This is a genomic window from Brevibacterium sp. RIT 803, assembly GCF_016892625.1.
In the GTDB taxonomy this organism is placed as follows: Bacteria; Actinomycetota; Actinomycetes; order Actinomycetales; family Brevibacteriaceae; genus Brevibacterium.
On record NZ_JAFEMW010000006.1, the window covers coordinates 288,357 to 346,027 of the forward strand.

Consider the following 57,671-nt stretch of genomic DNA (forward strand, 5'->3'; position numbering starts at 1 on the left):
GCAGGCAGTCGAGAACGTCAACAGAACCGTGTCACGGGCGGAGGGCATCAAGAAGTTCACGATCCTGCCCGTTGAACTCAGCGAAGACAACGGCTATCTGTCGGCAAAGCAGTCGGTCAAGCGTCACCTCGTCGGCAAGGACTTCGCTGCCGACATCGACGCTCTCTACGCCGACTGACCACGGTCCGGCGAGGGGACGCAGGCCCGCAAGGAGACGTAGCCTGGGATTCAAAGGAGACTACTGTGGCACTTGAGCGAAGGAGTGGACCGTGTCCGATGACAACAGCCAGATGAACAGCTACGTGGCCAAGGGCGAGGAATTCGCCCGGGACACGAACTACATCGAAGACCGGATCCTTGCCGATCCCGACTCGCAGTGGCCGGTCGAACCCGGTCGCTACCGACTCATTGCCGCTCGCGCCTGCCCATGGGCGAACCGGACGATCATCGTCCGCAGGCTGCTTGGCCTCGAGGACGTCATCTCCGTCGGAATGCCGGGTCCCACGCACGACGCTCGGTCCTGGACATTCGATCTCGACCCCGGCGGAATCGACCCAGTGCTGGGTATCGAGCGTCTGCAGCAGGCGTTCTTCGCACGCTTCCCGAACTACCCCCGCGGGATCACCGTCCCTGCAATGGTCGACATCGCCAGTGGTGCTGTCGTGACGAACGATTTCCCGCAGATCACCGAGGACTTCTCCACTCAGTGGAAGCACTATCACAGAGAGGGCGCCCCGGACCTCTGGCCCGAAGAGTCTCGGGAGGAGATGGAGAAGGTCATGCGCCTGATCTACACCGAGATCAACAACGGGGTCTACCGTTGTGGCTTCGCGGGCTCTCAGCAAGCCTACGAAGCCGCCTTCGACCGACTGTTCGCTGCTCTCGACACGATCGAGGAACGTCTGAGCACTTCCCGGTTCCTCATGGGCGGCTCCATCACCGAGGCAGATGTCCGTCTATTCACCACGCTGGTTCGCTTCGACCCCGTCTACTTCGGTCACTTCAAGTGCAATCGACAGACGCTGCGGGACTTCGAGAACCTCTGGGGCTATGCCCGCGATCTCTACCAGACACCGGGATTCGGAGATACCGTTGACTTCACTCAGATCAAACAGCACTACTACATCGTCCACGCCGATGTGAACCCGACGCAGATCGTTCCCAAGGGTCCAGATCTCGCCGCTTGGCTTTCACCTCACGGCCGAGAGAGGCTGGGCGGCTCACCCTTCGGCGACGGCACAGCCCCCGGACCTGTCCGCGCCGGTGAGGAAGTTCCCGAGGAGCACACGGCTGCCGCCTGGCTGTGATGGTGACTGCGCAGCGATACAGGCCGCGCCCTGACGCGAGCTGAAAGCTCAGTTTCCAGACCGAGGACTCAGGCCTCGTCCAGACCGGCTGAGCCTTCAGTGCGGTCCTCACGGCTTTCGGTGCGAACACCGCTGGCCTCGGTGTCTGGCACAGCCTTTGCCCTTCTGCGCTTGCGGACCTTCATCACGATCCACACAGCGACGAAGACGACCACGGCAACGATGACCAGCGTCTGGAAGTAGCCTGCGTAGGTTTCCACAATCGACCAGTTCTCGCCGAGGTAGAAGCCGGCGACGATGAGGATGGTGTTCCAGATTGCGCTTCCTGCGGTGGTCAGCACCAGGAACTTGATGATCGACATGTTCCGCATACCAGCGGGGATGGAGATCAGAGACCGGAAGATGGGGACCATCCGGCCGAAGAAGACTGCCTTGTCACCGTGCCTGTCGAACCATCCGACCGTCTTGTGCACGTCAGCGACGTCGACCAGCGGCATCTTCACGGCAATGCGGCTGATGCGCTCAAGGCCGATCCATTTGCCCAGCGCCCACAGAATGACTGCACCCACGACGGAGCCGACAGTGGCGAGGATGATCGCCAGGACGATGTTCATGCTTCCCCGGCTGGCGGTGAAACCCGCCAGCGGCAGCACGAGTTCGCTGGGAATCGGCGGGAAGATGTTGTCTAAGAACACCAAGAAGCCGACACCGATCGGGCCCAGCGTCTCCATGAGCGTCACGGCCCAGGCGGAGAAGCCGCTGAGATTGTCTGCCGCTGAAGAGCCCGCGGACAACGTCAGATCGGTCGGCAGGATTGTCGAAATTGGTGTCGGCATGGTCAAAAGTCTAGATTACAGGCGCGGCCCACCACTCCCAGGACCCTCCCAGCGGCTAGTGTTGAAACTGACACCTGCGGGTCACGATCGAAGGAGCACGAAGTGGCACCAGCCAAAGTACTGGCCTCACGCAACACGGTCGCCGAAGTCGGCCACACCGCTATCAACCAGCCGGGACCCGCCCACCTGATGCGCGCCGTCAAACGCTTCGGCGATCGGCTGGGCAATCAGTTCGGTGCAGCCATCACCTACTTCCTGGTCCTCGCGGTCATGCCGATCGCGATGTTCACCTTCGCCAGTCTGGGCTTCGTTCTCGACGTTGCACGTCCGGACCTTCTTCCGATCGTCGTCGAGCAGATCGAGAAGCAGGTGGGCGGAAACTCATCGCTGACGGAACAGCTGGAGAGCTTTCTCACCAGCTGGCAGTCGGTCGGCATCATCGCCATCCTGGCCGCTCTCTACACGGGCCAGGGATTCATCGGCAACCTCGGTGCCGCGGTGAGAGCACAGCTGCACGCAGACTTCGACGATGTCGTGCCCAATAAGTCATTCGTCAAGAAGATCCTCAACAACGTTGTGACTCTCCTGGGACTCATCATCGGCCTGCTGCTCACGGTGGCATTGACCGTCGTCGGCACCGGCCTGGGATCGGCCATCAGCGAGATGCTCCACCTCGGCGGGTTCGGGTCATTGGTCATCAGGGTGGTGCCGTTCATCATCACGCTGGGCGCCGCGTGGCTGATCTTCATGTTCCTCTTCACCATGCTGCCCGACCACCCTGTGGGCAAGAGAGCCAAGATCAGGGGCTCGCTCCTCGGTGCTGTGGCCTTCACGATCCTCATCAACTTGGCCACTGTCCTCATTGACATCTTCTCCGGCAACAAGGCCGCTGGTGTATTCGGATCGATCATCGCGATCATGCTGACGATGAATATCTTCGCCCGGATCATCCTGTTCGTCGCGGCCTGGATCGGAACCGCGAACCCACCTCGTCCCCAGGAGGACTCCTCGCCCGAATACCGCTTCGTCGAGCCCCGCGTCCAGATCCAGAGCCTGGGCGCGCTGCTGGCCGGCGCCGGCATCGTCGCACTCACGCTGCTCGGATTCCGACGCTTCGACGAGCACCAGACGAAACGCGAGTAGACGACCCGTTAGACTGGGCGAGAATTCGCTAACTGACCGAGGAGACACGACCTTTGACTGACGCAACGACGGCTCGCCTGAACGAATGGGCGAACAAGCAGACTGCCGCCGAAGAACTCATCCCACTGACCGGACGCCTGTACCGTGAGAACGACGTGCTGCTGACGCTGTTCGGCCGATCGTTGCTGAATAAGTCAGTGATCGGAATGATCAAGGCTCATCGCTACGCCCGCCACTTCCTCGGCGAGGATCTTGACATCGAGGTGACGCTGAAGATCGTTCGGGCTCTGACTGAGCTCGATCTGGGCCCCACCCGAATCGACTTGGGTCGTCTGATCCAGAAGCAACAGGAGCAGTCCGACTCCGTTGAGAACTTCCTCTCCTCCGAACTCGCCTCAGTCGCAGGTACCAATGGCGAAGACGGTGCAGTTCGCGACATCGTGCTCTACGGCTTCGGTCGCATCGGCCGTCTGCTGGCCCGCATCCTCATCGATCGTGCTGGCGGCACAGGTATGCGCCTGCGTGCAATCGTCGTGCGCAAGGGCAGCGACGATGACATCGTCAAGCGCGCGTCGCTGTTGCGACGTGACTCCGTGCACGGCAATTTCGATGGCAGCATCGTCGTCGACGAAGAGGCCAACACGATTCAGGCCAACGGAACGCTGATCCAAGTCATCTACTCCAACGATCCCTCGCAGGTCGACTACACCGAGTACGGAATCAACGATGCCGTCATCGTTGACAACACCGGCAAATGGCGTGACGAAGAAGGCCTGTCCAAGCACCTGGAGTGTCCCGGCGCCTCGAAGGTCATCCTCACTGCACCGGGCAAGGGCGACGTCAAGAACATCGTCTACGGTGTCAACGATGCTGCCATTCTCGATGACGATACTGTCATGTCGGCCGCATCGTGCACCACGAACGCGATCACCCCGGTGCTCAAGGCCCTCCATGACAAGTACGGGGTCCGCAACGGTCACGTCGAGACGGTGCACTCGTTCACCAACGATCAGAACCTCATCGACAACTTCCACAAGGGTTCCCGTCGTGGCCGCGCTGCCGGACTCAACATGGTGCTCACCGAAACCGGAGCGGCCAAGGCCGTGGCGAAGGCTCTGCCGGAGCTCAAAGGCAAGCTCTCAGGCAACGCGATTCGGGTTCCCACGCCGAACGTGTCGATGGCGATCCTCAACCTCAACCTTGAGAATGCAACGAGCGTCGATGAGCTCAACGGGTTCCTGCGTGAGACTTCGATGAATTCTGCGCTGCGCAATCAGATCGACTACGTCTCCTCCCCCGAACTGGTCTCCAGTGACCTCGTCGGGTCGAAGCGAGCAGGCGTCGTCGATGGCCTCGCCACGATCGTCGATGACGACCGCGTCGTCGTCTACGTCTGGTACGACAACGAGTTCGGCTACAGCTGCCAAGTCATTCGCTGTGTGGCGAAGATGGCCGGAGTCGACGTTCCTGCGTTCCCCTGAGCTGATCGATCCGACCGTCTGATCGCATGCGTAAGCGCCCGCAGCCTGAATGGCTGCGGGCGCTTCGCTGTCTGAGAGTGTCGGCTCGCCTCGAGTGCTCTTCTTCCTCCTGCGGCTGTGATGTCCTGCCGGTATGCGACCGATGATTGACGAACCTGTTCAGGCTCGGTCTCTGCCTCTGTCTGCCTTCTCATTCTCGAACGCGTCGTGAAGCCAAATCGGGGTATAGGTGCGGAAGCGATCGCCCAGCTCGTCGTCGCTGTCGAGAATCACGGCGAAGCGATCATCAGCGCTGGAGAGTTCATTGGCCCACACAGGTCCCAGACAGGCGAGGATCGCACATGCCAGGACAACCGCGACTGCCAAGATCGGTGTCATCGAGAACAGCATCCATCCGAACAGAAGCCCGATCACCGCGAATCCGATTGCCACAGCCATACCCGCGTTGCGGCTTCTCGGTGCGCGGGCACGGGCCGGTCTGGCGGAGGCGACTGAGTCGAGGACGTCACGATTGATCCTCGTCCACGCGATGATCGCGCCCAACGCACACACGATTCCGATCATGATGAGACTGAATGCGGAGAACAGCAGAACCGTGTCCACTCGGGTCCCCTGCGCCTGCATCGCCGCACCGAGACCGGCCACGAGCATGGCAAGGGCCAACACGAGCATGCTCAGCAGTCGTGCTCTGCGCACCGCAATGAGTTCGCTGACAACCTGAGCGAGGAACGCCCGCTGGGCAGCATGGTCTGACTTCTCGGTCATCGTACGTAGCCCGCCGCCTTGTCGACCGTATGCGGGAACGTCTCACCTGCCGCGTACTTCTCGAACAGGTCGACGAACTGGTCGGCCAGGCGTGTACGCCATCCATCTGTGTCCCCACTCATGTGCGGGGTGACGATGACGTTATCGGCCTGCCATAATGGGTGGCCGGCCGGCAGCGGCTCTTCGTCGAAGACGTCGAGCCCTGCACCGGAGATCTGGCCCGATTCGAGCGCGTGGACGAGGTCGGAGGTGACAACAGCTTCACCACGACCGACGTTGATGAAGTAGGCGCTTGGGTCCATGGCGTTAAACACCTCGGCGTCGAAGAGGTTCTTCGTTCTGTCCGTCAGCGGTGCGATGTTGATGACCCAGTCGACGCCGGACAGGTGAGAACTCAGCTGAGAAGAGTCGATGACGCTCCCGAAGTCAGCGTCTCCGGTCCGTGCGTGGCTGCCGGCACCAGTGACATTGATGTCGAGGGCGCTGAGGACCTTGGCGATCTCCCGGCCGATCGAACCTGTGCCGACGATCAGTGCCTGGGATCCGGCCAGATTCTGAGTCGATCGACGGTTCCAGACGGATTCCCGTTGGTCCTCAAGCGATCGCAGCGAGTTCTTCGCATGGATCAAGATGTAGTTGAGCACGAATTCCGCGATCGGACGGTCGAAGATGCCGCGTGCATTCGTGACCACGACCTCCGAAGCCGAGAGTTCGTCGAACAGCAGTGAGTCCACCCCCGCCGCGGCCGCGTGGATCCACTTCAGGCTGTCAGCGTGCCCGAATTCGCTGCGCAGCGCCTTCGAGAAGAAGTCCCAGAGAAGGAGGACATCGGTGCCGGGGAGAGAGGAGCCCAACTCGTGGGCCTCGACGATCCGCAGCTCGACGTCCTCCTTCCGACCGAGGTCAGTGAGCTGATCCGGAACTTCCGTCCCGGGGGCGTTGAGTATGGTCAGTACCGTCATGAGTCGACTCCTTCAGCCTAGCCTTCTCAGCCAGACTATCGGATGAGTCGGTGTGACTCTGAGAGCCGTCGGTCAGATTGTCAGATGAGTCTGCGCCGACACGTACGAGTTCACGTTTCGCAGGGTCAGCCTTCAAGGTCTGCGCCAGCGGTGTGTTGGGCAGGAAGCACAGGAAGACGAATCCGAGGACTGCCAGTGGGGCAACCCACAGGAACAGCGGCACCAAGGCGTCGTTGTACGACGTGATGATGAGAGTGTGCAGCGGCTCAGGCATGTCGGCGACGATCTGGGGTGTGAGTCCTGTCGAGGACACCTTGGGCAGCGGCTGCGACGGATTGGCCTTCGCCAGCTCACCCATGCCGTCCTTGATGTTGTCCAGGAGGCGCTGTGTGAAGACCGAACCGATGAAGGCCATGCCCAAGGTCGCTCCGACCTGGCGGAAGTAGTTGTTCGATGCTGTCGCAGTGCCGACCATGGCAACGGGGAATGCGTTCTGGACGACGAGCACAAGGGTCTGCATGCTCAGTCCCAGTCCGAGTCCCAGCAGAGCCAAGCAGCCCATGGTCTCCCAAGCGGCACTGTCTGCCTTGAGCTGCGAGAGCAGCACAAGAGAGGCAGCCATGATCAGAATGCCCATAAGAGGGTACTTCTTGTACTTGCCCGTGCGGGAGACGACGAAGCCGATGAGGGTCGAGGAGATGAGCATCGTGCCCATCATAGGAACCATCATCAGGCCCGCCACTGTGGCATCGATGCCGTGGACCATCTGCAGGTAGGTGGGCATGTAGGAGAGAACGCCGAACATCCCGACGCCGATGAACAGGCCTGCGACGGTGCACAGCAGGAAATCGCGGTTCTTGAACAGGTACATCGGGATGACCGGCTCACTGACCTTGAGCTCGACGAGGATGAATCCGACGATTGCGAGGACTCCGACGATGATGAGGCCGTTGATCTGCCACGATCCCCATTCGTAGTCGTGTCCGCCCCAGGCGGAGACGAGGACGATGCAGGAAGTGACGATCGAGATCAAGGCCATGCCCATGACGTCGATCTTCGGACGCGGACCGGGAGCGCGCTTGGGCACCTTGAGGAAGAAGGCGGCAGCGAAGAGAGCGATGATGCCCAGCGGGAAGTTGATGGCGAAGGCCCAGCGCCAGCCGGGACCTTCCGTCAGCCAACCACCGATGAGTGGGCCGGCGACTGAGGACACAGCGAAGGCCGAACCCATGATGCCCATGTACTTGCCGCGTTCACGGGCTGGGACCACAGAGGCGATGATGGACTGAGACAGGATCATCATGCCGCCGCCGCCGATGCCCTGGAGCACTCGACCGAAGATGAGCATCGACATGTCGTTTGCGATGAGCGCGAAGACCGAGCCGAGCAGGAAGCAGCAGATCGCGAACATGAAGAGCGGCTTGCGGCCGAAGAGGTCGCCGACCTTACCGTAGATGGGCATCATGATCGTCGAGGCGAGCATGAACGCTGTGGACACCCACAGCATCTGGTCAACACCGTCGAGTTCACCGACGATCGTCGGCAGGGCGGTCGCCAACACCGTCTGGTTGAGGGAGAACATGAACATGGCGATCATCAGTCCCACGAAGAGCAGGATGATCGCAGATGTCTTCATCTGCTCGGGTTCGCTGCGGTCTTCCGGGGTCTTGGGCATCTCGCCGATCCTCAGTCCTTGATTACTTCTCATTTCAGCCTTTGTCATAGTCGGTCCAGAACCTTGAGGAAGAGTCCCAATGATTCTTCGAAGAGTGGTTGCGTGCCGGACTTCTCGTCAATGCGCTCGGGTGAGCGCTTGAGCGTCTGGCCAGCGTGATTCAGAGGTACCCTGCACAGTTGGGTGAGCATCCTGGCGCTGCGCCAGGCCGATTCTTCGGTGGAGAACTCCTGCCCCAGGAAGCGCAGACGCGCCAAGACGTGTTCGGCCACGAGCTCTTCAAGAGCCTCGGCCCGATCGAAGCGCTTGCTGACCAGCTCCGGATAGCGGGCGAACAGTTTCCGGCGTCGGGCCGGCAGGCTGGGATCCATCGAACCCATGAGCAGCACTTCGCGGACGAAACGGGCAGTGTCCTCGGCGAGATCTTCCACCCCTGAATCAGAGTGGACGTAGTCATCAACCAACTTGGCGTCGATATTGGACTCGTCGAGTCCGACGATGGCGTCTTCCTTCGTCGCGTAGTAGTTGAAGAAGGTTCGTGTGGACACGCCGACGTCGGCGGCGATGTTCGCCACCGTCGCGCATTCGAGTCCCTCATCGAGTACCCGAGTAATCGCCGCGTCATGCAGAGCATGACGCGTCTGACGCGCCTTTTTGGCACGGAGGGATTCGGGTTCGGATTCACGCATGAGACAATTTTTGCATCTCATGCAACTTTACACCAACTGCAAAATTGCAATTGTGCACTATTTCACGTTCTCAGGTGAGAACAGCCGCCTTCACATCAGAGTCTTCAACCGCGCCCTGTGCTGTTCGAGAACCTGCAGCTGCCCCAGTAGCGTCGTCTGCGCATCCGTGTCAGTGGTGTCCTGGCGCTGCAGTCGTGAGTGCAGCTCCTTGGCAATCCGTTCGAGGTCGTAGTCGAAGAGCCGAGCCACGATGCCTCTGGCGAATCCCTCCGCGCTGACCCCGTCTGCCACCGGCAAGGGAGACACGAGCAGCTGCATGACATAGGGCCTGAGGTCCTCGTCACTGGCTGCGAGGACGGCTTCCGCCCAACGCGCGGCGTCGGCGGATCCGGCTGAGTTCACACCCCCGGCTGACTTCAGTCCTCCGGCAGCCTTGATCGCAGACTGGATCCGTCGATATCCCGGGTGCTCGAAGGCTCGGGCAGACAGTGAGTCGAAGAGCTTGGCATTGACGAACTCGGGATGCTGCAGCGCCACCATCAGTGCCCCCTTCTCCGTCTTCAGGCGAGCGGGGCTGATCGGGGCCGACAGGTTCGACACGTCTGGGCGCTCATCGTAGACGTATTCGATGGCGGTGTCGTCCTTGCCGGCGACTCCCCCGGCGGAGCCGGGCGCTGGTTGTCCTGGCGTCTGCGCTCCGGGCGCCTGCAGCCCTGGCCGGGCCTGCGCCGGAGCCGATTGATTCTGCTTCCACGCGGCAGACTGACCCTGCGATCCGTTCATCTGCGGCTGCTGTGCGCCGGAGAGAACCCGTTGGGCTCCGGGTGGAGTCTGATCCGGTCCGGGCGGTGCCTGGGCTGGCCCGGGAGGGGTCTCCGGCAGGGCCTGAGGTGATCCGCCCTGAGTCTGACGAGACTGATGAGGCTGCGATTTACTCGGCCTCTTTCGGGCATCTCTGACCGCGGATTCCACCTCGTCGATGTCGACGCCGATTCGGCCGGCGACAAAGCGATAGTAGTGGCTGAGGCTGTTGCGATCACGAATGTCCGTCAGGACCTCGGCACTGGCCTTGACTGCAGCGATCCTGCCCTCGACCGAGTCGAGGTCGTAGCGAGAGATTGCTGTGGTGATGACGAACTCGAAGAGCGGTTTGCGACCGTCGATGAGTTCGCGCAGCGCGCCGTCGCCCTTCTGCATCCGCAGGTCGCAGGGGTCAAGCCCGTCGGGTTCGACTGCAACGAAGGTCTGGGCGGTGAACTCACTCTCGAATTCGAAGGCCCGCAGTGCTGCTTTCTGTCCGGCTGCGTCTCCGTCGAAGGTGAAGATCACCTGTCCCGTCGGGTCGTCGCCGAGCAGTCGACGCACGATCTTCACATGCTCGGGCCCGAAGGCCGTTCCACATGTGGCCACCGCCTGCGTGACTCCAGCCAGGTGTGCAGCCATGACATCTGTATATCCCTCGACGATGACCACGCGCTTGGTCTTCGCGATGTCCTTCTTGGCCAGATCCAGACCGTAGAGCACCTGGTTCTTGTGATAGAGAGCAGTTTCCGGAGTATTCAGATACTTCGGCCCCTGGTCGTCGTCGAACAGGCGCCTGGCGCCGAAGCCGATGGTCCGAGAGGTCATGTCCTTGATGGGCCAGACGACCCTGCCTCGGAAACGGTCGTAGATACCGCGGCCACCCTCACTGGCCAAGCCTCCGGCAAGAATCTCCTCCTCGCTGAAACCGGCTCGCTTGAGCTGGCTGGTCAGCGAATCCCAGGACTTGGGTGCGAAGCCGAGACCGAATTCACGGCTCGAGCTGCTGGGGAAGCCTCGGCCCTCGAGGAACTCCCGACCGATCTGTCCCTGCTCGCCTTCCAACGACTGAGTGAAGAAGCGCTGAGCGACCTCGTGCATCTCCAGCAGCCGTTGTCGCCGACTGGCCTGCTCGCGGTCGGGACCCTTGCCATCTTCATAACGCAGATGCATCCCGATCTTGCCGGCCAGAGATTCGACGGCTTCGACGAAGCTGAGCTGTTCGATCTTCTGCAGGAAAGCGAAGACATCGCCTGACTCACCGCAGCCGAAGCAGTGATACATCCCGACCTGAGGACGAACGGTGAACGACGGGGTCTTCTCATCGTGGAAGGGGCAGAGGCCCTTGAGCGAGCCGATTCCCGCGGTCTTGAGCGTGACGAACTCACCCACCACCTCGTCGATGCGGGTTCGACTTCGAAGCTCGTCGATGTCCTCGCGTCTGATCAGTCCGGCCATGGTCTAGAGACGATCCTCCGCCCCTGCTTTGAGCTGGTGGTACAGCGCCCAGGCGGAATGATCGGTCAGCGATGCGATCTGGTCGACGACGACGCGCAGCCTGGCAGCATCGTCGGCGGCCTCGAAGTAGTCGGTCCTGAACATCGGCTCGAGATTGGTCGGCGACTCGGAGTACCACTGGGACAGCTCGGTGATGACGGCGGACTGGATGTCATGGAGACGCAGACGATCCTCGGCGACCATCACCGTCAGCGTCGCCATTCCCTTGAGAACGGCGATCTCGACAGCCGTAGGTTCGGGAACCACAAGAGCGGCTGCGTAACGGGACAAGGGCTCCCATCCGAATTCCTCACGGGTAGCGGCCTCCGCTGCACCGACGAACCGTCCGATGAGCTGACTCGTCATGTGTTTGAGCGCTGCTTGGGCCCGCCTGGACCCGTCATAGGTCTCCGACGGCCAGTATGCGGCGGCCTGCAGCCTCGACAGAGCTTTGTCCATCTCCTCATCGCTCGTGGTCGGCAGATACCACTTCCGGGTGATGTCGAAGAGCTCTCCGCGGCGGTCCGCGGCAGAGAAATCTCCCAGGTGAAGATGGCCGCCGGCGATCGCGTCTTCGACGTCGTGGACGGAGTAGGAGATGTCATCGGCGAGGTCCATCACCTGGGCTTCGATGCATCGTTTCCCGTTCTCGATGCCGTCGCGATAGAAGTCGAAGACTCCCCTGTCGTCGTCGTAGACGCCGAACTTCCTGACACCGGAGTCACGCCGACCGACGGACGCCTCGCTCCGCGACCACGGGTATTTGGTCAGCGCGTCGAGGCTCGCCCTTGTCAGATTGAGCCCGGCCGGGCGACCGTCATCGGCAATCACCTTCGGTTCGATCCTGGTGACCAGACGCAGCGTCTGCGCGTTGCCCTCGAATCCGCCGATGTCGATGCACAGTGCGTCGAGAATGGTCTCACCGTGGTGACCGAAGGGTGGGTGGCCGAGGTCATGGCTGAGGCAGGCGGTGTCGACGATATCGGGGTCGCAGCCGAGGTAGCGGGCGAGTTCGCGCCCGACCTGGGCGACTTCGAGGGAATGCGTGAGCCGAGTACGGACGAAATCGTCGGTGCCTGGTTCGACGACCTGAGTCTTGGCGCCGAGGCGGCGCAGGCCCGCGGAATGCAGAACCCGTGCCCGGTCACGCTGAAAGGCCGAGCGGCGTGGATTCTTCGCCGGTTCGCTCACCCATCGTTCCTCGTCCCACGGCGTGTAGGTCGCCACGGTCCCCGAGCGCACCGATGTGCGTGGGTGAGATTCGAATGGCATTGTCATCCTCCCGAGATGTCGAGTTCCGCCTCGGAGAGCAGAGACTTCCCGCTGACATCGAAGATGCGGGAGTCGAGCCACCCTTCGGGCAGATGCGGCTTCTTCGGGCGGGTGGTCCGCCCCCGGGAGCCTTCCGCATCCGTACCAGGATACGGTGCGTTCTGATCGAGCTGAGCCAGAAGCCCCTCGAGCTCTTCGAGTGAAGAGACCATCGCCAGCTGACGACGCAGATCTCCGCCGACAGGATAGCCCTTGAAATACCAGGCGATGTGTTTGCGCAGGTCACGAACTCCGTAGAATTCGTCCTCGTAGTATTCGGCGAGGTATTCACCGTGCTTGTAGACGGCGCGGGCAACCTCTGCGAGGCCGGGTCGGAAGCGCTCGTCGCTGCCGCTGAGCGCATTGGCGAGGTCACCGAACAGCCAGGGCCGCCCCTGGCATCCACGGCCGATGACGACTCCGTCGCATCCCGTGCGGCGCATCATCTCAAGTGCATCCTCTGCCGCGAAGATGTCACCGTTGCCCAGAACCGGAACGGTGTCGCCGAGGTGGTCCTTGAGTCGGGCGATGGCGTCCCAGTCAGCCTGGCCGGAATACAGATCCGCCGCGGATCGACCGTGGAGGGCAATCGCTGCCACACCCGCATTGCGGGCCGTCTCGCCGGCGTCGAGGAAGGTCTGATGGTCCTTGTCGATGCCTTTGCGCATCTTCACCGTCAGAGGGATTCCGCCGCGGTCAGCCTCGGTCACGGCCGTGGTGACGATGGCCTTGAACAGGTCCTTCTTCCATGGCAGGGCCGAGCCGCCGCCCTTCCTGGTGACCTTGGGCACGGGGCAGCCGAAGTTGAGATCGATGTGGTCGGCGCGGTCTTCGTCCACGAGCATCCGCACAGCCTGCCCGATCGTCTCCGGGTCGACACCGTAGAGCTGCACCGAGCGCGGGGTCTCATACGGCTCATGGTGGATGATCCGCATGCTCTTGGGGCTGCGTTCGACAAGCGCCCTGGACGTCACCATCTCAGTCACATAGAGACCGGCTCCGTACTCGCGGCACAGGCGGCGGAAGGCGGTGTTGGTGATTCCCGCCATCGGTGCCAGCACCACCGGCGAGGACAGCTCGATGGGGCCGATGCGCAGTGGCTCGGCAGTGGTCGGGGATGCGGATTCTGGGGCAGGGCTGATGACACTCACCATGCCATTATCCCCGAGCCGTCAAATGAGGGAACACCTGCACAAGCAGATCCTGCCGACTCACGATCGCGCATATGGCCCCTCCGTCTCCTTCTCAGCCCTGTCCACGTCAACCTGTTCCTGGGCCAGAAATTCCCGGATGTCCCATTCGACGTCGAGTCGCAGCTCCTCGGCGAGACGATCATCGTGGGTGACCACGATCATGGATCCGCCGAATCCGTCCAGAGCGGTGACGAGCGCGGTCAGCGATGACAGGTCCAAATTGTTGCCCGGCTCGTCGAGTACGAGCAGCTGCGGAGCCGGGTCCTGGAGCAGACTCGTCGCCAGTGCCACACGGAACCGCTGACCTCCCGACAGGGTCGAGCAGAGCTGATCGGTCCGGCCCGCTCCCAGCCCCATCGCAGCCAATACCTCGTGGACGCGGTGCGGGCCGAGACTGGGGCTGTTCGCCCTCACCGCCTCCATGACGGTCAATGTCGGCGGCAGCCTGTACTGCTGGTCGAGAATGCCGATCGGGACCGGAACTGTGATCGACATGTTCGGAAACAGTTCGTGTATAGGCGCACCTGTGTCGTGTCTGCCGGCGATTGCGGCCAGCAACGTCGACTTCCCGGAGCCGTTGGCACCGGTCAGCCTGATGCGCTCGGGTCCGACCACCGAGCGCGGCTGCTCCAGCGCTCCCCCGGAGATGTCGAGTACTCTCTTACCGGAATGGATCGCGGTCTCCGGCAGATCCAGGCGAATGCTCGAGTCCCTGCGCAGGGCGTCCTTGGCAGAGCGAACCGAGGAGCGGGCCTGCTCCTCGTCGGCGGCCTTGTCTCCTCGACGCTTCGCTGCGCTCTTCTGGGCGAAGTCCGTCAGACCATTCATGACGATCTTCGGTCGGCGTTTGCTCTCCTTGTCCTTGGCCGCCTTTCGGTCGGATCGGGCCAGTTTCGTCTCGAGTTCGATGCGCTGGCGCTTCTCGATCGCCAGGGTCTTCTTGGCATCGACGACGTCGGCGAGCTTCGCCTCTTCCTCGGCCGCGACCATAGTCTCGTAGTCGTCGAAGTCTCCTCCGTACACCCGCAGCTGGTCCGTCATCTCGACGATCGTCGAGACGGTCGACAGAAGCGCGCGGTCGTGCGAGATCACCAGCGTCGGTCCGGTCCGGTCCCGGAGCAGAGCGGCCAGGCGTCGACGCCCTGCCTCGTCGAGGTTGTTGCTGGGTTCGTCGAGGATCAGCCAGCGGTCGCCCGCCAGCGCGGCTCTGGCCAAACCGATGCGCATGGCCTGACCTCCAGAGTAGGTGGACAGCCGGCGGTCAAGGGCAGCGGCGTCAAGCGTGAGGCCGAGATCGGCCAGAGCACTCAGCGCCCGCTCTTCGATGTCCCAGTCGTCACCGATGACATCGAAGTCATCGAGCTGGGCCTTTCCAGCCAGCGCCTTCGTCAGTGCAGTCCTGACGGGGGCGATTCCCAGCGCCGAGGCGACGCTGTCCTCGGTGTGCGGCAGCAGCTGATCGATGTAGACAGCACCCTCGGCACCGGTGATGCTCCCAGCAGTGGGCCTGAGCAGACCGGCGATGATCCTGGCGAGAGTGGATTTGCCGACCCCGTTGTCGCCGACCAGGCCGACGGTGGCAGCAGGGATCGTGGCGCTCAGTGATGTGAAGATCTCGGTGTCGTCGCTGAGGCGGTAGCCGAGTTTGGAGATGGATACGGCAGCAGTCATGTGTGTCCTCATTTCGTGCACAGAAGTGCGCTGCGGGTCCGTTGCACCCGCGTGATGCGGAAATGAGGAACTACTTCACGAAGTGACTGTCTTTCGCCGGGAATGGGTCAGCACCAGGATGCCCGAGGTCGGTTCGCTTCGTCAAGAGCGCTTTCAGACCCTCCTGTCGTCTCAGACGATGATGAGCATCAGCTCCGCCGGCTCGTCACCCGGGTTGGACAGCTGATGGGGAACATCGCCCGGCGCCTGCGCACAGTCTCCCGCTCGCAGAGTCGTCCGGCGATCGATGGTGACGATTTCGATCGTTCCGGCGAGGACGAAGAAGGACTCACGTGAGCCGCTGCGGTGTGCCGCGAACGACGCAGTTTCGCAGTGGGGATCGAGTTTGTAGTGGACGACTTCCATGTTCTGCTGTGGCGCGGGAAGATCTCTCCGCAGGGTGCCTCTGCCATACCCGCTGTGGGCAGGGATGGAGCTGCTCCGGGCGATGACCACCTCCGGCGGAGCGAGGAGCTCTCCCACCTCGACGCCGAGTGCGCGGGAGAGACCCATGGCATTCGAGACCGACGTGTCCTGTTCGCCGCGTTCGATTTTCGACAGTGCCGCCCGGGAAATTCCGGCACGGACTGCGAGTTCGTTGAGCGTCAAGTCGTTGTACTTGCGGCGGGCTCTGATCCGCGCGCCGAATACACGGGCTCCGAGGTCCTCTGTGTTCGCCATTGTGACATCATAGTTTATTCTTGAATAGTAGAGTGAGTTCCATCAAATAAAACTTCTTCACATGATGGAACTTCTCATATGACTCCACTGCTGGCACTTGCCCCCATTATGCTCGCCATCACCCTGCTCATCCTCAAGCGCAGTTCGTGGGTCTCCGCCGCAGCCGGGGTCATCGCCGCCGGTCTTGCCGTCATCTTCTTCTTTCCGACGTCGATGTCGGACCTGCTCGAATCCGGGGCGGACTACTTCCCCCTCATCCTCGAAGTCGCCCTCATCCTCCTCTTCGGCATGGTCCTCGCTCGTCTGCTTGAAGCGGCAGGCTCGATGGGTGAGATCTCCGCCTGGGTCGAATCGGCGGCGCCCAGTCGGCCGCTCGGCGTGGCCCTCGTCGTCTTCGGCCTCGTCCCATTCGCCGAATCTGTCACCGGCTTCGGCATCGGGGTGACGATCGGAGTCCCCGTTCTCCGACTCCTCGGCTGTTCGCTGCGTCAATCAGCGATCCTCGGACTCCTGGGACTCATCGCCGTACCGTGGGGCGCACTCGGCCCCGGGACCACGGTCGCTGCCGCACTCACCGGCGTCAACGTAGACGATCTCGGTGTGGCAACAGCCTGGATCAATGCGATACCGGTCATCATCGTGGCCACCTCGGTGATCCTCGTCATGCGACCCAGACTGACCTCCTGCCTCGGAATCGGCGCCGCTGCAGTCCTCATGTGGGCCGGCATCCTCGCCGCGAACATCCTGGTCGGCATGGCCCCGGCCGGCATCATCGGCTCACTCCTCGTCATCGCAGTGATGGGCACCCTCTTCATCATCCGCCGCCGCAGAACCGGCTTCACACACAGATTGGGCCTGGCAGTCCTGCCGTACACCACCCTCACAGTGGGCCTGCTCATCGCACGCGCACTGCAGTCGGCGTTCCCTTCGCTGCTGACTCAGATAGTCGCCTCTCCCCCGTTCTGGCTGGCCGCCGCCTGTGCAATCGCCGCACTCAGAGTCACCTCTCGCAGCAGTGTCACGGTCTCCGCCGTCCGCTCCTGGCTGCCCATCGGCGCCGGAACTGCCGCGTTCATGCTCATGGGGTGGATCATGACGACAACCGGGATGAGCGCAGCCATCGGGACGCTTGTGCCCTCCGGACTCGTCCTCTTCACGCCATGGCTGACGGCGATCGGAGCCATCGTCACCGGCTCGAACACCGGCGCAAACTCCATGTTCACCGGCACCATCGACGCGGTCGCGACAGCGTCGCACGTTCCGTCTCTGCCCGTGGTGGCAGCAGGCAACGCCGCCGCCTCGCTCGCAGCACTGGCCGCCCCTCCACGCGTGGCGATGTCGGTGCAGATGGCCGAACCTTCAGCACCCGCCTCGACGAATGACATCGCCTGGGTTCAGGGTCGGGCCCTGGCTGTAGCCGGAGTCAACGCGGTGGCGCTCGGTCTCTGGGTCCAGTTCATGGCCTGAGATCCAGACCGATCTGCCGGCGCCGAGGTGGCCATCAGACCCGGATCAGCTCGCGCGGGAATGCGGTGAATGTGTCACACCCGGTGTCGGTGATGAGAATCGACTCCGACAGCTCGTAGCCGTACCCGTTCATCCACATTCCGCAGATGAGGTGGAAGGTCATTCCCGCTTCGAGGAACTGATCGTCCTCGGTTCTGATCGAGATCGTGCGCTCGCCCCAATCGGGCGGATAGCCGATTCCGATTGAGTACCCCAGGCGGCTCGGCTTCTCCAGGCCCGCCAGCGCCAGCACGCGATTCCACGTCCGGGCGAGTTCAGCGGTGGGCACCTCAGGTGCGGCGACCTCGAGAACCGCGGACAGCGCCTCGGCGACGACGCCTTCGAGACGTATGAGCTCCTGCTTCGGCTTTCCGACCACGGCAGTCCGAGCCAGGGGCACGTGGTATCGGCGGTGGACGCCGGCAAGCTCAATGCTCACCGACTCATCGTCGATGAACTTGCGGTCCGTCCAGCTCAGGTGCGGAGTATCGGCGCTCTCCCCCGTGGGCAGCAGCGGAACGATGGCCGGATAGTCACCCCAGGAGCTGCCGCGCCCGCGAGCCTGCGCGGCAGCGATCTCCGCCGCCACCTCGTTCTGCGCGACACCGACCCCGATGGCTCCCAGTGCCGCGTTCATCGCCTCCGTCGTCACCTCGGCGGCATTGCGCATCAGCGCCACCTCGGACGGAGATTTGATCGCCCGGATCCAGTTGACCAGCTCGAATGAGTCGACGAGCCTCCACTCAGGCACGCCGTTGACCAGCGATCGGAAAGCCCGCGGCGAGAAGAAGTGCGAGTCCATCTCGACGCCGACCGGCGATGAAGACGCCCGTGCGACCTCCCAACGCTGCCGGAGCGCGAAGGCCACCCAATCGAAGGGGTGGATGTGGGGTCTCTGCACATAGCGTTCGGGATATCCGACGATATCCTCGGGTGGCAGCCACGAGGTGTGCGCAGCACCCCTGGCGTCCATGTCCCTCAGGAACAGAGTGAGCGGACCCGCTGCCGGGACGAACAGCAACTGCGGGGTATAGAAGGACCAGGCGTTGTAGCCGGTCAGATAGTAGACGTTCGCCGGATCGGTGACGATGAGCGCAGACAGTCCCTGATCGACCATCCGATTGCGCACCGAGGCGATGCGTCCCAAGTACTCGTCCGGGGAGAACCACAGATTGTTCGCGCCGATCGTGTCGACCTCGCCTGGGCGCGGCTGCGGGCGAGCTCTGACTTCCTGTCCTGCCCGGCCCTGCTGGGCACCGGGCCGCATTCCCTGCACATCCGGCCGGTTGTCTTCTCCGGCGTAGAACAGCTCACCCTCATTCATGATTACAGTGTGGTGAGCCGCATCACACCGTGTCAATCACTGCGACACGCGTGTTGTCGCGCGTAGAAATGCACATTCATGACGAATCCAGAATCAATCTTTTTAGGATTCGACGGAATTCGCACGCAAGGATGCGCATTCCGACTGAATTGATGATAGATTGTGCTGAGACCCAAATCACGGAGGTGAAGAATGGCCCACTTGATGCCGAGCGGAAGCAGTCACCGCCTGGGCAATCTCGACGAGAAATCGAAAGCGATCATCGTCGAGTTGCAGCACGATGGACGCAAGTCGTATTCCGCCATCGGCAAGTCTGTCGGGCTGTCCGAAGCCGCAGTCCGTCAGCGGGTCTCCAGGCTCATCGATTCCGGCGTGATGGAAATCGTCGCCGTGACCGATCCCTTGAGTCTGGGCTTCGCCCGACAGGCCATGGTGGGAGTCAAGGTTCGGGGAGATATCTCCAAGGTCGCCGACAGACTTCACGGATACGACGAGATCGACTATCTCGTCGTGACCGCAGGGTCGTTCGACATCCTGGTCGAGATCGTCTGCGAATCGGATCGCCACCTGATCGAATTCGTCAACCAAGAGCTCCGCTCGATCGACGCAGTCGTGGACACGGAGCTCTTCATGTACCTCTCACTCGAAAAGCAAAAATACAATTGGGGGACGCGATGACAGAGAATGTCACCAGAGCTGGCACCGGCTATCAGGATGCCATCCGCAACAACGTGTGGATGCACATGGCTCCGCACCAGTCATTGTTCAACGGTGGTGAAGCACCGATCATCACCCGTGGCGAAGGCCACCACATCTTCGACGACAAGGGCAATAAGTACCTTGACGGCCTGGCCGGACTGTTCACAGTCCAGGTTGGCCACGGTCGCGAGGAGATCGCGAAGGCCATGTACGATCAGGCGCTGAAGCTGCCGTTCATGCCGCTGTGGTCCTTCGCCCATCCGCAGGCCATCGAGGTCTCGGAGCGTCTGGCCAGCTATGCTCCCGGCGACCTCAACCGCGTCTTCCTGACCTCCGGCGGCGGTGATTCGGTCGAGTCCGCGATGAAGCTGGCGAAGAACTACTTCAAGATCACCGGCAAGCCGGGCAAGCACAAGATCATTTCGCGCGCCACCGCCTACCACGGCACGCCGCACGGTGCCCTGTCTGTGACCTCGCTGCCGGATCTGCGCGAACAGTTCGCACCCCTGGTCCCTGGTGCGATCAAGGTGCCCAACACGAACTTCTACCGTTCGCCGCAGCCCTACGCCCACGATGAGAAGGCCTTCGGCCGCTGGGCAGCCGACCGCATCGCCGAGGCCATCGAGTTCGAAGGCGCCGATTCGGTTGCGGCTGTGTTCCTCGAGCCGGTGCAGAACTCCGGCGGCTGCTTCCCACCGCCACCCGGATACTTCGATCGGGTGCGTGAGATCTGCGACGAGTACGACGTGCTCATGGTCTCCGACGAGACCATCTGCGCCTACGGACGCATCGGCGACATGTTCGCCTGCAACGACTTCGGCTACGTCCCTGACATCATCACCAGCGCCAAGGGCATCACCTCAGGGTATGCTCCGCTGGGTGCGATGATCGCCTCGGATCGGCTGTTCGAGCCCTTCGGCCCCGGTGGCGAGGAGACGTTCTACCACGGCTACACCTTCGGCGGTCATCCCGTCGCCTGTGCCGCCGCGATGGCCAACTTCGACGTGTTCGAAAAGGAGAAGCTCAACGACCACGTCCATGAGAACGCTGCCGCGTTCAAGTTCACGCTCGAGAAGCTCAAGGATCTGCCGATCGTCGGTGACGTTCGCGGTGAGGGCTTCTTCTACGGCATCGAACTCGTCAAGGATCGCGACACCAAGGAGTCCTTCACGGAGGAGGAATCGGAGCGCATCCTCAAGAACTTCGTGTCCGCGAAGATGTATGAAAACGGCCTGTACTGCCGTGCCGATGACCGCGGGGATCCAGTCATCCAGCTCTCGCCTCCTCTGACCGTGGGTCAGAAGGAGTTCGACGAGATGGAGCAGATCATCCGCGGCGTCCTCTCGGAAGCCTGGACTAAGCTCTGATCGCAGCCTGAAGCTCAATCGCATGAAACTGCCCCGATTCCTCTTTGAGGACTCGGGGCAGTTTCATATCGGGCAACCACACGTCACGTCAGGTGTTCACACGCGTGTGGGCCGGGGTGCCACGGCGGATCAGTCCAGGGCTGGGTCAGTCGCGGAGTTCTGCTCCTGCGAACGTGGGTTACTGTTCTGCGATGGTGCAACGCGTGGCGGCGGTCTCAGGCCCGATCGTACGACGAGCACCCCTAAAGCAGTCGTCAGTGGGATGGCGATGACCAAGCCGATCGAGCACACGAGGATGCTCACGACCTCAAGTGCCATCTCGCCCAGTGTCAGGGTCTCGAAGAACGACTGGTCGTGGGCGGAGACGATGAGGAGTGTGGTCAGCGCGGACCCCACATAGGCGAACGTGATCGTGTACACCGTCGAGGCGATGTGGTCGCGACCGATGCGCATCGCTCGGGAGAAGAGCTGCCTGGACTTGAGTTCTGGTGCCACTGCGGCCAGCTCCCACACCGCCGATGCCTGGGTGATGGTGACGTCGTTGAGGACACCGAGTCCGGTGACGAGGATCGCGCAGACGATCAGGTCGGCCAACGACACGTCCGTGGTGCCGGTGAGGAGGAATCCCTCTTCGGAGTAGGCGATGCCGAGATTGGCCCAGGACGTCATCCATGCCCCCAGCAGCCCCGTGATGACGATGCCGGCAACGGTCCCGAAGAGTGCCGTAGTCGTCCGCGTCGACACGCCATGGGCAAGATACAGGGCGATGACCATGATCGCACTCGCCGCGACCATTGCCACGAGGATCGGCGGCTTGGAGTCGAGGATCGCCGGGAGCATGAACACAATCAGCACGACACCGGCGAAGGCAAGGCCCGTCAATGCACGCAGGCCTCGAAAGCCTGCGACTGCGAGAACGACGACCCCGTAGATGATCGCCAAGGCAAGGATCGGGACATCTCGGTCGTAGTCGATGAACACATAGTCAGTCTCGGTCTCTGCTCGGTCAGTCGACTTCGTGAAGTCGAGGACCTTGAGCGAATCTCCGACACCGACCCCGGACACGATGGCGTCGGGCGTCACATAAAGGCTCCCCTCCTGCCCATCCACTTCGGCTGTGAACTCCATGCAGTCGGCTTCGAGCATCGGATCGGGCTCACTGGTCTCGCAGTTCGACGCATCCACGGCGGTGACTCGTGCTTCAGCGTGGGAGACCCCCGGTGCGGTGTTCGTCATCGGACCACCGCCGGGCAGATCCTGCTCCGGCCCCTGCGGCCACAGAAGGACCAGGCCCCCGATCGTGATGAGGACCAGCGGAAGGAGACACACGATCATGATCAGGCGAACCCTCGGCGAGGCTGTGGGCTTCCCTTGGAGCGTCATATGCATGGCGGACCTTCGTGTCGATGCGCGTTGTGACTCGGTCTCGGTGCGCGAAGTGAATGGCGATTTCAATGATGGTGCCCACGGCAGCGAAACAGAACGGGCCCGGTCGGTCGATTTCACGACCGACCGGGCCCGAGTCTCAGGCGCCGCCGGTGACAGGCTCCACCTGGTGGTCAGACCCCGGCGGACTCTCAGATGCCGAGGTGCTCGGCCAGATAGTTCTCGACCTGATCGAGGCTGACGCGCTCCTGGCTCATATCGTCGCGCTTGCGGATCGTGACCGCGTTGTCGTCGAGCGAGTCGAAGTCGAACGTGATGCACAGCGGGGTGCCGATCTCGTCCTGCCGGCGGTACCGACGACCGATCGCGCCGGCATCATCGAAGTCGATGTTCCACCGCCTGCGCAGACGAGCAGCGAGTTCCTTGGCCGCCGGTGTCAGCTTCTCATTGCGACTCAGCGGCAGCACGGCCGCCTTGATCGGAGCCAGGCGCGGATCGAGCTTCAGCACGATGCGCTTGTCCACACCGCCCTTGGTGTTGGGTGCCTCGTCCTCCGTGTAGGCATCGACGAGGAAAGCCATCATCGAACGGGTCAGACCGAAGGACGGTTCGATCACGTAGGGAGTGAAGCGTTCGCCGCTGGCCTGATCGAAATACTGCAGCTTCGCACCCGAAGCCTCGGTGTGGGTGCCGAGGTCGTAGTCGGTGCGGTTGGCCACGCCCATCAGCTCGCCCCATTCCGACCCTTGGAAGCCGAAGCGGTACTCAACGTCGATCGTACCCGAGGAGTAGTGTGCCCGGTCATCTTCGGGAACGTCGAGGCGGCGCACGTTGTCTTCGGAGATGCCGAGATCGATGAACCAGTTCCAGCAGGCCTCGACCCACTCGCGATAGTAGGCGTCGGCCTCCTCGGGACGAACGAAGTACTCGAGCTCCATCTGCTCGAACTCACGTGTGCGGAAGATGAAGTTTCCGGGAGTGATCTCGTTGCGGAAGGCTTTGCCGATCTGGCCGATGCCGAAAGGCGGCTTCTTCCGTGCCGCGGTGACGACGTTGTTGAAGTTGACGAAGATTCCCTGTGCGGTTTCGGGGCGCAGATAGTTCAGACCTGCCTCCGATTCCACCGGACCCAGGAAGGTCTTGACCAGGCCGGAGAACTCCTGCGGCTCGGTCCACTGTCCACGGTTCCCGCAGTCGGGGCAGACGATGTCGGCCATACCGTTCTCGGGTGTCTTCGAGTGCTTGGCTTCATAGGCTTCGACGAGGTGGTCTTCGCGGTGGCGCTTGTGGCAGTTGAGGCATTCGACGAGCGGGTCGACGAAGGTCTCCACATGCCCGGAGGCCTCCCAGACGCGCTTCGGCAGGATGATGGAGGAGTCGAGTCCGACGACGTCTTCGCGACCGCGGACGAAGGTCTGCCACCACTGGGCCTTGATGTTGTCTTTGAGCTCAACGCCCAAGGGCCCGTAGTCCCAGGCCGAACGGGACCCGCCATAGATCTCTCCGGCTTGGAAGACGAATCCTCTGCGTTTGGCCAGGGCGATGACGGCATCCAACTTGGACTGTGCCACGTTTATTCTCCTTGAGGTAGGTCGCCGACGGCCGGCTGCCGTGGCTCGCAGGTACAGCCTATCTGTTCAGGCCCCATCCGAGGGTCCCACCTCATGGGCGACGGAACTCACACTTAATCCTGCCCGCATTACCGTCTCGTCGGACATGTGGCATGTAGGATTGAAACACACCCAAACCTTTCTCCGTACTGACGGTTTTCACGTCTGTCCAAGCAAGCCTTGGATCTCATACGGTTTCGGCCCGGATTGCTCACGATGATTGCACAAGCGGCCGCAGGGTAGATCGCCACTACAGTCATCTGCGATCAAGTGTGTGCCGACGTGAGAGAGAAAACTCATGACAGAAGTGTCCACATCCGACAATCCGACAACACCGAAGTTCTCCGAGCTGGGTCTCCACCCGCTCGTCCTCCAGTCAGTTCAGGCTCAAGGATACGAGACCCCGACTCCGATCCAGGCTGAGACGATCCCCGCGCTGGTTGAGGGCCGCGATGTCATCGGCCTGGCCCAGACCGGCACCGGCAAGACCGCCGCTTTCGCTCTTCCAGCACTGTCCGACCTCGCCGAGGCCGGCCGCGCCAACGACGGTCCCTTCGCTCTGGTCCTGACCCCCACCCGTGAGCTTGCGATCCAGGTCGCCGAGGCGTTCACCTCGTATGCGACGAATCTCAACGACTTCTCCGTCCTCCCGATCTACGGCGGCCAGGCCTACGGCCCACAGCTCTCCGGCCTCAAGCGCGGCGCTCAGGTCGTCGTGGGAACGCCGGGTCGTGTCATCGACCACCTCAAAAAGGGATCGCTCAAGCTCGAAAACCTCCGTCACCTCATCCTCGATGAGGCCGACGAGATGCTCAAGATGGGCTTCGCCGAAGACATCGAAGAGATCTTCAGCCAGTCCGGCGACTCGCGTCAGGTGGCCCTGTTCTCCGCCACGATGCCGACATCGATCCACCGCCTGACCGGCAAATACCTCAACAACCCCAAAGAGGTCCGGGTCGCTTCGAAGTCGCAGACCGGATCGAACATCCGCCAGCGCTATCACATGGTCCAGCACTCGCATAAGCTCGACGCCCTGACTCGAATCCTCGAGGTCGAGGAATACGAGGGCATCATCATGTTCGTGCGCACCAAGCAGGCAACGGAGGAGCTCGCCGAGAAGCTGCGTGCCCGCGGTTTCAAGGCGTCGGCGATCAATGGCGACATCCCACAACAGGCTCGTGAGCGCACGATCGATATGCTGCGCAGCGGCAAGGTCGACATTCTCGTCGCCACCGATGTCGCAGCCCGCGGTCTCGACGTCGAGCGCATCACCCTCGTCGTCAACTTCGACATTCCGCATGACACCGAGTCCTACGTCCACCGCATCGGCCGCACCGGGCGCGCAGGGCGATCGGGCGAGGCCATTCTGTTCGTCACCCCGCGTGAGCAGCGTCTGCTCGGCTCCATCGAGCGCGCCACGAAGCAGAAGGTCGAACCGCTGTCGATGCCCAGCGTTGAAGAGCTGACGAACACCCGTGTGGAGAAGTTCACCAAGCGCATCGACGATGTGCTCGCGACGACCGAGCTGACCGAACTCGCGACCGTCATCGAGCAGTACGAGCTCTCCCGCAATGTGCCTGCGACCGACATCGCCGCAGCGCTGGCGTCCCTGGTGCTCGAGTCCAACACCCTCAAGGCCGATCCCATGCCGGAGCCTTCGCGTGGCAAGCCTGTTCGTGACCGTGACGGCGGCGGACGCGACGGCAAGCCGGGCCGTGAACGCTCATCCCGTCCGCGTGATGAGAATATGACCACCTACCGTCTGGCCATCGGCCGCAACGAACGCCTGCAGCCGGGTGCGGTCGTCGGCGCCATCGCCAACGAAGGCGGCCTGACCTCGAAAGAGATCGGTCACATCGACATCCGGTCGAACCACACCCTTGTCGATCTGCCCAAGGATCTCGATTCCTCGGTCATGCGCAAGCTCTCCAACACGCAGATCCAGGGTCGCCCGATCGACATTCGTCCGGATTCTGGCCGTCCGGCTCGTCCGTTCAAAAAGCGCAACTTCGACAAGCAGCCCGGCGACAGCCGCAACTTCCGCAACGATCGTCGCGGAGGCGCCAAGAAGTTCAGCAATGACCGCTTCGGCGGCGAACGCTCAAGCGACCGCTACTGATGTGCAGGTTCTGCTGAGGCGCTGAGACATCGGCGCTGAGCTCGCCCAAGAGAAGAGGTCCCGCCTAGTGGCGGGACCTCTTCTCGCTTGCGGGTGCGGTCCGGCGTTCAGGAACTCGAGCGATCGACGGCACCGCCGAAGCGACGGTCACGACGCGCGTACTCCTCGATCGCTGCCCACAGGGTGCGGCGATCGACATCGGGCCACAGGACGTCTTGGAAGACCATCTCCGCGTAGGCGGACTGCCACAGCAGGAAATTCGAGGTGCGCTGCTCGCCAGAGGAGCGCAGGAACAGGTCGACGTCCGGCACCTGAGCGGCGTACAGGCGCGAACGAACGGTCTTCTCGCTGACCTTGCCTGGCTTGAGCTTGCCAGCGGCTACCTCGGCGGTGATCTGGTTGACCGCGTCGACGATCTCGGAGCGACCTCCGTAGTTGACGCAGAACTGGAGGACTAGGCCGGTGTTGTGCTTGGTCATCTCCGCCGCGGTCTCGAGTTCGTCGATGACCGATCGCCACAGGCGACCGCGGCGCCCGGCCCACACGATCCGCACGCCGAGCTCATTGAGCTCATCGCGGCGACGTCGGATCACATCGCGATTGAAGCCCATGAGGAAGCGCACCTCGTCCGGGGAGCGTTTCCAATTCTCGGTGGAGAAGGCGTAGGCGGAGAGATAGTCGACACCCATCTCGATGGCACCGTGGATGACTTCGAGGAGCGACGCCTCTCCGGCCTTGTGCCCTTCAGTGCGCGGCAGTCCGCGGTCGTTGGCCCAACGTCCATTGCCATCCATGACCACCGCGACGTGATTCGGGACGAACTTCGCCTCGATGCCCGGGGGGCGGGCTCCGCTGGGGTGCGGGGGCGGCGCGGGATAGCTCATCTGGCCTCCAAAACTCTCAGTGATCGGATATTGCGTTCCAAGTGCCATGACACCCAGTCAGAAACGAGTTTGGAACCGTCGATCTGGTCGTGGAGGTCCGAGGCTTCCGCTCGCTCCCAGTCACCTGAGAGCAGGGCGGCCATATGTTCGAGTGCATCGGTGTCCGGCAGAGCCGCTCCGCTGGGTCGGCAGGAGGTGCACACGGCACCGCCCAGGGAGGCTGAGAACGCACGGTGCGGGCCAGGGCTGCCGCACTGTGCGCAGTCGAGCAGGCTCGGCGCCCAGCCGGCCACGGACATTGCCCGCAGCAGATACGCATCGAGGGCCAGCCTCGGCGGATGCTCGTCATTGCACAGAGACCGGATGGCCGAGACGAGAAGCAGGAAATGGGTGCGCGATTGGGGTTCGACCTCGGTGATCCTGGCTGCGGTCTCCGCCATCACACTCGCGGCCGAGTACGCGTCATAGTCTGCGCCGATGCCGCGGGCAAAGGGCTCGATGAGTTCGACCTGGGTGACGATGTCGAGGTTGCGGCCGACGTGGCACTGCAGATCGACGAGCATGAAGGGTTCGAGCCGGGAACCGAAGCGTGACTTGGTGCGGCGAATGCCCTTCGCTACTGCTCGGATCAGCCCGTGGCTGCGGGTGAGAACAGTGACGATGCGGTCGGCTTCGCCGAGCTTGTGCCCCTGGAGCACGATGCCTTCATCACGATAATTGTGCACCTGCCCATTATCGCAGAGTGCGACGGGGAAAGATCCCCGCCGCACTCTGTGGCCGTTGTGATATATCTGTTGTGACTCCGCTCAGCTGACGTCTCAGCGCTCGCGCTCACCGTCGCGATCACGGGCGGCACGGTTGACTGCCGAGACGACGGCCTTGAGTGAGGCCTTGGTGATGTTCGAGTGAAGTCCGGCACCCCAGACGACACGGTCTTCAACGGCGAGCTCGACGTACGCAGCCGCCATGGTGTCAGCACCGGAGCCGATGGCGTGTTCGGTGTAGTCCTGGAGGCGAACGTCGACGTCGAAGTTGTCGATGAGCACCTTCACCAGTGCGTCGATGGGCCCTTTGCCACGTCCTTCGTAGGTGCGCTCTTGGCCGTCGACGATGAGGTCGACCTCGACGCGCTCCGAGGCGCCCGAGTCATCAACCGTGCCCGAGTCGGTGCGAAGGCCCACGATCTGAAACCGGCCCCAGGCGTTGTCCTGATCATCGCTGGGCAGGTACTCGTGGTTGAAGATGCGGCGAATCTCCTCGGCGGAGACCTCTCCCCCACCTTCGGTGTGCTGCTGAACGGCGCGAGAGAATTCGACCTGCATGCGTCGAGGCAGATCCAGACCGTACTCGCTCTTGAGCAGGTAGGTGACGCCGCCCTTGCCCGACTGCGAGTTCACGCGGATGATCGCCTCGTAGGAGCGGCCCAGATCTTTGGGGTCGACCGGCAGGTAGGGCATGTCCCATTCCATCAGGTCCACAGGTACGCCCTGCTCATTGGCATTCTTCTCACGGGCGGCGAACGCCTTGTTGATCGCGTCCTGGTGCGAGCCGGAGAACGAGGTGAAGACGAGGTCACCACCGTAGGGGTGACGTTCGTGGACACCGATCTGGTTGCATTCGGTGACGGTGTGGATGACTTCGTCGATATCGGAGAAGTCCAGCTCGGGGTCGACACCCTGGGTGTAGAGGTTGAGCGCAACAGTGACGAGGTCGAGGTTTCCGGTTCGTTCGCCGTTGCCGAAGAGGCAGCCTTCGATCCTGTCGGCACCTGCCATGATGCCCATCTCAGCAGCCGCCACACCGGTTCCCCGGTCGTTGTGGGGGTGCAGGGACACCGCCACCTCATCGCGGTAGGGCATGTTCCGGCAGAACCATTCGATCTGGTCGGCGTAGGTGTTCGGGGTGCCGCGTTCAACCGTGGCCGGCAGGTTGACGACAGTCTCGCGGCCCGCGGCCGGCTGCCACATGTCGAGGACGCTGCCGACGATGTCGAGTGCGAATTCGGGTTCGGTGTCGACGAAGATCTCGGGTGAGTACTGGTAGCCGAAGTCGACGTCGCCGAGGAGTGACTCGGCGTGCTTCATGACCGCCTGGGTTCCACGGGTGGCGATGTCACGAGTCTGGTCGAAGCCCTCACCGTCGAAACCGAACACGACCTTGCGGAAGACTGGCGCGGTCGCGTTGTAGAGGTGGACCGTCGGCTTCTGAGCACCGACGAGGGACTCCACCGTACGTTCGATGAGATCCTCACGCGCCTGGGTGAGTACGGAGATGCGTACATCGTCGGGGATGGCATCCTGCTCGATGATCTCGCGGACGAAATCGAAGTCGACCTGACTGGCTGCGGGGAATCCGACCTCGATCTCCTTGAAGCCGAGCTTGACCAAGAGGTCGAACATCTTGCGCTTGCGATCGGGCGTCATCGGATCGATGAGGGCCTGGTTGCCGTCCCGCAGATCGGTGCTCAGCCAACGCGGAGCCTTCCGGATCAGCTGATCGGGCCAGGTGCGGTCGCGCATATCGAGAGCAATCCGGTCCTGAAAGGACTTGTACTTGCTGAATGGCATAGGAGTCGGCTTCTGCAGTTTCATGGTTCCTCATTCATTGATCGTGTGCTTCATCAGCATAGGAAAAACTCCGCGACGAGTGTGCTGTCCGATCAGGACTCGTCGCGGCAAGGAAGGAGGAGCAACCTGTGAGCCACACAGACAACATAGTCCTGGTTGATCAGTCCACCCCAAACCTGTCCAAATCCTAAGATTCTGATCCCGGGATGGCCGGGATGGCCGGGATGGCCGGTGCCAGTGTGCCCATCTTCAGTCGGCAGCGCTCCCCATCAGTCCACTAGTCGAGGAAGTCGACCGAGGCCCGCGCCATATTGAAGCCGACGCCTGTCTCATCCGACTTGCACGTCATCCCTTCGCGGGTCGATGTGCAGGTCATCCCTTCGGCAGTGATCGATTCGCCGTAGCCGAGCACCCGAGCGGGGCCGGAATTTCCTGGGGCCTCTTGGCAGGAGAAGCCGGCACCTTCGTCATTGGCCACGACGACACCGCCCCAGTTATCCAACTGGCAGTCATCGGGTTCTGCGGGAGGCGTGTAGTCGAAGGATGAGATAACGCACCGGGTGCGATCCGCATCGATCGTGCAGGCGATGTTGCCGGACGGAGACTTGAAGGACTCGGCAGCGACCGGCGGCTTCGAGCTCGGATCGTCGGACTCGGAGCCTGCACCGTCTGAGGGTCCTTGAGAGGACGAGTCAGACGCGGTCTCGTCCTTGCCCTGCCTCGCGTCCCAGGCAATGTAGCCGACGATGCCGAGGGCGATCACCAGTGCGATCGCAGCTAGGGCCCAGAGCCACCCCGGAACCTTCTTCGTATCGGGTTCACGGCGGTAGGGTCCGCCGGGTCCGGCTGGCCCGCCAGGTCCATATCCCCCGGGCCCGTACCCGCCAGGTCCCCCGGGCCCGTACCCGCCAGGTCCACCGGGACCGTCACCGCCGTTGGGACCGGCTGGTCCACCCGGCCCGGCAGGACCCCCTTGACCGGCAGGACCCCCTTGGCCACCGGGGCCGACACCTGGCCCGTAGGCGCCGCCTGCCGGTCCGGGAGCACTGTGTCCTGCAGAGGCGGGTGCAGCATGTGGGGAGTAGGGTGATGCGCCGTTGGGCACGCGCGACTCGTTTCCGTGGTGCTCAGGGGGATGCGGTTGTGGAGCGGGCTGCCCCGGCGCACCGAAGTCGGCGCCCCAGGGTTCGGGATTCGGAGACTGCCCGCCCGAGGCACCCTGTGGATTCCACTGTTTCGGTGCCGAGGCGGCCTCCGCCTCGGCGATGTCCTCGGACCTCGCCTTCCGTGGTGTCTGGCCGCCGACAGCGGATTCTTCATTCTCGGCTGCGGCGAGTTGGCGCAGCTCGTCGAGGCTGAGCACCTCGGTGGCATCGACTCCGTCGGAAGACACCATCGACCGGAGTCTCGCCAACTCGTCCGCGCTGAGGGCTTGGGTCGAGCCATCCGCGGCCGGGGATTTGTCCTGGCCGATGAACAACTGCGTTGTGATCGAATCCGGAGACTCCTCCGCCGGTTTCCGACGCCCGGGGCGCGGAGGGTGGTTCGGCACAGGTGGAATGCTCATAGGCCCATTTTCGCATAGTCACTACCGCAGTGTTCTCAAGGTTCGTGAGATGATGACCTCATGTTCAGTGGTGGAACCCGGGCCGGGACCAGCCTGACGATCGTTGTTGCGGCCCTGACGCTGTCGTCGTGCGCGACGCCGTCCGACAGGGACGACGACGATGGTGCGTCCGCTCATTCCGCGATGGTCGCGGCGCCGGCACAGCAGAACGGCTTCGGGGATTTCGCCGCCCCCGCACAGATCACCCCACCCGGAGCAGAGACCGCAGAGACGACAGGTCCAGCCCACTCCGCTCGGGTCCCCGGACTGGGCCCGGAGACAGCCGCACAGATTCCCGCAGAGACCTCACAGGTCCTCGTTGCCAGCGGGCCGGATGCGAATTCCGATTCCGGGCAGCTGAGCTTCTACAGCATCGAAGACGGGCAGTGGAAGAAGCGCAAGACGTTCGACACCCACAATGGGAAGAAGGGCTGGCTGGCCGATCGCCGGGAGGGCGACAAGACGTCACCGGTCGGAGTCTTCACACTCAGCGATGCAGGCGGGTACAAGCAGGACCCGGGCACGGCGCTTCCCTACACCCAGGATGATCGGCTCCCCTCCTCGGCGACGGTGGCATACGGTCCCGAGTACGAGCGCGTCTTCGACTACATCATCGCCATCGACTACAACCGCGTACCGGGCGCCGCGCCCACCGACAGGACTCGCCCGCTGGGCTGGGACAAGGGCGGCGGCATCTGGCTGCACCTCGATCATGATTCCGGGACGAACGGCTGTGTGACGCTCAAGGAGAAGGACCTCAAATGGATCCTTGGAACCATCGACCCCGATGCCCACCCGCGCATCGCCATGGGACCTGAGTCCCAACTGCAGAAGTAGAGGCACCGCGATGCGAAAGCTCATCATCTCCCTCGTACAGACGATCAACGGAGCGTATGCCCTGGACGGTTGGTCGACAGGCGTGTCCACGAAGGCCGACTTCAACTACTTCATATCCCTGCGCAGACAGGCAGGTGCCATCATCATCGATCGCCGGACCGCGCTCAATCCCGCACTGCCGGTCATCAACGCACCGGGCAAAGCCCTCGAACACACCCCCGTACATGTCCTGACCGAATCAGACCCGGACGACCTGAGCCAGCAGCTCGCCGAGGCCGGCCTCGACTACCGAGCTCAGCACTTCACTCCGGACACTGCCGCGCAGGTGCTCGAAGCCGCCGAGTCCACCGGTGAGACTCTGGTGTGCGAGTCCGGACCGAACCTCGCCTACCGGCTGCTCGATTCCGTCCCAAGTGCCGAACTGCACCTGAGCCTGAGCCCGCTCTATTCCCGCAGCACCGGCAGCCACTTCTCCCAACTCGAGGCCACCCTCAACTTGCGAGTCATCGATGTGCGAACCGTCGATGACCAGGTCTTCATCCGCTATGCAAAGGCCTGAACCGAAGCCAGGGCCCGAACATAGTCCATGACCTGGCCTAGACGCCCAGCTGAGTGCTGATCTCGTGCTCAGCTGGACGAGTCAGCACCGCGCTGGCTGCTTCGGCAACTGCGGGAAGGCTGATCGTCTCGACTCCCCCACGCAGATCGTTGCGGTCATCACCACCGATGGGCGCCATGATCTTGAGCTCGCGGTAGTCCACGGAGTCCGTCTCGGCCTCGGCCACCCTGATGAGCATCTCTTGAGCGGCGCCGAATACGCTGATCGCTCCAGACCCGACGCAGGCTTCGACGCTGGCCACACCGTTGAGAGCCAAGTGCCGGACATGGGCACGTCCTGCCTCCTCGGCGAGCGCCTCCGATTCCTCGGCGAGCGCCTCCGATACGACACAGGCCGCGAAATGACCACGCAGGTATGAGGAGTAGTCCTCATCGAAGGAAGCGATCCCCCGAGCGATCATCGCGATGTCCACGTACCATCCACCGACCGCAGCGATGACCGCGTCGACCGGCGATGCGTCCAACCGGCGGAGTTCGTCGATGACGGCTTGGGGTCGATCCACCCAATCGGGGACGACGACGGGTTCATAGTCAGTCGTGGCCTCCGGCTGTGAACGGACGATGCCGGTGATGCGATGGTCAGCGTACAGGTGCTGGGCCAGGCCCGTGCCGACGTGGCCGGAGGCTCCGAAGATGAGGATGTGCATGCCCCGAGTCTATTTGCTCAATCCACCGCTGCTCCGATGGCTCCACCAGCGCCGAGGACCGCGGAGCCGGGCGCGATAGGGTTCTGTCACAACCGCTCCCCCTCTGTCGAAGGACCTCATGGCCGATCAGCATGAACTCACACGGCTCGAACAGTTCCTCGACCGATTCGCCAATCGGCATCTCGCACAGGTGCCGGACGGGGTGCGGGAGTTCCTCGTCTTCGGGATCAAACAGGCGTGGGCCTGCCTGTTCGGAGCCCTCATGCTGCTCGCGATCATTCTCACCGCTTGGTGGTACCCGGACGATGCGGGCCTGGCCCGCAATGATCTCCTCGTGATCCTGGCAGTCCTGATCCAGGCGGCGATGCTCCTTCTGCGGCTGGAGACCGGGCGCGAGCTGTGGGTCATCGTTGTGTTCCACATCGTCGGCACCGGAATGGAGATCTTCAAGACGTCGATGGGGTCGTGGAACTATGCGGCCGGAGGTGTCCTCCACATCGCGGCTGTGCCCCTGTTCACCGGGTTCATGTACGCGGCGGTCGGCTCCTATATCGTGCGCGTCTATCGTCTCTTCGACCTGCGGTTCAGTCATTACCCGCCGAGGTGGATCACCACGGTCATCGCCGCCGCGATCTACCTCAACTTCTTCACCCACCACTACATAGTCGATGTGCGTCTCTTCCTCGTCGTTGCTGTCGGGGTGGTGTTCTTCCGATGTCGGATGCACTTCCACGTGCACAAACTGACGCTGCGCATGCCGGTCCTCCTTGCGTTCGTGCTGGTGGCGTTCTTCATCTGGATCGCTGAGAACATCGGCACCGTCACCGGCGCATGGCTCTACCCCTCCCAGATCGACGGATGGCAGATGGTGCCGGTGACCAAACTGGTGGCGTGGTTCCTGCTCATGATGATCTCCGTCGTCCTCGTCACCTTCGTCTACCCTCCCAAACCGCCTGATAAGACCAGGTCTACTGATATTCTGAGCTGAAACTCAGACTCGGTCGAAGGAGACACATGGCAGACGCGGATTCAGAGGATTCCAGTGCTCTGGTCAAAGCCGTTCGACCGCCGTCCGGCGCGCATCGCTTGGTGAGCGCGAAGGTCCTCATCCGCATCCTCGCGGCCGTCCTCGTTCTGCTGCTCGTCCTCACCCTTCTCGGTGTCTTCCTCGTCCAACGGTCCTATCCCACCACGGACGGCGACATCTCACTGTCGGGCCTGGACGCCGAGGTCAGCGTCACCCGCGATGACTCGGGCGTGCCGACCATTGAGGCGAGTAACTCCCACGACCTCTTCATGGCCCAGGGCTTCGTCCACGCCCAGGATCGATTCTGGGAGATGGACTTCCGCAGGCATGTCACCTCGGGCCGGCTCTCGGAACTCTTCGGCGAGTCACAGTTCGGCACCGACAAGTTCATTCGCACACTGGGCTGGAGGAAGGTCGCCGAGGCGGAGGTCGCGGCACTCGATGACAAGACGCGCGCGTACTACGAAGCCTATGCAGAGGGCGTCAACGCCTACCTGCACGACAAGTCCCCCACCGAGGTGTCCCTCGAGTACGGCATCGTCGGCCTGCAGGCCGGTGGAGTCGAGATCGAGGAATGGACTCCGGTCGACAGTGTCTCCTGGCTCAAGGCCATGGCCTGGGACCTGCGCTCGAATGTCGAGGATGAGATCGACCGAGCAATCAGCCAGACCGCGCTCGATGATGAGCAGATGGCCGACATCTATCCCGACTACCCCTATGACACCCGCCCGACGATCGTCGGAGGCAATGCCGGTGCCAAAGCACGTGACGAAGACGAAGCACGTGACGAAGATGAAGCACGTGCCGGGGGCGAGGTGACTGCTGCGGACACACAGCAATCGGGACACGGCGGAGGGACCGAGACTCCCAGCAACCTCGGCGAGCTCAAGGAGCACCTGAAGTCGCTGCCGGTGCTCCTGGGAGTCAACAGTCATGACATCGGGTCGAACTCGTGGGTGGTCTCCGGTGAGCACACCTCCACCGGTGCCCCGCTGCTGGCCAATGATCCGCACCTGGCTCCCGCTATGCCCTCCGTCTGGCATCAGATCGGACTGCGCTGCACCGAGGTCACGCCCGAATGCCCCTTCGACGTGTCCGGCTTCTCCTTCTCCGGGCTGCCCGGGGTCATCATCGGCCACAACCAGAGCATCGCCTGGGGACTGACGAACCTGGGGCCCGACGTCGCCGATCTCGTGGTCGAGAAGGTCCGCGACGGCGAAGTCGTCCGTGATTCTGGGGACGACCCCGTGACCACACGCAAAGAGACCGTGAAGATCGCGAAACAGGAACCTCGCGAGATCACGATCCGCTCGACGAGCAACGGCCCTCTCATCTCGGACGTCGACGGATCCTACCGCGATGTGCTCGATGCCTCGACCGGGGCGAATTCCGAAGACACGAAATCAGGTCCAGCCGATGAGCACTACCAGCTGGCGCTGCAGTGGACGGCCCTGGAGCCGGGCAACACGGCCTCGGCGATCTTCGGGCTCAATGCGGCGACGAACTGGAGCGAATTCCGGCAGGCCGCCTCCCTCTTCGACGTCCCCTCCCAGAACCTCATCTACGCAGACACCGCAGGCAACATCGGCTATCAGGCGCCGGGAAAGATCCCCAAACGCGGCGACGGCGACGGCATGCTGCCACGGCACGGTTGGAAGACCGACGAAGACTGGCAGGGATACCTCGACTTCGAGGATCTGCCGAGTCTGTACAACCCTGCGCGTGGCTGGATCGTGACCGCGAACAATCCAGTCACCCCTCCAGGAGAGTCCGTCCAGTTGAGCAACGACTTCGACGATGGAGACCGGGCGAGGAGGATCACGAAGCTGACCCGGGACACGATCGCCAACGGAGAAGTCACGCCAGACGACATGTCCCGCATCCAAAGTGATGATCTCAATCCCATCGCGCTCACCCTGATCCCGTTGCTGCTCGACATCGATGCGCAAGAGGGCACCGATATCGCGGCGGCGCAGGAGCTGCTCTCGGACTGGAACGGCCACGATGATGCCAACAGTGCCGCTGCGGCCTACTTCAATGTCCTCTCGAAGACGATCCTCGACGAAGTGTTCGCTCCGAAGCTGCCCGATGAGGTACCTCCGGCCGGCGGATCACGCTGGTACCTCATCATCAAGAACCAGCTGGAGGATCCCGACTCCGAGTGGTGGGCCGACGACGAGGTCGAGAATCGAGACGAAGCGCTGGCTCGAGCCATGGATTCCGCATGGAAGACGACTGAGGATCTGCTCGGCTCCGAACCCGTGACCTGGCGGTGGGGCATCCTGCACAGGCTGACCATCCGCAACGCCAGCCTCGGCGAATCAGGGATCAAACCCATTGAGCGGCTGTTCAATCGAGGCCCCTACGAGGTCTCGGGCGGGTCGGGAGAAGTCAACGCCACAGGCTGGGACGCTTCGGTGGGCTTCGAGACGAACTGGGTGCCCTCGATGCGTCAGATCGTTGACCTCAAGGACTTCAACCACTCCCGGTGGATCAACCTCACAGGGGCCTCGGGCCATGCCTTCCACCCGCACTATGCCGATCAGACCGAGGACTGGGCGGCCGGCGCAACCCGGCCCTGGCCCTACACACCCGATGCGCTGGACCGGCACACCGAGGATTCGCTGGTACTTCGACCCTGATCGAGGAGCGAGACGGTCAGGCTTTGGGCAGGATCTTCGCCTCGAGGAAGTTCGCCACATCGTCTTCCCAGCGGACCGGGTCGATGTTCCACTCCTTGGTGTGGTGAGCCTTGTCGTAGACGGGCATCGTCACAAGGTCGCGGCGCACGGACGCCAGCGCGTGGGAGGGCGAAGACGGCACGAATTCGTCGTCGTCTGAGTGGATGAGCAGCACCGGAACATCGAGTTCCGCAGCGCGTGTCACCCAGTCCAGCCTGCCCAGATCCAAAGGCGTCTGCAGTCCGGTGATCGGACGCGCCCACGGTTGGGTGATCATCTCCAGCGTGAGTTTGGCGATGGGCGTCGGAAGCATATTGCGCCGAGCCTGGCCGTCGAGGACATTCACCCAGTCGACGACTGGACCGTCAAGGACGAGAGCCTTCACGTACCGTCTGTTCCGACCGCGGGAAGCAGCCTGCAGGGCGATGGCCCCACCCATCGACCACCCGAAGAGGACAACGTCGCGGGCGCCCTGAGACACTGCGAAGTCGATCGCTGCGTCCACGTCGATCCACTCGGTGTCGCCGAGGCCGTAGCGGGAGGTGGTCTCGACCCTGACCTCGGCGTCGTTGCGGTAGGACATGGCGATCGCCGGGACTCCCAGCGTATTGAGGATCGGGGCGGCTCGCAGGCCTTCGGCTCGGGTGCTGGCGCGGCCGTGGACCAGGATCGCCCAGGTGTCATGAGGTTCGGGATGGTCTGTGGGCAGCAGCCAGGCAGGCAGCCGTCCCGCGTCGGATTCGATCTCGATGTCCTCAGCGTTGACTCCTGCCGCCAAAGGCTCCGGGTACACGATGCCCGTCCAACGACCGCGAGAGGCACGCTTGACGTCTCCGCGGGTGACCGAGAGGATCTCTCGGGAGACGGTCCTCGACCGCGGGTCATACTCGACGATGTCACCGATCACGGCATGGCCGGCGCCCTGATTGAAGTAGAGGCCATAGGTGCCTCGCACCGTCGTCTCTTCATCGGCGGGCAGGTGGATGCGCATATTGGGCGGGAAACCGTCGATGTGAAGAATCTCGAGTTCTTCCGGCGCGTTTTCGGGAACCACGATCTTTCGCGCGAAATAGACGGCCAGCCCCGAGGACGCCACCGAGATCACGGCGCCGATCCCAGCACCGACACCCACCGAAGCCAGAAGCAGGCGAGTCGGGAATTTAGAGTCGCGAACCATGAATACCTCCTGACTTCATTGTCACCCAAGGAATGAGAAGTCTCCAAACGCTGTTGTGCAGGTCAGAGGGCTCCCAGAGCCAGCTCGCTGCTGCATCAACCATCGTCGGAGACGGACACCTGCGTGTCCGGCAGCAGTGGGACAATGGACTCCAACAGATATCGACAAGCACCGGAGGTCGCGATGAGTCAGTCGCCGAACGTCAACACACAAGACAATCCCGAGGAGATCCGCTGGCAGGACGTCCTCACTCCTGATGAATTCGCAGTGCTGCGCGAAGGCGGCACGGAGCGTCCGTTCACTGGCGAATACGTCGACACGACCAGCGTCGGAATGTACCAGTGCCGTGCCTGTGGAGCAGACCTGTTCCCCTCCGATACCAAGTTCTCCTCGCACTGCGGTTGGCCCTCGTTCTACGCTCCCCTGGCCGAGGATCGGGTCCGCTACCTCCGCGATTCGTCGATGGGCATGGAGCGCGTCGAGGTCCGGTGCGCGAACTGCGATTCACACATGGGCCACCTCTTCGAGGGAGAAGGCTACGACACCCCCACCGACCTGCGGTACTGCCTGAACTCAATCTCTCTGCGACTCGTCGACGGTCAGGAATGAGCGAAGAATCACCGCTCGTCATCAAATCCTTCGACGAGCTGACGATCACTGAGCTCTACGGGATCGTCCAGCTGCGGTCCCAGGTCTTCGTCGTCGAGCAGAACTGCATCTTCCTTGATCAGGACGGAGTCGACACGTTGCCGCAGACCCTGCACGCCTTCTACCCCGGTGACGTCAGGACCATGCAGGACACCCACGGCGCCGAGGTAGGGCGCAGTCTTGCGCCCAAGGCCTACGCCCGCATCCTCCCGCCCGACTTTCCCGACGGCCCGGCTCATGAGCCGGGAGCCCGCAGCATCAGTCGGGTCGTGACGAACCCCCACCTGCGCGGCCAAGGCTGGAGTCGGCGGCTGATCGGCGAGCTCGTCGCCGGCCACAGTCACGGACTGCTGACACTCAACGCCCAATCCCACCTCGAAAGGTTCTACACGAGCTTCGGATTCAGCCCGAATGGTCCGCGGTTCCTCGAGGACGGGATCGAGCACACCCCGATGTCACGACCGGCGGATGCTTCGTCGGCCTGAAGGGTTCCACGTGCCCGAGGTGCTTCGGAGTGCCCGGGGCGCCGCAGCGGAAAGTGAACCGAGGACTGTCGTGGCGGTTCAATCGGCGGCGTGAGATGCGTCGGCCGCGGCGATGATCTTCGTCATAGTGGAGTGAAGTTCGCGCAGCTCCGTTTCACCCATATCGAGTTTGGTCATCATCTGACCTGGGATCGCCTCAGCCGTCGCACGAAGCTTCGCGCCTGTGTCGGTCAATGAGACTTCAACGACTCTTTCGTCATAGCTGCTGCGTCGCTTCTCCACGTAGTCCAGCGCTTCGAGGCGTTTGATCAGCGGTGACACCGTTGCAGCTTCGAGGCGGAGCAGCTCAGCAATCCTCCTCACTGGCAGCGTTTCATGCTGCCACAGAGCCAACATGACCAGGTACTGCGGATGGGTCAGATGAATCGGCTCAAGCACCGAACGATAGGCGGAGATCACTGCGCGCGAGGCGACGGCCAGGGCAAAGCAGACCTGACTCTCCAGAGCCAGAGGATCGTGGGTGGTCGACATCGCTTATCATCCTTCAAAGGAGACGGATCATTTAGTTAGTGCACTAATGGTTAGTGTACAATGGATTCATCAGGTTCGCTTCAAGGGGGCCGCAGCTCGGCCCTTAGACTTCGAATGGACTCTCATGTCAGACTCACACGATCCCCAGCGACGCGTTGCGTGGCTCAATCGCTTCTTCCGCAAGATCGTCGGGCCTGCACAAGTCGACAATTCCCGTCCCGGCGGCTACTACGAGGACGAGCACCTGCGACATGAACGGCTCGACGCGATGGGGCTGGAGATGCGCACAGACGCCAATGGACACTCGTACGTGGTGGAGAAGAAGCAGCCTGAGTGAACAGTCCTCCGCTCTGATCAGCCTTCTGCTGTGATCAGAACCAGGGATCCATCGAAGTGCGAAGCGGTCCGCAATCTGCCGTACGCGATCTCCCAGCTGCCGTCGTCGAGACTGTGCTCCAAGCTCCTCACCGAACGCAGGGCCGAATCCTCTGACACGAAACTCCACGCGGAGTTCGCCTTCCGCGCTCCAGGGTCAAGAAACAGCTCCGGCCTCCCGAAATAGGCCTCGGAGAAGCCGTCGACGCAGCCGAAGGGATCGAGAATGTCGACAAAGCAGCGTCAAAAGCGCCATCGGCAAACGGCAATGACTCCGCAACGGCGTCGACGACCGGCGCCTGGTCAATCGTCCGCTGTGCCCGCATCGTAGACGAAGGTTCCACCGCGATGACCTCGCGATCATTCGGTTCGTAGGATCCGGCACCGGCACCGACGTTGACGATGTTGCGGGCATCACCGAGCGCAGCGTGGATTGCGCGAGCAAATTCTGGTTCAGGGCGCCTGAACTGCCGGTAGCCTGTACCGATCATCCCGTAGTCGGCGTCGCCGGCCGAGCCGTCTGCAGTCATCATGACCGCAGACTACATGAGCGGCGTTTCGAAAAGGCCGGTGAGAATCAGCGCCAGTCGCTGATGATATCGACGAGTTCACGGAGCGGCCCGGTGTAGAACGGAACCTCCTCGCGCACGTGAAGACGAGCCTCGGTGTTGCGAAGGTCGCGCATCAGGTCGACGATGCGGTGCAGTTCCGGGGCCTCGAAGGCCAACAGCCATTCGTAGTCGCCGAGGGCGAAGGAGGCGATCGTATTGGCCTTGATGTCCTTGTAGCCAGCGGCGGCCATTCCATGATCGCGCAGCATCGTGGAGCGCTCTGCGGGATCGAGGAGGTACCAGTCGTAGGACCGAACGAACGGGTAGACGCAGATGTACTTGCCCGGTTCGTCATCGGTCAGCAGCGCCGGCAGGTGTGCCTTGTTGAATTCGGCCGGGCGATGCAGGCCCACGACCGACCAGACCGGCTCGAGGACGCCGCCCAGCATGCTGCGACGCACTGCCGAGTAGGCAGCCTGAACGAGTTCGACGGTCGGCGCATGCCACCAGAACATCACATCTGCATCCGCACGCAGAGCAGAGACATCATAGATTCCGCGGACGACGAGGCCCTGGTCCTTCAATGGGGCGAGAGCTTCGTGGAGCTCGTCGGCGAGTTCGGCACGGTCGGCATCGCCGAGTTCGCCCGCCGAGGCGAAGACCGAGTACGCAATATAGCGCGTCTCATTGTTCGCCTGTTCGATCTGCTCGTCTGTGGGGTGCGAGTATTCGCTCATTCCTGCTCCTTCTGCTGTGTGTCAGTCTTCTGTGTACGTCAGTTCTTACACGGTGATTCTCCGGGCAACCGTCTCGGCCCTGTCGATGCAGGCGGGGATGCCCACGCCGAAGTATGCCGAACCTGCCAGTTCGAGGCCGGCGATTCCGGCGATCTCCTCATCGATTCTCGCCACCGTCTCAGCGTGGCCCGGCAGGTACTGCGGCAGAGCTTGTTCCCACCGGTGCGCCTCGGCCGCCATGAGCCGATCTGAGCGGCGATCGGCAATGGACTGCCAGTCTGCGAAGGCGCGTGCGATGAGCTCATCATCCCCGCAATCCTGCCAGCCTCCCGGCCCGTCCCCGTATCGACCGATGCTCATCCGGATCAAGGCAGTTCCCTCAGGAATGCGCTCACGCATCCAGGGCCATTTGTTCGACACGAATGTCGAGGCCTTGATGAATGAGCTCTCTGTCGGTGGGACGAGGAATCCGGATCCTTCGAGTTCACGGTCTCCGACCTCGACGAGGGCCGGGATCAGAGCGGTCGAGGCGTAGGGCACGGATGCGAGCATCGAAGCGGACTCCGGGGCCACCTCGGCGAGGAGATCCTTCGTCACATGCGCCGGGGTGGCGAGGACGACGCCATCGCAATCGACCACGGAGTCCTTCGTCGCCACCGTCCATCGGCCCCCGTCGGCTTGAACGGACGTCACCTGTGTGCCGGTGCGGATGGTGCCGCCGAGTTCTCGGATGTGCTGCTCGAGCGCCGGGACAAGTCGGTTGATCCCGCCGAGGAGACTCATGAACACCGGCTGCGGGCCCGTCCCCTCCGCACCGGCTGTTGACTGTGCGTCACGCGCAGCGAGCAGGCTCTCAACGAGGTCGAGCACGGAGGTCCCACCGAGGGCTGCCGGCAGCAGAGCGGGCACCGTCGACGCCAGTGACAGGTCGCGACACCGCCCTGCATACACTCCCCCAAGCAGCGGGTCGATGAGCGTATCGACGAGATCGGCGCCGAGGCGGTCCGTCAGGAAGTCCCCCAACGACACGTCCGAACCCTCGATCGGGTCCGTGATGACCTCATGGGCGACTCGGTCACTGACGTCGTCGCCGAGGAGTTCCCTGACCTCGGCCGCGTGGCCCGGCACTCCCATGACGGTGCGTTTGGGAATCGGGTGGAGACGTCCCTTCGACAGGACTCGGGAGCTGTGCGCCGCCTGGGGGAATTCGAGGTCCAATCCGAGTTCAGCGGCGAGGTCCTTCGTCTCCGGGCGCCGGTACAGGCTGGCTTCGGCTCCGGTGTCGAGACCCACCGGCACTGCCCCGGCCAAGGTCGTCGAGTCCAGACACCCGCCGAGGCGCGCGTCGGCCTCGAGGAGGGTGATCTGATGGTCAGGTGCCAGACGATAGGCGGTGACGAGCCCGGAGATGCCTCCTCCGACGATCGTGATATGACTCATCGCCTCAGCCCCGTGCGGACAGGATCTCTGCGGAGACGCGGTGGACCTCGGCCACGATGCGTCCGGGCACTTCGGGATCGGTGTCGGGGAGGACTCCGTGGCCGAGGTTGAAGACGAATCCTGCCTCATGGTCGAGTCCCTGTCTCACAATCTCCTCGATGCGCGGGGCCAGAGCCTCCCATGGAGCAAAGAGCAGTGCCGGATCAAGATTGCCCTGCAACGGCTGGCCCGGCTGCACGCGTGTCGAGGCATCGGTGAGGTCGACGCGGAAGTCGACGCCGACTGCTGTGGAGCCTGCTCGCGACATGGAGGTCAGGAGCTCACCTGTCTGAACACCGAAGTGGATGCTCGGCACCTCGTGATGGCGCAGCGATTCGAAGACTGCGCTGGAGTGTTCGAGTACGTGGGCTTCGTAGTCACGTCGGGACAGGTATCCGGCCCAGGAGTCGAAGAGCTGGAACGCGGAGGCTCCGGCGCCCAGCTGCACGTCGAGGAATGTCGAGGAGATCCGAGCGAGCTTGCTCAACAGAAGGGAGAAGGTCTCGGGGTCCGCGACCATGAGGGATTTTGTCTTCTCATGGTTCTTGCTCGGTCCGCCCTCGATGAGGTAGCTGGCCAGCGTGAAGGGGGCACCGGCGAAGCCGATGAGCGGAGTCTGCCCTGCCAGCTCTTCGACGATCCGGCCGATGGATTCCGCGATGTCTGGGATCTGGTCGGGTTCGAGCTCTGCTAATGCTTCGACATCGGCGCGACTGCGGATCGGATCCGCGATCACGGGTCCTGTGCCGGGGACGATCTCCACATCGACGCCGGCTGCCTGCAGCGGGACCACGATGTCGGAGAAGAAGATGGCAGCGTCCACACCATGCCTGCGCACCGGCTGCAGGGTGATCTCAGAGACCAGGTCCGGGGTGCGGCAGGCATCGAGCATCGCAGTTCCTGCACGCACCTCGCGATATTCGGGAAGTGATCGGCCGGCCTGCCGCATGAACCAGACCGGAGTGTGCGCAATCTGCTCTCCGCGCAGGGCGGGCAACAAGGTTGAAGTCATGTCCCCATCCTCCCATCTCGGGCGGATCGATGCCCATCGGATTCCGGTTTCAAGACGTTGCGTCTTGATCGCGGGCGCGGGTGAAAACTCTTGGTCCCATCACGGCGTGGACGATTCACCTCCACGGTGGCCTGATCTATCGTGGCAAGTGTGGTCAACACCTCACCTCTCAATCGCATTCCGTCGGAGTTCTCCGCCGTGACCTCGGTTCTGCGCGAAGCTCGGAACACGAACAATGTCTCGATCTCTGAGATACCGGCGCCGGCTCGCTTGGCGCCGTATTCCTACGCGCTGGGTGCCGAGGTCAGTGCCGATGAGACCTTTCTTCGCGCCAGTGGTGAAGCGATCGACGAATTGGCTACCGGCCGCATCGTCGTCCTCTATGATCCCAGCTCCCCCGAGGAGTGGGAGGGCCAGTTCCGTGTCGTGTCCTACATCCGCGCCGAGCTCGAACACGAACTCGGCAATGAGACGATGCTCGGCACTGTGGCCTGGACTTGGCTCGAAGAGGCCCTCGAAGCAAATGACTGCGAGGTCGTCGCCGCTGGAGGCACGACGACCCGTGTCCTCTCCGAGAGCTTCGGCACTCTTGCCGATCGGTCGTCCACGATAGACTTGGAGCTGCGCGCTTCATGGACCCCCGTGATCGCGGAGCCGGAACTGATCGGCGATCACTTCGAAGCCTGGATTGATCTGCTGTGCACAGTTGCCGGACTGCCACCGCTTCCTGAAGGAGTTTCAGCCCTGCCCGGGCGACGTCGATGACAACCGAACTACCGCTCTTGGCCACACCCGCTCATGGCGTTCCGCCGCTCGTCGACTCCGATGCAGAATTCTCCACGGCTTGTGACGAGCTCGCACACGGATCCGGCCCCATCGCCATCGATGCCGAGCGCGCATCAGGCATCAGATACGGCCAGCGCGCATTTCTGGTTCAGCTGCGACGCGCGAATGCAGGAACCTTCCTGCTCGATTCGGAAGTGCTTGCGGACCTCAGCCCTCTCAACTCAGCTTTCGGCGCAGATGAATGGGTCATTCACTCCGTGACTCAGGATCTGCCCTGCCTGCAGGAGCGGGGCATGCGGCCGGAGGCGCTCTTCGATACCGAGCTCGCTGCTCGCATGCTCGGATGGGACAAGTTCGGTTTGGCCGCCGTGGCCGAGAGAACTCTCGGTGTCCGCTTGGCCAAGGAGCATTCTGCTGCTGACTGGTCGAAGCGACCGCTTCCGAAGGAGTGGCTCAACTATGCCGCCCTCGACGTCGAAGTTCTGCTGCCCATTCGCGACTTCCTCCGCGAAGCACTCATCGATGCCGATAAGTGGGAGTTCGCTTCACAGGAGTTCGAACATCTCCTTGATTTCGAACCCAAATACTTCGCCGAGCCCTGGCGCCGTACGCACGGATTGACGAAACTCAAGTCACGCAAGGACATCGCCAAGGTGCGGGAGCTGTGGACTGCTCGCGATGAGATGGCGGCCGAGACCGACACCGCTCCATCGCGTATTCTGCGTGATCGGGACCTGGTCGGCCTCGCTCAGTCCCGAGTGCACTCGAGCGACGACATCATGGCAACGTGGCCCAAACTCTCCCGCGCCGACGCCGGCCGGCTCTACCGGGCCTACCGCAAAGCGACCCGACTGACGGGTGACGAGCTGCCGGGGCGAAGGGAAGTCAACGCAGCACAGACACGGACGCCGTTCAGCCACACAGATATCAAGGATCGGGTCTCAGCTCTCAAGGCTGCGATGGCAGAGGTGGCCGAGGAGCACGACATTCCTCACGACGTGCTCTTGCAGCCCGCCATCGTCAAGGCTCTCGGCGCTCAACCGCGAGTCGACGTCGAGGAGTTCCTCGTCGAGCGCGGAGCTAGGCCATGGCAGGTCGAATTGAGTGCTCCAGCGCTCAGAGACACCATCGAGACCTTGCCTGCAGCCTGAGGCTCTTGCCTGTCAGACGGCTCTGCGTGATCCCTGCTGGGCCCGGTTCCTGACCTCTGACGGCAGGATATGAACGATTTCGGAGACGATGGTGGCCACGTCGAGTCCTGCATATTCGAGGATCTCGTCGCGAGTGCCCTGCGGCAGGAACTCATCAGGGGCACCGAGTTCGAGGACACCGACCCGAGAGTCGGCCGCACGCAGGTCACTGCGGATCTGCGAACCGATTCCGCCGACCTTGACACCGTCCTCGATGACAGCAACGAGGCTGTGCTCGACAGCCATGTCGATGACTCCGCCTGGCACAGGCAGAACCCAACGCGGATCGACGATCGTTGAGGCGATTCCCTGGTCGGCCAGTTGTTCGGCCACTTCCTGAGCGCGCCCGGCGAACGGACCGACGGAGACGATGAGCACGTCTTTGGAAGAACCTGCTGGGACCTCTCGCAGAACGTCTACGCCGTCATCGAGACGACGCAGCGCTGGAATATCCGTTCCTACGCTTCCACGAGGAAATCGGATCACGGTCGGTGCGTCCTCGATGGCGACGGCTTCGGCCAGCTCCTCCGTCAGACGCGCGGCGTCACGAGGGGCTGCCAGTTTGAGACCGGGCACGATACGCAGCATCGCCATGTCCCAGATTCCGTGGTGACTGGCGCCGTCGGGTCCGGTGATTCCGGCACGGTCAAGGACGAAGGTGACCCCCTGGCCGTGCAGGGCCACGTCCATGAGCAGCTGGTCGAAGGCGCGGTTGAGGAACGTCGCATAGATGCACACGATGGGGTGCAGCCCGCCATAGGAGAGTCCCGCGGCGGATGCCACTGCGTGCTGTTCGGCGATGCCGACGTCGAAGACCCGCTCCGGGTATGCCTCGGCGAACTTTGCGAGGCCGACCGGCAGGAGCATCGCTGCAGTGACGGCGACGATGTCTTCGCGCGTCTGCGCGATCTGGAGCACCTCTTGACCGAAGACGGACGTCCATGAGGTCTGCTTCGACGGTGTCGACCTGCCGGTGAGCGGATCGATCACGCCGACGGAGTGGAACTGATCAGCGTCGTCGTTGAGAGCCGGGTCGTAGCCCTGGCCCTTCTGTGTGATCATGTGCACGATGACGGGTCCGCCGTCGTATTGTCTGGCCCGCTGAAGGGCCTTCTCAACCATCGGCAGGTCGTGTCCGTCGACCGGTCCGAGGTACTTGATGCCGAGCTCGTCGAACATTCCGGCCTGCTCCGCGCTGACCATGTCCTTGAGGCCTCGTTTGACTCCGTGGATGGCACTGTAGGCGGCGCGTCCGGGTACGCCCGACTGTCGGAGGGTCGATTTTCCCCAGGACAACAGCTTCTCGTATCCCGATGTCGTGCGCAGCTCGTCGAGGTGCTCAGCGAACCCGCCGACCGTGGGTGCGTAGGAGCGGCCGTTGTCGTTGACGACGATGATGAGCTTGCGCGGTGGTGTCGATTTGTCGGCTGCAATGGTGTTCAGCGCTTCCCATGCCATGCCGCCGGTGAGTGCTCCGTCTCCGATGACGGCTACGACGTGGCGGTCGTCTTCGCCCTTGAGCTGATGTGCCTTGGCGATGCCGTCGGCCCACGACAGAGATGCTGAAGCGTGGGAGTTCTCAATGACGTCGTGTTCGCTCTCGGCCCGGCTGGGGTATCCGGAGAGCCCATCGCGCTGGCGCAGACTCGAGAAGTCCCCCATGCGTCCGGTGAGGAGTTTGTGAACGTAGGTCTGGTGACCGACGTCGAAGAGGATCGTATCGTGAGGAGACTCGAACACGCGGTGGAGACCGACAGTGAGTTCGACCACGCCGAGGTTGGGGCCGAGGTGTCCACCTGTGCCGGCGACGGCCGTGACCAAGTAGTCCCTGATCTCCTTCGCCAGAACTTCGCATTCGGCATCGTCGAGCTCACGCAGCTGTGATGGCGAGTTCATCGACTCGAGGAATGTCATTCGGCCTCGCTCCTGAATGCACAATAGTTGGTCTGATACTGCAATTTCCGCTCGAATCATCTTAACGCCTCACGACGCAGAGTTGGTCCACTCGAGGGTGGGGCAGGCACTGATTGTGTCTGGTGGCACTCCCCTGGACGTCTCTCACAACTGTCTGATTCCGCGTGGTCTCACGTCCGACCACACAGCTGCTTAGGTGTGCGCCCTCGGATTGTCTTCGCCCTCGGCATCCCGCACCGTCGGCGCCGTAGACACCCTTTGCAGAGGGTGTTTTTGAAACTGCCGGTGCCTGATGCTCAGCGAACTGGAGGAATCGGCCGGATGAGTACGCAGCGGCACCAGCGGTGAGAAGCGCGACTGAAGGGAGGACCGGGGAGGGCCGAAGCCAGGACCAGCGACGCAGGAGCCAAAACTTGGGAAGACAGGCTACGACGAAGGCCGGTGGGTTGAACCCACCGGCCTTCGTCAATCAGGGCTGCCGTCGAAGAGGCAACAGCCTGAGATCAAGCAGTTGCGAGCTGACGCAGCACGTACTGAGACATGCTTCGATGGCCAGTCTCGCCTGTAAAGCGACTACGCAAGAACAAAACACCTGGTCAGAGAGTCAGAGCGGTCTCGAAGTCGACTACCGCTCAATTGATGAAGCACGTCAGTCAACATGCTTCCATTGCGGCAACTGACGCGAACCGGCCGGCTTGTGGACATCGACCCCGTAGTCGAGCGGTCACGATCACCAGCAATGAGCCGACCTTACGGCTGTGTCCGGCACCGACTGCCGAATTGTTGGCACTGGATGGGCCGTCCGTGGCGGCAGTCGAGCGCAGCGACGTGGAACACGCAATTTGTGTGTGACACCAGCGTCTCGGATGACCAGATCCACGGCTTTCGCTCGCGGTACCACGTCACTGGTCCACGACTGCTCCGTCAGCCCCAAGTCGCGACAGTGTCTCAACCCTAGTGGCTGGATTTCGGCTCGCTATCTCGAAGTCCAGGTCAATGCCTATTCCAGAACCAGTAGGAACGGATACATGACCGTCGACGGTCTCGGGTATCGGACTAAGCATCGCGGTCTGGTCGAACTCCTGCCGTTCGCTTTGGTTTGAAGCGGTGTACCTTTCTGTGGCGGAAGCGACCGAGTGATCGGGCAGCTCCATTATTCCCAGATTCGCGACTGCACTGGAGACTTGCAAACATGCAGCGGTGCTCACTGGACTGAGCGGATTATGAGGAACAACTTTTGACCCGACGGATTCCGCAATGGCAGCGATCTTCATGGCACCTGTAATGCCTCCGGCCAAGCAGACACTGATCCTCGTGTAAGCCAGTGGATAGCGGCTGAGCAACATCTGGAACTCCTCAGGCGTATGCAACCGCTCCCCCGTCGCTACCGGTACCGGCACTGAGGACGCGACAAGCGCCATCGAGTCGAGGTTGTCCGGACGGACTGGGTCCTCGATGAACATCGGCATCACGTCTGCGACAGCTTGGCCGAACGTCACGGATTCGCTGATGCTCAGTCGCCGATGCAGCTCGACGCACAGATCGAGTCCGTCCCCGACCTCGGCGCGGAGAGTCTTGAGCACACTGACTGCCCCGCTGACGTATTGCGCATTCGACGTTTCCAGCCTCTCGCCGCGGTCAATGTCGAGGAAAGGCGACAGGTGCCCCACCGCCGTATAACCTTCATTCTGTGCCTTCTTGCAGTCATTGATGAGCTCATCGACAGTTGCTCCGGCAACGTGCTTGTACACCCGCACTCGTTCTCTCGCTGCCCCGCCGAGGAGTTCATGAACAGGAACGCCGAGACGCTTTCCCGCCAAGTCCCATAACGCGATGTCGATCGCGCTCAACGCCCCCATAATGACGGCACCACGGAAATGGTATGCACGATACATGAACTGCCAGTGGTGCTCGATCCTCCTCGGATCCTGGCCGACGAGGTAGTCGGCGAAAGTCTTCACCACTTCGGCTGCGGCCTCCTAGTAGGCCCAGGCACCGGACTCACCGACACCGTGTAGACCGTCATCGGTTTCGATGCTGACGTAGAGAATCCGGTTGACCTGGATAGGGCGAACAGCTGTGATCTTTGGCATCAAGCCTCCTGTTGAATTGGGTTCTGTGTGCTTAGGAGCCGAATGGAATAAGCCGATAGGTTTTCACTGATTTTCACGTCGCCCGCACAAAGCGAGACGTGGCCGATCCGTCTTGGATACCTACAGAAGGAAGGGAGCCATGATCGACAGGATGATGAGCATCATCGCCCCGCCAAGGCGGGAGGCGATCTGAAGGAACGGCATCAACTCGAGTCGACCAGCCGCTGAGAGGACGGCGACGTCTCCCGACCCGCCCATATCGGCCATTCCGAGGCCGCCGCTGATGGAAGATTCGACGAAGTAGAAGCCGACCAGCATTCCTGCCCCGCCCGCGGCTGCGGCCGCAACGATTACGGTCACCACGACGATGAGGAGGTAGCGAGGGTCGGACGCGATTTCGACGATGGCATCGAAATCGACCATGCCTGCGCTGATTGAGACGAGAACGGCTGGGATCCATGCGTGCGAGATGAAGTTGTACCACTGCTCAGCACCGAGGTTGAGGTGTTCCGGCAGGAGGTTGAAGATCTTGAGGACGGCAGCCACAACAATGATCCACACATAGGCATGCAACCCGGGAATCAGGGACGACAGGATCTCACCGACCATGTAGATCGTGATCGACAGTACTAATCCAACGGTGATGTCTTTGATCGTAAGGGGTGCTTCGTCCGAGGCCTTCGAATAGTCGAAATCGCCTTTACGCATCATTCGGCCTTCGCCGCTGAAGCTCTTTGCCTTCACAGTCTTACCGATTCCGTTGAGGATTCCCGCGACGACGATGCACACGACGTTGGCGACGATGACGGCGGGGGCGATCTGTTCGAGGAACGAACCGGCGTCTCCTCCGCTGGCTGAGGCGAAGATTTCCGACATTGGCACCGCGCCCGCCGCCATGCCGCCGCCCATGACGGGTCCTACGACCAACATGACCGCTCGGCCGACGCCGAAGCCGGTGATCAGACCCATCAGTGCGCCGACGAGAAAGGCTGTGACGACGCCGGCGATGATTGGGAAGAAGAAGCGCGCGCCGACGCTGACCAGCAGCTTCCGATTCATTCCAAGAATCGATCCGACGATGAGACCCGTGACAACGAGTTCGGAGAAGCCGAGTTCGTTGTAGAAAGAATCAGCCAAGTCCGCGAATTCTTGAGGGAAGACCCCGGTGAAGACGATCAAGGCTGGAACTACGATGCACAGCAGCGATCCTCCTCCGAATGTATTGAAAACGGGGATCGAGTCGCCGATGTATTTCAGTGCACCCCCGATGATCATCGCGATCGCCATTCCGCTGACGATGTTGACTGGCATGACATTGAGGAAAATGGCCGCGATGATCACCACGAGGAAGGCCAAGTAGAAGGGCCAGGGGAAGCCCATTATTGTGAGCTGTCTGCGGTTCTGATGAAGGTTTTGCTCTGGTGCCTCAACTTTGCTGCGAGTCTGCGCAGTCTGAGATTCGTAATGCGTCATTGCATCTCCGATTTCGGGTTGGACTATGCGCGCAATGCGCTAAGCCCTCCGGCATCGCATATTGCGCAACGTTTGGTTCTTGAACGAGATTCGAGTGACCGCTGATCTACTCGAGAGGCCGCTAGCCTCGCCTCAACTATGGTTCGCTGTCGACGAGCCACGCCTGAAGGGTGTTCTCTGCCAGGCTGCTTCACTCCCCTCGAAGCACGTCGATGATGGCTTGACCAAGTGTCTCTGTGGTTCCCTGTCCTCCGACGTCGGGCGTCAGCACAGTTGGGTCTGCGCTTCGGAGGACTTCGTCGATGGCATTCTCAATTTCAGTTCCTGCCGCTTCAGAACCGAGGTGGTCGAGCATCATCGCTCCCGACCAGATCTGGCCGATCGGGTTGGCAATTCCTTTGCCGGCGATGTCGGGTGCCGAACCGTGGACGGGCTCAAAAAGGCTGGGAAATTCACCTGTCGGGTTGATGTTGGCACTTGGTGCCACACCGATCGTGCCCGTGCACGCAGGACCGAGGTCCGAGAGAATGTCGCCGAAGAGATTGGATGCGACGACGACGTCGAACCATTCCGGGTGTTGAACGAAGTGAGCAGTGAGGATGTCGATGTGGAATTGGTTCGTCTCGATGCCTGGGTGATTTTCTTGGATCGCTTCGAATCTCGTGTCCCAGTACGGCATGGTGATCGAGATTCCGTTGCTCTTCGTCGCCGATGTCACCTTCTTGCGGCGATTCTCAGCCTGCGCGAAGGCATACTCCATGACACGGTCGACGCCGATCCGCGTCATCACCGTCTCCTGCATGGCAAACTCACGGTCAGTTCCTTCGAACAGCACGCCGCCGGCGTTAGAGTATTCCCCTTCTGTGTTCTCTCGAACAACGAGGAAGTCAACGTCGCCGGGCCCTTTGTCGCGCAAGGGTGGAGTGATACCGGGAAGGATCTTGCATGGCCGGAGATTCACGTATTGGTCGAACTGCCTTCTGAACTGCAGGAGGCTCCCCCACAGGGACACATGGTCGGGCACTACATCGGGCCAGCCAACAGCGCCGAAGTAGATCGAGTCGAACTCACTCAGCTGGTTCTTCCAGCCGTCAGGAAGCATTTGGCCGTGCTGCTGGTAGTACTCAACGCTGGCGAAATCGAACCATTCGAGCTCCACGTCAACGCCATGACGCTGTGCGGCAGCTTCGACGGCCCGCACACCAATTGGCATGACTTCTTTTCCGATCCCGTCTCCCGGAATGACTGCAATCTTGGGCATATAGCTACCTCCACGTTTCTATGAGTCGGTCCCTTGATAGGAAGGATTCCGACGGCGCGCTGATTCGCTTGGCCACGAATCTAACAGCGAAATCAGTCGTTTCACCCGCCGTTTGAATCAACTCAGGCTTGAACAAAATGCAATGGCGGGTCGGCCAATATTGGGCGTGCCCTCCCTAGACTGGGATCGTGAGAGTCGACGTTTTCCAGTTCTTCGCCACCATCGGCGAAGAGATGAACCTGACTGCAGCGGCCAGGTCAATGGGAATGTCGGTGTCAGCAGTGAGCAGGCGACTCACGCAACTGGAGAACCGACTCGGAGTCCAGTTGATCAAACGCACCTCACGTCAGATGCTGCTGACCAGCGAGGGGCTGCGCTATTTCGAAGGCGCTCGACGCATCGTGCATGAGGCCGACGTACTGCACGCGGATATCTCCAACAGCGTCGACAGCGAACGTGGGACTCTCGTCGTATTCGGCACGTTGGGATTCGGGCGCACGCACCTGTCTGAATTGGTGGCGGATTTTCACACTCTGTACCCAAATATTGAGATTCATCTAGAGCTCTCAGGCGACCCATTCGATCTGGAGAACACTCATTTCGACATGCTCGTCGGAGTCGGTGCAGCAAAGGATTCTCAACTGACTTACCGCAGGCTTCTGACGAATCGCCGCGTGCTTTGCGCGTCACCTGACTACGTCAATCGGAGAGGGTACCCGAGATCAGTTTCTGAGCTACCTGACCACGACTGCATCATTCTCAATGAGCATGAGCCCGACTTCACCCTGTGGAAGTTCGAGCTCGACGGCGTCGTCACACCGGTCCGGGTCCGTGGACCGCTGAGATGCAATGACGGCGACACTGTCACCAAATGGGCTGTTCTCGGGCACGGAATTGCGATGCGCTCGATTTGGAACGTCCGTCCGTTCTTGGAGAGCGGTCAATTGGTCCCGGTCTTGCCAGGTGTGCCGACCATTCGATCAGACGTCTACCTTGCTTTTCCCAACAATGAGTACTTCCCGCTCCGCGCCAGGCGCTTCACCGAGTTTCTGCAGCAGGAGATCCCCAAGCGGGTGAAGTCGGCAGCCGACTTCGTCGACTACACCGACTAAGCACCATCCCGGCGTTTCAAAAGACCCGCCCACTACTCAAAGGAGACAACACTATGGCCAAGATACTCATTATGGGACTAGGAGCACTCGGCTCGGTCTACGCTGCGCTGATGAAGAGCGCCGGCCACGAAGTCCACGGAGTGGGGCTGGCAGTTGACCACATAGATGCGATCGCGGCTCATGGCCTAAGAGTCAGCGGTGCCAGCGGCGACCGCACGGTCCAACTCGACTCGGTGAGCACGACGGCCGACAGGCTCGCCGCAGATTTCGACCTGATTGTCATCGCCACGAAAGCCTATGACGTTGAGCAAGCAGCGCTCGATACAGCACCATTGGTCGGTCGGAACACAGTCGTCCAGTCGATCCAGAATGGAGTCGGATCGATGGATCTCGTCGCTCCGCATCTTCCGCAATCTCAACTATGCCTTGGGGTCGTGGGCGGATTCGGTGCCTCGGTACCCGAACCAGGACACGCCCATCACAACGGAATGGCATTAGTCCGCTTCTCTCCATATTCAGATCTGCCGATGCCTGAAGTCGACGAAGTGGTCGAGATCTGGCGATCCGCGGGCTTCGACGCCACCTCATTACGCGACCCTTCCCGTGTCATCTGGGAAAAGCTGATCATGAATGTCGCATTCTCCGGTCCTGGAGTACTCAACAAGCTCACCATTGGCGACATGATGACAACCGAAAACGCCTGGCAGGTCTCTAAGGCTTGCCTCTTGGAAGCGTTCGCTGTCGCACAAGCACTGGAAGTCCCAATCCAGATCACCGACCCGGTGCACCACGTGCGTACGCTCGCAGGAAACATCCCTGACGCGAAGCCCTCCATGCTCCTCGACGCACTGCGGGGTTCCCGAGGTGAGATCGACGTGATCAACGGTTCCGTCGTCCGCTTCGGCGCAGAAGCCGGGGTGCCGACTCCTGTCAATTCGACGGTGGTCAATCTCGTCAAAGCATGGGAGACAACTCTCTAGACCAAACGGCTGAAAGTTATAGCGCAGATCAAAAGCCAGGTCTCGTCGAATTTGGTTTCGGGCGACAGAAAGGAGATCGTCGAACTCAGTCGATAGGGGCTACCAACCGAGCCGACAGTCTGGGCCCGAGAAGGGCCATCAAAGCAGATTCTGATACTCCGCATGCTCGAGAAGTAACTCTTCTTCAAGAACACTGGCGAGCTCGGCAACCCTGCCACGAGGTTTAGCATCTGACGGCCACGCCAATCCAACAGTCTGCACGAGATCGGCCTCTGCAATCCGGACAAAGGGGACATTTGGATACCCCTGGCGGATCACCGCCTGGATCGGTACGAACGTGAGCCCAGCCGAATGAGCGGACAGCTGCACGCCGGCGCTCACACTGCTGCCCCGGATCACCTTTCTCGGCTTCACACCGAGGCGTGTTAGGAAGTCAGACACTATTGCACCGAGGTTATGATCGGCGTGCATCAAAATGAGTCGCTGGCTTTGCAATATCGGCTTTAGCTTCGCCGCTGGCACACAACTACCCGATCGAAAGGAACCAGCATGGTCCCCAAGGGTTTTGAGAACTTCGCCAGCGACGACAACTTCTTCCTCGGTTATCATGTGAAAATCGACACCGGCCCCTGCACGAACAGCTGACATCACAGCCAGATCAAGATTCTTGGACCTGACCAGTCCCATCAAGTCCGCATTTGACAATCCAAAGAAGCTAATCTGCAACTCTGGGTGATGCCGCAAAATTGCCGAAAGGGCACGTGGTAGTAGGATTTCTGACCGCCATGTCGTGGCCCCCAAACGAACAGTCTCGCCAGCGAGCTGGCCCATATCAGCCAGATCTGTTTCCATTCGCGAGCGAAGCCGATTTACCGCTACGAGGTACTCGTAATAGCGATGTCCCTCAGGCGTCAGTTCCAACGGCTGGTTTGTCCGATCGATCAGAACGACACCCACTGATCGCTCTAGACGGGATAGATAGCGGCTTAATGCCGGTTGACTGATGAAGAGGGACTCGGCCGCGCGGGTGAGATTTCCCTGATCGATGATTGCTCGCAGATACCGCAGTGATTCTTCCATTATTCGCCTCCCATTACATGCATGTTATGACTTGTGGCAGGTTTTGGCATTGGACGACGGTGAGCGAGCTCACTTAGTGTCGATGTCGAGGGGGCTCTGGATGCAAAAGGAAATGAGAGGCATCTACTTGCGATAAACGAGGCCCTGAGGGAATAGGAAGCAGTTCTTCACTTGGGCGATGGGTCCATCGCTTAGGCGGTCCAAGTCCAAGTTGTCTACTCCCTGGAAACGATTCAACTTTAACCAGAGTGTCTGAGGAAACGGTCGGACCGATCCGACACCTGTTCAAGCAAGCTTCATCTTGAGCTAAGGGGCCACAACGGCCGTCAATGAGTAGCCAGTCGCACCTGGCTGCACTTCAAGAAAGGAATCGAATGGCCATCACATCAGTATCAGCACGGGGAGTACGCGTCCCCGTCACAGTCGACATCAGCCAGTCAACCCGAAAATTGAACCAACGAGATTACGTTATCGTTCAGATCCGAGATTCCAAATCCGAGTTCGTTGGTGAAGGACTGTCGTATGTTGGAACGGCAGGTGCCAAGTCAGCCGTCGAGCTGATCGACGATGTCCTCTCATCGACGATTTTCGGTGGAGACCCAGCTGACACCTCAGGCTTGTACGCACGTCTGTATCAGGAAGGGCTCATGCAAGGCCGCCGAGGGATTCTCATCCGCTGCATTGCGGCAATTGATACAGCGCTTTGGGATCTTGCAGCAAAGCGAGCTGGTCTGCCTTTGGCATCCATGCTCGGAGGACATACAGGTCCGGTGCCGGCGTATGCTTCGGGCGGATACTACAAGGCGGGAGATACCGACAGGCCCCAAACAGTTCGCGAAGAAATCGAGTTCAACAAGTCGCTCGGGTTCAAAGACCACAAGATCAAAGTCGGCGGTGCCTCCGTCAAGGAAGATGCAGAACGCATCAAAGCAGCGATCTCCGTGTTGGACTCCAACGAGCGCTTGGCAGTAGACGCGAACAACGCCTACAAAACTCCAGCTGAAGCAATTCACGCCACGCGATCGCTGGAGGCCGCTACTGAAGGCCACGGGCTCTGGTGGATGGAAGAGCCCCTAACGCCGGATGATATTGCTGGCCACGCTCGTATAAGTCGATCCGTCGATACTCCAATAGCCACAGGTGAAGTCCACCAGACACGACACGAATTCCTGCAACTCTTGCAGCAGGACGCTGCATCTATTCTCCAGACTGACGCGGGAGTTGTCGGTGGCATTACCGAATGGGTGACGATCGCCCGCACCGCGTTGTCGTTTGGCGTCCCCGTAGCACCGCATTGGCACGCGAATATTCACGTCCATCTGGTCGCCTCGGCGGAGAACGGCCTAGTAGTTGAACATTTCGCCAAGGCCAAGGGCATCTACAACATGGAGGAACTGATGACGCCAGAGAGTCGACTTGAGTTCAAGGACGGAAGCGTCATCGTTCCTGACCGACCAGGAATCGGATGGGAATTCGATACAGACAAGATCGCTCGGTATGAGGTGAAGTGAGCTGAGTCAGATTGAACAAGTCTGGGCCGGAGCATCGACAGAATTGAGACCAAGGCAAGGGTGGCCGACGCAATGCGGTCAACGTATGCCACAGCGCGCCTCGAACGCCAAACCATCCTCTTAAGCCATATCAGTTGAAAGGCATGTAATGACGCATCCTGAAACTCACAACAACCGCACAGAACAGCGCCCGTCGAGTAGGAGCGAGCCACCACAAGGCTGGCGACGGCTCAGACACGTTGGACCTGGGCTAATCATCGCCGCCACAGGAATCGGGGCTGGCGATATGGTCAACGGCCTCAACGCAGGAACGAATTACGGTGGCCTGCTGCTGTGGGCAATCATTC

51 protein-coding genes (2 of these 51 cut by a window edge) are annotated in these 57,671 nt (G+C 61.8%); 21 read left to right on the forward strand and 30 right to left on the reverse strand.

From position 1 onward, the window contains the following. On the forward strand, nt 1-178 hold the 3' portion of the coding sequence (locus JTF07_RS19285; RefSeq protein ID WP_204235794.1) for an AMP-dependent synthetase/ligase. Its footprint begins 1,631 nt before the window's first position; only the last 178 of its 1,809 coding nucleotides appear in the window; its start codon lies beyond the left edge, outside the window; it ends in the stop codon at nt 176-178. 112 nt (nt 179-290) lie between these two features. Beyond that, nucleotides 291-1,307, forward strand: a complete 1,017-nt coding sequence (locus tag JTF07_RS19290) for a glutathione S-transferase family protein (RefSeq protein ID WP_204235921.1) — start codon at nt 291-293, stop codon at nt 1,305-1,307. Between the two features lie 68 nt (nt 1,308-1,375). Here the strand turns inward: JTF07_RS19290 and JTF07_RS19295 are convergent, their stop codons facing one another. Next, nucleotides 1,376-2,143: a DedA family protein gene (locus JTF07_RS19295; RefSeq protein WP_252199945.1), complete on the reverse strand. Its 768-nt coding sequence runs from the start codon at nt 2,141-2,143 to the stop codon at nt 1,376-1,378. A 102-nt stretch (nt 2,144-2,245) separates the two neighbouring features. Here JTF07_RS19295 and JTF07_RS19300 point away from each other — a divergent pair, with 102 nt between their 5' ends. Together JTF07_RS19300 and JTF07_RS19305 are read left to right on the forward strand one after the other, a co-directional pair. Further along, nucleotides 2,246-3,286: a YhjD/YihY/BrkB family envelope integrity protein gene (locus JTF07_RS19300; protein WP_204235795.1), complete on the forward strand. Its 1,041-nt coding sequence runs from the start codon at nt 2,246-2,248 to the stop codon at nt 3,284-3,286. Between the two features lie 53 nt (nt 3,287-3,339). Then, nucleotides 3,340-4,767 (forward strand): glyceraldehyde-3-phosphate dehydrogenase, encoded by a 1,428-nt coding sequence (locus JTF07_RS19305; RefSeq protein ID WP_204235796.1) that lies wholly within the window; start codon nt 3,340-3,342, stop codon nt 4,765-4,767. A 159-nt stretch (nt 4,768-4,926) separates the two neighbouring features. Here JTF07_RS19305 and JTF07_RS19310 read toward each other — a convergent pair whose 3' ends face one another. From JTF07_RS19310 to JTF07_RS19350, 9 genes are all read right to left on the reverse strand, one after another. Next, the gene (locus JTF07_RS19310; RefSeq protein ID WP_204235797.1) at nt 4,927-5,532 is read right to left on the reverse strand and encodes a hypothetical protein; all 606 of its coding nucleotides are present in this window, start codon (nt 5,530-5,532) and stop codon (nt 4,927-4,929) included. After that, nucleotides 5,529-6,494: a D-2-hydroxyacid dehydrogenase gene (locus JTF07_RS19315; RefSeq protein WP_204235798.1), complete on the reverse strand. Its 966-nt coding sequence runs from the start codon at nt 6,492-6,494 to the stop codon at nt 5,529-5,531. Before JTF07_RS19315 ends, JTF07_RS19310 begins: the two co-directional genes overlap by 4 nt. Continuing rightward, nucleotides 6,436-8,202, reverse strand: a complete 1,767-nt coding sequence (locus JTF07_RS19320) for an MDR family MFS transporter (protein ID WP_252199946.1) — start codon at nt 8,200-8,202, stop codon at nt 6,436-6,438. Before JTF07_RS19320 ends, JTF07_RS19315 begins: the two co-directional genes overlap by 59 nt. A gap of 11 nt (nt 8,203-8,213) precedes the next feature. Continuing rightward, entirely contained in the window at nt 8,214-8,858 is a 645-nt protein-coding gene (locus JTF07_RS19325) for a TetR/AcrR family transcriptional regulator (protein ID WP_204235799.1), read from the reverse strand. A gap of 90 nt (nt 8,859-8,948) precedes the next feature. Continuing rightward, a complete protein-coding gene (dnaG, locus tag JTF07_RS19330) occupies nt 8,949-11,117 on the reverse strand; it encodes a DNA primase (protein ID WP_204235800.1) in 2,169 nt (722 codons plus the stop codon). 3 nt (nt 11,118-11,120) lie between these two features. Then, the gene (locus tag JTF07_RS19335) at nt 11,121-12,428 is read right to left on the reverse strand and encodes a deoxyguanosinetriphosphate triphosphohydrolase (protein ID WP_204235801.1); all 1,308 of its coding nucleotides are present in this window, start codon (nt 12,426-12,428) and stop codon (nt 11,121-11,123) included. 2 nt (nt 12,429-12,430) lie between these two features. Then, on the reverse strand, nt 12,431-13,621 hold the full coding sequence (gene dusB, locus JTF07_RS19340; RefSeq protein ID WP_204235802.1) for a tRNA dihydrouridine synthase DusB: 1,191 nt from the start codon (nt 13,619-13,621) through the stop codon (nt 12,431-12,433). Between the two features lie 57 nt (nt 13,622-13,678). Next, on the reverse strand, nt 13,679-15,331 hold the full coding sequence (locus JTF07_RS19345; protein ID WP_204235803.1) for an ATP-binding cassette domain-containing protein: 1,653 nt from the start codon (nt 15,329-15,331) through the stop codon (nt 13,679-13,681). A 171-nt stretch (nt 15,332-15,502) separates the two neighbouring features. Further along, entirely contained in the window at nt 15,503-16,051 is a 549-nt protein-coding gene (locus JTF07_RS19350; protein WP_204235804.1) for a helix-turn-helix domain-containing protein, read from the reverse strand. Between the two features lie 78 nt (nt 16,052-16,129). Here JTF07_RS19350 and JTF07_RS19355 point away from each other — a divergent pair, with 78 nt between their 5' ends. Continuing rightward, a complete protein-coding gene (locus JTF07_RS19355; RefSeq protein WP_204235805.1) occupies nt 16,130-17,518 on the forward strand; it encodes an L-lactate permease in 1,389 nt (462 codons plus the stop codon). Between the two features lie 34 nt (nt 17,519-17,552). Here JTF07_RS19355 and JTF07_RS19360 read toward each other — a convergent pair whose 3' ends face one another. Further along, a complete protein-coding gene (locus JTF07_RS19360; RefSeq protein WP_204235806.1) occupies nt 17,553-18,881 on the reverse strand; it encodes a M24 family metallopeptidase in 1,329 nt (442 codons plus the stop codon). Between the two features lie 192 nt (nt 18,882-19,073). Here JTF07_RS19360 and JTF07_RS19365 point away from each other — a divergent pair, with 192 nt between their 5' ends. Then, the gene (locus JTF07_RS19365) at nt 19,074-19,559 is read left to right on the forward strand and encodes an Lrp/AsnC family transcriptional regulator (RefSeq protein WP_096167274.1); all 486 of its coding nucleotides are present in this window, start codon (nt 19,074-19,076) and stop codon (nt 19,557-19,559) included. Continuing rightward, nucleotides 19,556-20,947 carry an aspartate aminotransferase family protein gene (locus tag JTF07_RS19370; protein WP_096177750.1) on the forward strand — a complete coding sequence of 464 codons (1,392 nt, stop codon included), beginning with the start codon at nt 19,556-19,558 and terminating at the stop codon, nt 20,945-20,947. The genes JTF07_RS19365 and JTF07_RS19370 overlap by 4 nt, the downstream gene beginning before the upstream one ends. Before the next feature lie 129 nt (nt 20,948-21,076). On the opposite strand, the gene JTF07_RS19375 is transcribed toward JTF07_RS19370, so the two are convergent. Together JTF07_RS19375 and JTF07_RS19380 are read right to left on the reverse strand one after the other, a co-directional pair. Continuing rightward, nucleotides 21,077-22,336, reverse strand: coding sequence for a YibE/F family protein (locus JTF07_RS19375; RefSeq protein ID WP_204235807.1), 1,260 nt, complete (start codon nt 22,334-22,336; stop codon nt 21,077-21,079). Between the two features lie 188 nt (nt 22,337-22,524). Next, the gene (locus tag JTF07_RS19380; RefSeq protein ID WP_204235808.1) at nt 22,525-23,904 is read right to left on the reverse strand and encodes a glycine--tRNA ligase; all 1,380 of its coding nucleotides are present in this window, start codon (nt 23,902-23,904) and stop codon (nt 22,525-22,527) included. Between the two features lie 337 nt (nt 23,905-24,241). Between JTF07_RS19380 and JTF07_RS19385 the strand changes: the two genes are divergently transcribed. Next, nucleotides 24,242-26,062, forward strand: coding sequence for a DEAD/DEAH box helicase (locus tag JTF07_RS19385; protein ID WP_204235809.1), 1,821 nt, complete (start codon nt 24,242-24,244; stop codon nt 26,060-26,062). A gap of 107 nt (nt 26,063-26,169) precedes the next feature. Here JTF07_RS19385 and JTF07_RS19390 read toward each other — a convergent pair whose 3' ends face one another. The 4 genes from JTF07_RS19390 to JTF07_RS19405 form a co-directional block, all read right to left on the reverse strand. Then, nucleotides 26,170-26,946: an isoprenyl transferase gene (locus tag JTF07_RS19390; RefSeq protein WP_204235810.1), complete on the reverse strand. Its 777-nt coding sequence runs from the start codon at nt 26,944-26,946 to the stop codon at nt 26,170-26,172. Further along, nucleotides 26,943-27,671, reverse strand: a complete 729-nt coding sequence (gene recO / locus JTF07_RS19395; protein WP_204235811.1) for a DNA repair protein RecO — start codon at nt 27,669-27,671, stop codon at nt 26,943-26,945. The genes JTF07_RS19390 and recO overlap by 4 nt, the downstream gene beginning before the upstream one ends. A 93-nt stretch (nt 27,672-27,764) precedes the next feature. Continuing rightward, nucleotides 27,765-29,537, reverse strand: coding sequence for a 2-isopropylmalate synthase (gene leuA / locus JTF07_RS19400; protein WP_204235812.1), 1,773 nt, complete (start codon nt 29,535-29,537; stop codon nt 27,765-27,767). A gap of 253 nt (nt 29,538-29,790) precedes the next feature. Beyond that, on the reverse strand, nt 29,791-31,080 hold the full coding sequence (locus tag JTF07_RS19405; RefSeq protein ID WP_204235813.1) for a DUF6636 domain-containing protein: 1,290 nt from the start codon (nt 31,078-31,080) through the stop codon (nt 29,791-29,793). Nucleotides 31,081-31,140: 60 nt separating this feature from the next. On the opposite strand from JTF07_RS19405, the gene JTF07_RS19410 reads away from it, so the two are divergent. Continuing rightward, nucleotides 31,141-31,956 (forward strand): L,D-transpeptidase family protein, encoded by an 816-nt coding sequence (locus tag JTF07_RS19410; protein WP_204235814.1) that lies wholly within the window; start codon nt 31,141-31,143, stop codon nt 31,954-31,956. A 10-nt stretch (nt 31,957-31,966) separates the two neighbouring features. Then, nucleotides 31,967-32,515 (forward strand): hypothetical protein, encoded by a 549-nt coding sequence (locus JTF07_RS19415; RefSeq protein ID WP_204235815.1) that lies wholly within the window; start codon nt 31,967-31,969, stop codon nt 32,513-32,515. Between the two features lie 37 nt (nt 32,516-32,552). On the opposite strand, the gene JTF07_RS19420 is transcribed toward JTF07_RS19415, so the two are convergent. Next, nucleotides 32,553-33,221 (reverse strand): Rossmann-fold NAD(P)-binding domain-containing protein, encoded by a 669-nt coding sequence (locus JTF07_RS19420; protein WP_204235816.1) that lies wholly within the window; start codon nt 33,219-33,221, stop codon nt 32,553-32,555. 118 nt (nt 33,222-33,339) lie between these two features. Here JTF07_RS19420 and JTF07_RS19425 point away from each other — a divergent pair, with 118 nt between their 5' ends. Both JTF07_RS19425 and JTF07_RS19430 read left to right on the forward strand, forming a co-directional pair. Beyond that, complete coding sequence (locus JTF07_RS19425) at nt 33,340-34,209, forward strand: DUF817 domain-containing protein (protein WP_204235817.1); 870 nt, start codon at nt 33,340-33,342, stop codon at nt 34,207-34,209. A gap of 26 nt (nt 34,210-34,235) precedes the next feature. Continuing rightward, complete coding sequence (locus tag JTF07_RS19430; protein WP_204235818.1) at nt 34,236-36,890, forward strand: penicillin acylase family protein; 2,655 nt, start codon at nt 34,236-34,238, stop codon at nt 36,888-36,890. A 16-nt stretch (nt 36,891-36,906) separates the two neighbouring features. Here the strand turns inward: JTF07_RS19430 and JTF07_RS19435 are convergent, their stop codons facing one another. Next, nucleotides 36,907-38,106: an alpha/beta hydrolase gene (locus JTF07_RS19435; RefSeq protein WP_204235819.1), complete on the reverse strand. Its 1,200-nt coding sequence runs from the start codon at nt 38,104-38,106 to the stop codon at nt 36,907-36,909. Between the two features lie 183 nt (nt 38,107-38,289). Between JTF07_RS19435 and msrB the strand changes: the two genes are divergently transcribed. Both msrB and JTF07_RS19445 read left to right on the forward strand, forming a co-directional pair. Beyond that, nucleotides 38,290-38,715, forward strand: coding sequence for a peptide-methionine (R)-S-oxide reductase MsrB (msrB, locus tag JTF07_RS19440; RefSeq protein ID WP_143921867.1), 426 nt, complete (start codon nt 38,290-38,292; stop codon nt 38,713-38,715). Continuing rightward, a complete protein-coding gene (locus tag JTF07_RS19445; RefSeq protein ID WP_204235820.1) occupies nt 38,712-39,239 on the forward strand; it encodes a GNAT family N-acetyltransferase in 528 nt (175 codons plus the stop codon). Before msrB ends, JTF07_RS19445 begins: the two co-directional genes overlap by 4 nt. Before the next feature lie 78 nt (nt 39,240-39,317). On the opposite strand, the gene JTF07_RS19450 is transcribed toward JTF07_RS19445, so the two are convergent. Beyond that, on the reverse strand, nt 39,318-39,770 hold the full coding sequence (locus JTF07_RS19450) for a MarR family winged helix-turn-helix transcriptional regulator (RefSeq protein ID WP_204235821.1): 453 nt from the start codon (nt 39,768-39,770) through the stop codon (nt 39,318-39,320). 124 nt (nt 39,771-39,894) lie between these two features. On the opposite strand from JTF07_RS19450, the gene JTF07_RS19455 reads away from it, so the two are divergent. Next, entirely contained in the window at nt 39,895-40,107 is a 213-nt protein-coding gene (locus JTF07_RS19455) for a hypothetical protein (RefSeq protein ID WP_143921870.1), read from the forward strand. Between the two features lie 17 nt (nt 40,108-40,124). On the opposite strand, the gene JTF07_RS20540 is transcribed toward JTF07_RS19455, so the two are convergent. From JTF07_RS20540 to hemE, 5 genes are read right to left on the reverse strand one after another with little or no spacing between them, the layout of a single operon-like run. Then, complete coding sequence (locus JTF07_RS20540; protein ID WP_252199977.1) at nt 40,125-40,265, reverse strand: hypothetical protein; 141 nt, start codon at nt 40,263-40,265, stop codon at nt 40,125-40,127. Continuing rightward, on the reverse strand, nt 40,235-40,678 hold the full coding sequence (locus JTF07_RS19460; RefSeq protein WP_353844036.1) for a class I SAM-dependent methyltransferase: 444 nt from the start codon (nt 40,676-40,678) through the stop codon (nt 40,235-40,237). Before JTF07_RS19460 ends, JTF07_RS20540 begins: the two co-directional genes overlap by 31 nt. A gap of 44 nt (nt 40,679-40,722) precedes the next feature. Next, the gene (gene hemQ, locus JTF07_RS19465; RefSeq protein ID WP_204235822.1) at nt 40,723-41,433 is read right to left on the reverse strand and encodes a hydrogen peroxide-dependent heme synthase; all 711 of its coding nucleotides are present in this window, start codon (nt 41,431-41,433) and stop codon (nt 40,723-40,725) included. A gap of 45 nt (nt 41,434-41,478) precedes the next feature. Continuing rightward, nucleotides 41,479-42,873: a protoporphyrinogen oxidase gene (gene hemG, locus JTF07_RS19470; RefSeq protein ID WP_204235823.1), complete on the reverse strand. Its 1,395-nt coding sequence runs from the start codon at nt 42,871-42,873 to the stop codon at nt 41,479-41,481. A gap of 4 nt (nt 42,874-42,877) precedes the next feature. Continuing rightward, the gene (hemE, locus tag JTF07_RS19475) at nt 42,878-43,924 is read right to left on the reverse strand and encodes a uroporphyrinogen decarboxylase (protein WP_204235824.1); all 1,047 of its coding nucleotides are present in this window, start codon (nt 43,922-43,924) and stop codon (nt 42,878-42,880) included. Between the two features lie 150 nt (nt 43,925-44,074). Between hemE and JTF07_RS19480 the strand changes: the two genes are divergently transcribed. Next, nucleotides 44,075-44,689, forward strand: a complete 615-nt coding sequence (locus tag JTF07_RS19480; protein WP_143921874.1) for a DUF3000 domain-containing protein — start codon at nt 44,075-44,077, stop codon at nt 44,687-44,689. Then, complete coding sequence (locus tag JTF07_RS19485) at nt 44,686-45,861, forward strand: ribonuclease D (protein ID WP_204235825.1); 1,176 nt, start codon at nt 44,686-44,688, stop codon at nt 45,859-45,861. The genes JTF07_RS19480 and JTF07_RS19485 overlap by 4 nt, the downstream gene beginning before the upstream one ends. Before the next feature lie 12 nt (nt 45,862-45,873). Here the strand turns inward: JTF07_RS19485 and dxs are convergent, their stop codons facing one another. From dxs to JTF07_RS19505, 4 genes are all read right to left on the reverse strand, one after another. Then, nucleotides 45,874-47,814 carry a 1-deoxy-D-xylulose-5-phosphate synthase gene (dxs, locus tag JTF07_RS19490; protein WP_204235826.1) on the reverse strand — a complete coding sequence of 647 codons (1,941 nt, stop codon included), beginning with the start codon at nt 47,812-47,814 and terminating at the stop codon, nt 45,874-45,876. Nucleotides 47,815-48,716: 902 nt separating this feature from the next. Continuing rightward, nucleotides 48,717-49,778: a mandelate racemase/muconate lactonizing enzyme family protein gene (locus JTF07_RS19495; RefSeq protein WP_204235827.1), complete on the reverse strand. Its 1,062-nt coding sequence runs from the start codon at nt 49,776-49,778 to the stop codon at nt 48,717-48,719. Nucleotides 49,779-50,027: 249 nt separating this feature from the next. After that, the gene (locus JTF07_RS19500; RefSeq protein ID WP_204235828.1) at nt 50,028-51,380 is read right to left on the reverse strand and encodes a 2-hydroxycarboxylate transporter family protein; all 1,353 of its coding nucleotides are present in this window, start codon (nt 51,378-51,380) and stop codon (nt 50,028-50,030) included. Between the two features lie 190 nt (nt 51,381-51,570). Beyond that, the gene (locus JTF07_RS19505) at nt 51,571-52,641 is read right to left on the reverse strand and encodes a tartrate dehydrogenase (RefSeq protein ID WP_204235829.1); all 1,071 of its coding nucleotides are present in this window, start codon (nt 52,639-52,641) and stop codon (nt 51,571-51,573) included. A 188-nt stretch (nt 52,642-52,829) separates the two neighbouring features. Between JTF07_RS19505 and JTF07_RS19510 the strand changes: the two genes are divergently transcribed. Together JTF07_RS19510 and JTF07_RS19515 are read left to right on the forward strand one after the other, a co-directional pair. Next, nucleotides 52,830-53,753 (forward strand): LysR family transcriptional regulator, encoded by a 924-nt coding sequence (locus JTF07_RS19510; protein WP_204235830.1) that lies wholly within the window; start codon nt 52,830-52,832, stop codon nt 53,751-53,753. A gap of 53 nt (nt 53,754-53,806) precedes the next feature. Continuing rightward, entirely contained in the window at nt 53,807-54,733 is a 927-nt protein-coding gene (locus JTF07_RS19515; RefSeq protein ID WP_204235831.1) for a ketopantoate reductase family protein, read from the forward strand. A gap of 138 nt (nt 54,734-54,871) precedes the next feature. Here the strand turns inward: JTF07_RS19515 and JTF07_RS19520 are convergent, their stop codons facing one another. Continuing rightward, nucleotides 54,872-55,813 (reverse strand): LysR family transcriptional regulator, encoded by a 942-nt coding sequence (locus tag JTF07_RS19520; RefSeq protein ID WP_204235832.1) that lies wholly within the window; start codon nt 55,811-55,813, stop codon nt 54,872-54,874. A 374-nt stretch (nt 55,814-56,187) separates the two neighbouring features. Between JTF07_RS19520 and JTF07_RS19525 the strand changes: the two genes are divergently transcribed. Beyond that, nucleotides 56,188-57,324, forward strand: a complete 1,137-nt coding sequence (locus JTF07_RS19525) for a mandelate racemase/muconate lactonizing enzyme family protein (protein ID WP_204235833.1) — start codon at nt 56,188-56,190, stop codon at nt 57,322-57,324. 148 nt (nt 57,325-57,472) lie between these two features. Further along, nucleotides 57,473-57,671, forward strand: partial view of an Nramp family divalent metal transporter gene (locus tag JTF07_RS19530; protein WP_204235834.1) — the 5' portion only. It continues 1,097 nt past the right edge of the window; 199 of the gene's 1,296 nt are visible here — the first part of the coding sequence; the start codon lies at nt 57,473-57,475; the stop codon falls past the right edge of the window.

Coding starts and splice junctions, on each gene's coding strand:
- msrB (WP_143921867.1), top strand. CDS start 38,290: ATGAGTCAGTCGCCGAACGTCAACACACAAGACAATCCCGAGGAGATC.
- hemE (WP_204235824.1), bottom strand. CDS start 43,924: ATGACTTCAACCTTGTTGCCCGCCCTGCGCGGAGAGCAGATTGCGCAC.
- JTF07_RS19325 (WP_204235799.1), bottom strand. CDS start 8,858: ATGCGTGAATCCGAACCCGAATCCCTCCGTGCCAAAAAGGCGCGTCAG.
- JTF07_RS19445 (WP_204235820.1), top strand. CDS start 38,712: ATGAGCGAAGAATCACCGCTCGTCATCAAATCCTTCGACGAGCTGACG.
- JTF07_RS19355 (WP_204235805.1), top strand. CDS start 16,130: ATGACTCCACTGCTGGCACTTGCCCCCATTATGCTCGCCATCACCCTG.
- JTF07_RS19450 (WP_204235821.1), bottom strand. CDS start 39,770: ATGTCGACCACCCACGATCCTCTGGCTCTGGAGAGTCAGGTCTGCTTT.
- JTF07_RS19430 (WP_204235818.1), top strand. CDS start 34,236: ATGGCAGACGCGGATTCAGAGGATTCCAGTGCTCTGGTCAAAGCCGTT.
- JTF07_RS19335 (WP_204235801.1), bottom strand. CDS start 12,428: ATGCCATTCGAATCTCACCCACGCACATCGGTGCGCTCGGGGACCGTG.
- JTF07_RS19515 (WP_204235831.1), top strand. CDS start 53,807: ATGGCCAAGATACTCATTATGGGACTAGGAGCACTCGGCTCGGTCTAC.
- JTF07_RS19295 (WP_252199945.1), bottom strand. CDS start 2,143: ATGCCGACACCAATTTCGACAATCCTGCCGACCGATCTGACGTTGTCC.
- JTF07_RS19315 (WP_204235798.1), bottom strand. CDS start 6,494: ATGACGGTACTGACCATACTCAACGCCCCCGGGACGGAAGTTCCGGAT.
- JTF07_RS19350 (WP_204235804.1), bottom strand. CDS start 16,051: ATGGCGAACACAGAGGACCTCGGAGCCCGTGTATTCGGCGCGCGGATC.
- JTF07_RS19370 (WP_096177750.1), top strand. CDS start 19,556: ATGACAGAGAATGTCACCAGAGCTGGCACCGGCTATCAGGATGCCATC.
- JTF07_RS19505 (WP_204235829.1), bottom strand. CDS start 52,641: ATGCCCAAGATTGCAGTCATTCCGGGAGACGGGATCGGAAAAGAAGTC.
- dusB (WP_204235802.1), bottom strand. CDS start 13,621: ATGGTGAGTGTCATCAGCCCTGCCCCAGAATCCGCATCCCCGACCACT.
- hemQ (WP_204235822.1), bottom strand. CDS start 41,433: ATGAGCGAATACTCGCACCCCACAGACGAGCAGATCGAACAGGCGAAC.
- JTF07_RS19310 (WP_204235797.1), bottom strand. CDS start 5,532: ATGACCGAGAAGTCAGACCATGCTGCCCAGCGGGCGTTCCTCGCTCAG.
- dxs (WP_204235826.1), bottom strand. CDS start 47,814: ATGACATTCCTCGAGTCGATGAACTCGCCATCACAGCTGCGTGAGCTC.
- JTF07_RS19290 (WP_204235921.1), top strand. CDS start 291: ATGAACAGCTACGTGGCCAAGGGCGAGGAATTCGCCCGGGACACGAAC.
- JTF07_RS19455 (WP_143921870.1), top strand. CDS start 39,895: ATGTCAGACTCACACGATCCCCAGCGACGCGTTGCGTGGCTCAATCGC.
- JTF07_RS19365 (WP_096167274.1), top strand. CDS start 19,074: ATGGCCCACTTGATGCCGAGCGGAAGCAGTCACCGCCTGGGCAATCTC.
- JTF07_RS19390 (WP_204235810.1), bottom strand. CDS start 26,946: ATGAGCTATCCCGCGCCGCCCCCGCACCCCAGCGGAGCCCGCCCCCCG.
- JTF07_RS19520 (WP_204235832.1), bottom strand. CDS start 55,813: ATGGAAGAATCACTGCGGTATCTGCGAGCAATCATCGATCAGGGAAAT.
- JTF07_RS19420 (WP_204235816.1), bottom strand. CDS start 33,221: ATGCACATCCTCATCTTCGGAGCCTCCGGCCACGTCGGCACGGGCCTG.
- JTF07_RS19485 (WP_204235825.1), top strand. CDS start 44,686: ATGACAACCGAACTACCGCTCTTGGCCACACCCGCTCATGGCGTTCCG.
- leuA (WP_204235812.1), bottom strand. CDS start 29,537: ATGAAACTGCAGAAGCCGACTCCTATGCCATTCAGCAAGTACAAGTCC.
- JTF07_RS19385 (WP_204235809.1), top strand. CDS start 24,242: ATGACAGAAGTGTCCACATCCGACAATCCGACAACACCGAAGTTCTCC.
- JTF07_RS19525 (WP_204235833.1), top strand. CDS start 56,188: ATGGCCATCACATCAGTATCAGCACGGGGAGTACGCGTCCCCGTCACA.
- dnaG (WP_204235800.1), bottom strand. CDS start 11,117: ATGGCCGGACTGATCAGACGCGAGGACATCGACGAGCTTCGAAGTCGA.
- JTF07_RS19405 (WP_204235813.1), bottom strand. CDS start 31,080: ATGAGCATTCCACCTGTGCCGAACCACCCTCCGCGCCCCGGGCGTCGG.
- JTF07_RS19360 (WP_204235806.1), bottom strand. CDS start 18,881: ATGAATGAGGGTGAGCTGTTCTACGCCGGAGAAGACAACCGGCCGGAT.
- JTF07_RS19500 (WP_204235828.1), bottom strand. CDS start 51,380: ATGACGCATTACGAATCTCAGACTGCGCAGACTCGCAGCAAAGTTGAG.
- JTF07_RS19415 (WP_204235815.1), top strand. CDS start 31,967: ATGCGAAAGCTCATCATCTCCCTCGTACAGACGATCAACGGAGCGTAT.
- JTF07_RS19410 (WP_204235814.1), top strand. CDS start 31,141: ATGTTCAGTGGTGGAACCCGGGCCGGGACCAGCCTGACGATCGTTGTT.
- JTF07_RS19435 (WP_204235819.1), bottom strand. CDS start 38,106: ATGGTTCGCGACTCTAAATTCCCGACTCGCCTGCTTCTGGCTTCGGTG.
- JTF07_RS19460 (WP_353844036.1), bottom strand. CDS start 40,678: ATGATGACTGCAGACGGCTCGGCCGGCGACGCCGACTACGGGATGATC.
- JTF07_RS19375 (WP_204235807.1), bottom strand. CDS start 22,336: ATGCATATGACGCTCCAAGGGAAGCCCACAGCCTCGCCGAGGGTTCGC.
- hemG (WP_204235823.1), bottom strand. CDS start 42,873: ATGAGTCATATCACGATCGTCGGAGGAGGCATCTCCGGGCTCGTCACC.
- JTF07_RS19320 (WP_252199946.1), bottom strand. CDS start 8,202: ATGAGAAGTAATCAAGGACTGAGGATCGGCGAGATGCCCAAGACCCCG.
- JTF07_RS19345 (WP_204235803.1), bottom strand. CDS start 15,331: ATGACTGCTGCCGTATCCATCTCCAAACTCGGCTACCGCCTCAGCGAC.
- JTF07_RS19425 (WP_204235817.1), top strand. CDS start 33,340: ATGGCCGATCAGCATGAACTCACACGGCTCGAACAGTTCCTCGACCGA.